General features: G+C 60.2%; 48 protein-coding genes and 1 tRNA gene (1 of these 49 only partly in view). 39 read left to right on the top strand and 10 right to left on the bottom strand.

The window, feature by feature from the left end:
* Window positions 1-153: 153 nt before the first annotated feature.
* Window positions 154-591 carry a universal stress protein gene (locus DW123_RS01485; protein ID WP_055251269.1) on the bottom strand — a complete coding sequence of 146 codons (438 nt, stop codon included), beginning with the start codon at window positions 589-591 and terminating at the stop codon, window positions 154-156.
* A 247-nt stretch (window positions 592-838) separates the two neighbouring features.
* Between DW123_RS01485 and DW123_RS01480 the strand changes: the two genes are divergently transcribed.
* From DW123_RS01480 to DW123_RS01465, 4 genes are all read left to right on the top strand, one after another.
* On the top strand, window positions 839-1816 hold the full coding sequence (locus DW123_RS01480) for an undecaprenyl-diphosphate phosphatase (RefSeq protein ID WP_118273014.1): 978 nt from the start codon (window positions 839-841) through the stop codon (window positions 1814-1816).
* A gap of 293 nt (window positions 1817-2109) precedes the next feature.
* Entirely contained in the window at window positions 2110-5010 is a 2901-nt protein-coding gene (locus DW123_RS01475; protein ID WP_118273013.1) for an ATP-dependent helicase, read from the top strand.
* Between the two features lie 470 nt (window positions 5011-5480).
* A complete protein-coding gene (locus DW123_RS01470) occupies window positions 5481-6503 on the top strand; it encodes a hypothetical protein (RefSeq protein ID WP_118273012.1) in 1023 nt (340 codons plus the stop codon).
* Window positions 6491-7258, top strand: coding sequence for a hypothetical protein (locus DW123_RS01465; RefSeq protein WP_118273011.1), 768 nt, complete (start codon window positions 6491-6493; stop codon window positions 7256-7258). The genes DW123_RS01470 and DW123_RS01465 overlap by 13 nt, the downstream gene beginning before the upstream one ends.
* Window positions 7259-7495: 237 nt before the next feature.
* Here DW123_RS01465 and DW123_RS01460 read toward each other — a convergent pair whose 3' ends face one another.
* Both DW123_RS01460 and DW123_RS01455 read right to left on the bottom strand, forming a co-directional pair.
* Window positions 7496-8428, bottom strand: coding sequence for a type I phosphomannose isomerase catalytic subunit (locus DW123_RS01460; RefSeq protein WP_369831504.1), 933 nt, complete (start codon window positions 8426-8428; stop codon window positions 7496-7498).
* 72 nt (window positions 8429-8500) lie between these two features.
* Complete coding sequence (locus tag DW123_RS01455) at window positions 8501-9220, bottom strand: GntR family transcriptional regulator (RefSeq protein WP_118273009.1); 720 nt, start codon at window positions 9218-9220, stop codon at window positions 8501-8503.
* A 340-nt stretch (window positions 9221-9560) separates the two neighbouring features.
* On the opposite strand from DW123_RS01455, the gene DW123_RS01450 reads away from it, so the two are divergent.
* From DW123_RS01450 to nhaA, 3 genes are all read left to right on the top strand, one after another.
* Window positions 9561-10514: an ROK family protein gene (locus DW123_RS01450; RefSeq protein WP_233540102.1), complete on the top strand. Its 954-nt coding sequence runs from the start codon at window positions 9561-9563 to the stop codon at window positions 10512-10514.
* Window positions 10515-10679: 165 nt separating this feature from the next.
* The gene (locus DW123_RS01445) at window positions 10680-11603 is read left to right on the top strand and encodes a manganese-dependent inorganic pyrophosphatase (protein WP_055251253.1); all 924 of its coding nucleotides are present in this window, start codon (window positions 10680-10682) and stop codon (window positions 11601-11603) included.
* Window positions 11604-11867: 264 nt separating this feature from the next.
* The gene (gene nhaA, locus DW123_RS01440; RefSeq protein WP_118273007.1) at window positions 11868-13226 is read left to right on the top strand and encodes a Na+/H+ antiporter NhaA; all 1359 of its coding nucleotides are present in this window, start codon (window positions 11868-11870) and stop codon (window positions 13224-13226) included.
* A 149-nt stretch (window positions 13227-13375) separates the two neighbouring features.
* Here nhaA and DW123_RS01435 read toward each other — a convergent pair whose 3' ends face one another.
* Window positions 13376-13630 (bottom strand): hypothetical protein, encoded by a 255-nt coding sequence (locus tag DW123_RS01435; protein WP_055251249.1) that lies wholly within the window; start codon window positions 13628-13630, stop codon window positions 13376-13378.
* A gap of 150 nt (window positions 13631-13780) precedes the next feature.
* Between DW123_RS01435 and DW123_RS01430 the strand changes: the two genes are divergently transcribed.
* From DW123_RS01430 to DW123_RS01400, 7 genes are all read left to right on the top strand, one after another.
* A complete protein-coding gene (locus DW123_RS01430; protein ID WP_117743285.1) occupies window positions 13781-15085 on the top strand; it encodes an aminotransferase class I/II-fold pyridoxal phosphate-dependent enzyme in 1305 nt (434 codons plus the stop codon).
* A 67-nt stretch (window positions 15086-15152) separates the two neighbouring features.
* Complete coding sequence (locus DW123_RS01425; protein ID WP_117735514.1) at window positions 15153-15467, top strand: STAS domain-containing protein; 315 nt, start codon at window positions 15153-15155, stop codon at window positions 15465-15467.
* A gap of 153 nt (window positions 15468-15620) precedes the next feature.
* Window positions 15621-16208 carry a twin-arginine translocase TatA/TatE family subunit gene (locus tag DW123_RS01420; protein WP_158553147.1) on the top strand — a complete coding sequence of 196 codons (588 nt, stop codon included), beginning with the start codon at window positions 15621-15623 and terminating at the stop codon, window positions 16206-16208.
* On the top strand, window positions 16208-16999 hold the full coding sequence (gene tatC, locus DW123_RS01415) for a twin-arginine translocase subunit TatC (RefSeq protein ID WP_022093860.1): 792 nt from the start codon (window positions 16208-16210) through the stop codon (window positions 16997-16999). The genes DW123_RS01420 and tatC overlap by 1 nt, the downstream gene beginning before the upstream one ends.
* A 6-nt stretch (window positions 17000-17005) precedes the next feature.
* Window positions 17006-17362 carry a hydrogenase maturation nickel metallochaperone HypA gene (gene hypA, locus DW123_RS01410; RefSeq protein ID WP_117735512.1) on the top strand — a complete coding sequence of 119 codons (357 nt, stop codon included), beginning with the start codon at window positions 17006-17008 and terminating at the stop codon, window positions 17360-17362.
* A 35-nt stretch (window positions 17363-17397) separates the two neighbouring features.
* Window positions 17398-18081, top strand: coding sequence for a hydrogenase nickel incorporation protein HypB (gene hypB / locus DW123_RS01405; protein ID WP_055251237.1), 684 nt, complete (start codon window positions 17398-17400; stop codon window positions 18079-18081).
* A 54-nt stretch (window positions 18082-18135) separates the two neighbouring features.
* Window positions 18136-20727 (top strand): DNA topoisomerase I, encoded by a 2592-nt coding sequence (locus tag DW123_RS01400; RefSeq protein ID WP_118273006.1) that lies wholly within the window; start codon window positions 18136-18138, stop codon window positions 20725-20727.
* Window positions 20728-20868: 141 nt separating this feature from the next.
* Here DW123_RS01400 and DW123_RS01395 read toward each other — a convergent pair whose 3' ends face one another.
* A complete protein-coding gene (locus DW123_RS01395; RefSeq protein ID WP_117794125.1) occupies window positions 20869-21852 on the bottom strand; it encodes a zinc-ribbon domain-containing protein in 984 nt (327 codons plus the stop codon).
* A gap of 212 nt (window positions 21853-22064) precedes the next feature.
* Between DW123_RS01395 and tmk the strand changes: the two genes are divergently transcribed.
* The 13 genes from tmk (at window position 22065) to DW123_RS01330 (ending at window position 35929) form a co-directional block, all read left to right on the top strand.
* Window positions 22065-22748 (top strand): dTMP kinase, encoded by a 684-nt coding sequence (gene tmk / locus DW123_RS01390; protein WP_118099146.1) that lies wholly within the window; start codon window positions 22065-22067, stop codon window positions 22746-22748.
* A gap of 1 nt (window position 22749) precedes the next feature.
* Window positions 22750-23877, top strand: coding sequence for an ATP-binding protein (locus DW123_RS01385; RefSeq protein WP_118273005.1), 1128 nt, complete (start codon window positions 22750-22752; stop codon window positions 23875-23877).
* Window positions 23868-25568 carry a regulatory iron-sulfur-containing complex subunit RicT gene (gene ricT, locus DW123_RS01380; protein WP_118291471.1) on the top strand — a complete coding sequence of 567 codons (1701 nt, stop codon included), beginning with the start codon at window positions 23868-23870 and terminating at the stop codon, window positions 25566-25568. The genes DW123_RS01385 and ricT overlap by 10 nt, the downstream gene beginning before the upstream one ends.
* A gap of 102 nt (window positions 25569-25670) precedes the next feature.
* Window positions 25671-26477 carry a ComF family protein gene (locus tag DW123_RS01375; protein ID WP_233540101.1) on the top strand — a complete coding sequence of 269 codons (807 nt, stop codon included), beginning with the start codon at window positions 25671-25673 and terminating at the stop codon, window positions 26475-26477.
* Window positions 26478-26574: 97 nt separating this feature from the next.
* Window positions 26575-27597 carry a hypothetical protein gene (locus tag DW123_RS01370; RefSeq protein WP_147351588.1) on the top strand — a complete coding sequence of 341 codons (1023 nt, stop codon included), beginning with the start codon at window positions 26575-26577 and terminating at the stop codon, window positions 27595-27597.
* Window positions 27598-28346: 749 nt separating this feature from the next.
* Window positions 28347-29354: an ABC transporter substrate-binding protein gene (locus DW123_RS01365; RefSeq protein ID WP_158570844.1), complete on the top strand. Its 1008-nt coding sequence runs from the start codon at window positions 28347-28349 to the stop codon at window positions 29352-29354.
* A gap of 317 nt (window positions 29355-29671) precedes the next feature.
* A complete protein-coding gene (gene hpf, locus DW123_RS01360; RefSeq protein ID WP_035137685.1) occupies window positions 29672-30256 on the top strand; it encodes a ribosome hibernation-promoting factor, HPF/YfiA family in 585 nt (194 codons plus the stop codon).
* Between the two features lie 80 nt (window positions 30257-30336).
* Window positions 30337-31290, top strand: coding sequence for a DegV family protein (locus DW123_RS01355; protein ID WP_117763426.1), 954 nt, complete (start codon window positions 30337-30339; stop codon window positions 31288-31290).
* 98 nt (window positions 31291-31388) lie between these two features.
* Complete coding sequence (locus DW123_RS01350; protein ID WP_118273001.1) at window positions 31389-32468, top strand: NAD(P)-dependent oxidoreductase; 1080 nt, start codon at window positions 31389-31391, stop codon at window positions 32466-32468.
* Between the two features lie 5 nt (window positions 32469-32473).
* Window positions 32474-32902 (top strand): hypothetical protein, encoded by a 429-nt coding sequence (locus tag DW123_RS01345; protein ID WP_118206488.1) that lies wholly within the window; start codon window positions 32474-32476, stop codon window positions 32900-32902.
* A gap of 15 nt (window positions 32903-32917) precedes the next feature.
* Window positions 32918-33616, top strand: coding sequence for a hypothetical protein (locus DW123_RS01340; protein ID WP_118273000.1), 699 nt, complete (start codon window positions 32918-32920; stop codon window positions 33614-33616).
* Between the two features lie 6 nt (window positions 33617-33622).
* Complete coding sequence (locus tag DW123_RS01335; protein ID WP_118272999.1) at window positions 33623-34708, top strand: isocitrate/isopropylmalate dehydrogenase family protein; 1086 nt, start codon at window positions 33623-33625, stop codon at window positions 34706-34708.
* Between the two features lie 126 nt (window positions 34709-34834).
* Window positions 34835-35929 carry a hypothetical protein gene (locus DW123_RS01330; RefSeq protein ID WP_118272998.1) on the top strand — a complete coding sequence of 365 codons (1095 nt, stop codon included), beginning with the start codon at window positions 34835-34837 and terminating at the stop codon, window positions 35927-35929.
* A gap of 112 nt (window positions 35930-36041) precedes the next feature.
* On the opposite strand, the gene DW123_RS01325 is transcribed toward DW123_RS01330, so the two are convergent.
* On the bottom strand, window positions 36042-36278 hold the full coding sequence (locus tag DW123_RS01325) for a helix-turn-helix transcriptional regulator (RefSeq protein ID WP_118272997.1): 237 nt from the start codon (window positions 36276-36278) through the stop codon (window positions 36042-36044).
* Between the two features lie 9 nt (window positions 36279-36287).
* Window positions 36288-36926 (bottom strand): DUF2975 domain-containing protein, encoded by a 639-nt coding sequence (locus tag DW123_RS01320; protein WP_118272996.1) that lies wholly within the window; start codon window positions 36924-36926, stop codon window positions 36288-36290.
* A gap of 705 nt (window positions 36927-37631) precedes the next feature.
* Between DW123_RS01320 and DW123_RS01315 the strand changes: the two genes are divergently transcribed.
* The 8 genes from DW123_RS01315 (at window position 37632) to nagA (ending at window position 44325) form a co-directional block, all read left to right on the top strand.
* Window positions 37632-38075, top strand: coding sequence for a PTS fructose transporter subunit IIA (locus tag DW123_RS01315; protein ID WP_117735498.1), 444 nt, complete (start codon window positions 37632-37634; stop codon window positions 38073-38075).
* A complete protein-coding gene (yajC, locus tag DW123_RS01310; RefSeq protein ID WP_117735497.1) occupies window positions 38075-38356 on the top strand; it encodes a preprotein translocase subunit YajC in 282 nt (93 codons plus the stop codon). Before DW123_RS01315 ends, yajC begins: the two co-directional genes overlap by 1 nt.
* A 36-nt stretch (window positions 38357-38392) precedes the next feature.
* Complete coding sequence (gene agaV, locus DW123_RS01305; protein ID WP_089572404.1) at window positions 38393-38875, top strand: PTS N-acetylgalactosamine transporter subunit IIB; 483 nt, start codon at window positions 38393-38395, stop codon at window positions 38873-38875.
* A gap of 90 nt (window positions 38876-38965) precedes the next feature.
* The gene (locus tag DW123_RS01300) at window positions 38966-39766 is read left to right on the top strand and encodes a PTS sugar transporter subunit IIC (RefSeq protein WP_117735496.1); all 801 of its coding nucleotides are present in this window, start codon (window positions 38966-38968) and stop codon (window positions 39764-39766) included.
* Window positions 39756-40838, top strand: a complete 1083-nt coding sequence (locus tag DW123_RS01295; RefSeq protein ID WP_055251210.1) for a PTS system mannose/fructose/sorbose family transporter subunit IID — start codon at window positions 39756-39758, stop codon at window positions 40836-40838. Before DW123_RS01300 ends, DW123_RS01295 begins: the two co-directional genes overlap by 11 nt.
* A gap of 185 nt (window positions 40839-41023) precedes the next feature.
* A complete protein-coding gene (locus tag DW123_RS01290; protein WP_022094608.1) occupies window positions 41024-41755 on the top strand; it encodes a GntR family transcriptional regulator in 732 nt (243 codons plus the stop codon).
* Between the two features lie 114 nt (window positions 41756-41869).
* A complete protein-coding gene (locus DW123_RS01285) occupies window positions 41870-43036 on the top strand; it encodes an SIS domain-containing protein (RefSeq protein WP_117743270.1) in 1167 nt (388 codons plus the stop codon).
* 119 nt (window positions 43037-43155) lie between these two features.
* Window positions 43156-44325 (top strand): N-acetylglucosamine-6-phosphate deacetylase, encoded by a 1170-nt coding sequence (gene nagA, locus DW123_RS01280; RefSeq protein WP_117735494.1) that lies wholly within the window; start codon window positions 43156-43158, stop codon window positions 44323-44325.
* A gap of 75 nt (window positions 44326-44400) precedes the next feature.
* Here nagA and DW123_RS01275 read toward each other — a convergent pair whose 3' ends face one another.
* Complete coding sequence (locus DW123_RS01275; RefSeq protein ID WP_233505087.1) at window positions 44401-44985, bottom strand: flavodoxin domain-containing protein; 585 nt, start codon at window positions 44983-44985, stop codon at window positions 44401-44403.
* Between the two features lie 156 nt (window positions 44986-45141).
* Here DW123_RS01275 and DW123_RS01270 point away from each other — a divergent pair, with 156 nt between their 5' ends.
* The 3 genes from DW123_RS01270 (at window position 45142) to DW123_RS01260 (ending at window position 47694) form a co-directional block, all read left to right on the top strand.
* The gene (locus tag DW123_RS01270) at window positions 45142-46023 is read left to right on the top strand and encodes an aldose 1-epimerase family protein (RefSeq protein WP_117743269.1); all 882 of its coding nucleotides are present in this window, start codon (window positions 45142-45144) and stop codon (window positions 46021-46023) included.
* A gap of 59 nt (window positions 46024-46082) precedes the next feature.
* On the top strand, window positions 46083-47018 hold the full coding sequence (locus DW123_RS01265) for a hexose kinase (RefSeq protein WP_118272995.1): 936 nt from the start codon (window positions 46083-46085) through the stop codon (window positions 47016-47018).
* Window positions 47019-47220: 202 nt separating this feature from the next.
* Window positions 47221-47694 (top strand): YhcH/YjgK/YiaL family protein, encoded by a 474-nt coding sequence (locus tag DW123_RS01260; RefSeq protein WP_118272994.1) that lies wholly within the window; start codon window positions 47221-47223, stop codon window positions 47692-47694.
* 198 nt (window positions 47695-47892) lie between these two features.
* Here the strand turns inward: DW123_RS01260 and DW123_RS01255 are convergent.
* A tRNA-Thr gene (locus DW123_RS01255) sits at window positions 47893-47968 on the bottom strand.
* A gap of 157 nt (window positions 47969-48125) precedes the next feature.
* Here DW123_RS01255 and DW123_RS01250 point away from each other — a divergent pair.
* On the top strand, window positions 48126-48608 hold the full coding sequence (locus DW123_RS01250) for a PTS sugar transporter subunit IIB (protein ID WP_117876856.1): 483 nt from the start codon (window positions 48126-48128) through the stop codon (window positions 48606-48608).
* Window positions 48609-48796: 188 nt separating this feature from the next.
* Here the strand turns inward: DW123_RS01250 and DW123_RS01245 are convergent, their stop codons facing one another.
* A protein-coding gene (locus DW123_RS01245) for an aldose epimerase family protein (protein ID WP_117763432.1) crosses the window boundary here: on the bottom strand, window positions 48797-49800 show its 3' portion. 49 nt of this gene lie beyond the right edge of the window; only the last 1004 of its 1053 coding nucleotides appear in the window; its start codon lies beyond the right edge, outside the window; the stop codon is at window positions 48797-48799.

Below are 49800 nucleotides of genomic sequence, written 5' to 3'. Positions count from 1 at the left end.
CCCCACGCCATTCCTCTATTCAGATAACTCGTTGAAGCACGGTGACGAAGGCGCAAGGCCGGGAGGGGTTATCTAAGCCGACATCCCGCAGCCGCGAAGCGGCGAGGACGTCGGCGTGATAACCCCGCAGGCCTTGCGCCGGCGGGAAGGAACCTACTTCACGACCAAGATGTCGCAGTCGGTGTTGCGCAGCAGGAACGTCGAAATCGAGCCCAGTAGCGCATACTTGATCGAGGACAGGCCGCGGGCGCCGCAGAGCACCAGGTCGGGCTTGACCACGTCGAGCATCTCGTCTTTGAGCGTCTCGCGAATACGGCCGGCGCGAATCATGACCTCGACCTCGGGAATATCAGGATTGGCCTTGGCCTCTTCGAGCTGCTTGGCGATGGAGTTGTTAAATGCCTCCTCCAGACCGTTGACCAGATCGACCGGATAGGAACCGGCGCTCTCGAGCGCCGTGGAATCGATAACGTGGCCGATAATCAGCTTAGCGCCGTTGTTCGCGGCGACCTTGATGGCGCGTGCGAGCACAAAATCCTGCTGCTCAGTACCGTCGAGTGAAACAAATACCTTGGTGTAGCCCTCGTTCATGGTTTCCTCCTTGGTCTATCGCACGGGCGCGGGGCTCGTGCGTCGGGCGGGCGCGGATGCGTGGCCGCCGGACACTTTATCTTGTTGCAGTTATACCCAAGGATTTGGGTTTGACCGCTCGCAATTCTGTGAACGGGCGAGTTTTTTGGTAAGGGTAGGCGCAGACGCGCCCGAACGGTTGATAATGGGACATCGCCCGCACCGTCCGCAGAATAATATCGGCGGGTGTCTAACGAGGGGGGTTCCTTTGGATATCATCGAGCTTCTAAAATCTGCCTTCATGGGCCTGGTCGAGGGCATTACCGAATGGCTGCCCGTTTCGTCGACCGGTCACATGATCTTGGTGGACGAGTTCGTCAAGATGAACGTGAGCGAGACGTTCTGGAATATGTTCCTGGTCGTGATCCAGCTTGGCGCCATTTTGGCCGTCTGCGTCCTGTTCTTCTACGACCTTAACCCGTTTTCTCCCAGCAAGGGCAAGGAGGGCCGTCGTGACACCTGGGTGCTGTGGGGCAAGATTGTGCTCGGCTGCATTCCCGCCGCGGCAATCGGTCTGCCGCTCAACGACTGGATGGAGGAGCATTTCTACAATGCTCCCGTCGTGGCACTGGCGCTCATCGTATACGGCGTGCTGTTTATCGTGATCGAGAACTGGCGCGCGAACAAGCGCGAGCAGGCTGCTCTTGCCGGTTCGTTTGGTTCTCGTGCCGTGACGTCGGGTGGGCGTCCAGCTGGCGCACACTTTGCCGCACCCGCTGCGACTGCCGCTGCAGACGACGATGACGATAACCTGGACTTTGGTTCCATCGCTACGCTCGAGGACCTGAGCTGGAAGACCGCACTGGGCATCGGTTGCTTCCAGGTGCTCTCGCTGGTGCCGGGTACGTCGCGCTCTGGCTCCACCATCATCGGTGGCCTGCTTTTGGGCTGCACGCGTTCGGTGGCGTCCAAGTTTACGTTCTTCCTGGCCATCCCTGTCATGTTTGGCGCGAGTGCGCTCAAGCTGGTCAAGTACTTTATTAAGGGCGGTACGTTCGGTGCCAACGAGGTCGCTATCTTGGGCGTGGGCTGCGTTGTGGCCTTTGTGGTTTCGCTCATCGCCATCAAGTGGCTCATGGGCTTCGTTCGCCGTCACGACTTTAAGTGCTTCGGTGTTTACCGCATCATCCTGGGCATCGTAGTGCTCGCATACTTCTTCGTTCTGGAGCCGATGTTCGGCCTCTAACTTAGTCGACGCTGCGCGGCGGCCAGAGCGACAACTTGTCATTCAAAGAGGGTGGCATGACCAAAAGGTCTATGCCGCTCTCTTTTCATGTCAATTTGTTCGCTCTGGCCGCCGCTCGCTACCGTTGCCGTGACATCGGTGGCTCCGTGATTGGTCCAATGGGGTCAGGTTTGGCGGCGGCGCACGGAGTCGTGGTGTGATTTGCGTCGGTGTCCGCGCGGCTCGGTATACTGGTACGGCTCAAACTATGGCGCTGCCCGCAGGCGCGCCGTCCGTCAGATGAGGAGTCGCCCATGACCCAGCCCTTGCCCTGGGAAAAGAACACCGCGGTACCCGTGCCGCCCGCGCCGGAACCCGTGCCACTCGATGCATACACCGCCCCCGCTGCGCCGGAGCCCGAGCTCGTTCCGCTCGACATCTACGACGCCCCCGCGCCGGCTCCTGCGCCCGCAAAGCCGCTTGTCGACATCGACAGCCTTAATCCCGCCCAGCGCGAGGCGGTGCTCACCACCGAGGGTCCGTTGCTGGTGCTTGCCGGCGCCGGCTCGGGCAAGACCCGCGTCCTGACCTTCCGTATCGCACATATGCTCGGCGACCTGGGCGTTAAGCCTTGGCAGGTTCTTGCCATCACGTTTACCAACAAGGCCGCGGCCGAGATGCGCGAGCGTCTGGCAGCGCTCATCCCCAGTGGCACCCGCGGCATGTGGGTGTGCACCTTCCACGCCATGTGCGTGCGCATGCTGCGCGAGGACGCCGACCTGCTGGGCTACACCGGTCAGTTCACCATCTACGATGATGACGACTCAAAGCGCATGGTGCGCGACATTATGCAGGCGCTCGGCATTGAGCAAAAGCAGTTCCCCATCAACATGATCCGCAGCAAGATCAGCTCGGCCAAAAACGCCATGATCGGGCCCGAGGACATGCTCAAATCCGCCGACAGCCCCAATGACAAAAAGGCCGCGCAGGTCTACCTGGAGCTGGAGCGCCGCCTGCGCGCCGCCAATGCGATGGACTTCGACGACCTGCTCGTGCGCACGCTCGAGCTGCTGCGCACCCGCCCCGAGGTGCTCGACAAGTACCAGGAGCGCTTCCGCTACATTAGCGTCGACGAGTATCAGGACACCAACCACGTCCAGTACGAGATCGCCAACCTGCTGGCCGCCAAGTACCAAAACCTCATGGTCGTGGGCGATGACGACCAGTCCATTTACAGCTGGCGCGGCGCCGACATCACCAACATCCTGGACTTTGAGCAGGATTTTAAAAACTGCAAGACCGTCAAGCTGGAGCAAAACTACCGCTCCACGGGCCATATCCTGAGCGCCGCCAACGCCGTGGTGCGCCACAACTCGCAGCGCAAGGACAAGCGCCTGTTTACGGCCGAGGGCGATGGCGAGAAGATCCAAGCCTTCCAGGCGAGCGACGAGCGCGACGAGGGCCGCTGGATTGCCGGCGAGATCGAGAAGCTGCATGCCAAGGGTACGAGCTACGACGATATCGCCGTGTTCTACCGCACCAACGCTCAGTCGCGTATTCTCGAAGATATGTTCCTGCGTGCGGGCGTGCCCTACAAGATCGTGGGCGGCACGCGATTCTTCGACCGTGCCGAGATCCGCGATGTCATGGCCTACCTCAAGATGATCGTGAACCCGGCCGACGAGATGAGCGTCAAGCGCGTCATCAACACGCCGCGTCGCGGCATCGGCTCCACTTCGATCCAAAAGATTGAGCAGCTGGCGCGCGACAACCGTTGCTCGTTCTTCCAGGCCTGCGAGATTGCGACAGCCGAGACGGGCATGTTTAGCGCCAAGGTGCGCAATGGCCTGTCGAGCTTTGTGGCGCTGGTGCGCGAGGGCCGTTGCATGGACGGCGAGCTCAAGGACGTCGTCGAGATGATCGTCGATAAGACGGGCCTGCTGCAGGCGTTCCGCGCCGAGGGCACCATGGAATCCGAGAGCCGTGCCGAGAACATCCAGGAATTCCTGGGTGTCGCCGCCGAATTTGAGGAGACACACGAGGATATCGAGGGTACGCTCGAGAGCTTAGAAGAGCTGCGCGCTGCCGGCGTTGCCGACGTGCCTGCCGGCACCGAACCCGAGCCCGTTGTGGTGAGCGCGCCCGCGCCCGAGCCGGGACCCTCCGCCCCGGCATCTTCGTTTGAAGTGCCCATCGGCGCACGTGACGCCGCGGGCACCAATCCGCTCGATAGCCTGGCCGCTCCGGCACTCTCGCCGCAGGACGCCCTGGCCGCCGCCATCGCGGGCAACGCATATGCCGCGCCGACGGAGTTGCCGGCGGGTGCCGTGCATGCCGATGAGATTGAGCGCACCTACGGTCCGCTCACCTGTAAGGCGCTTCCCGCACTTATGGAGTGGCTGGCCCTGCGCTCCGACTTGGATTCCCTGGCCGGCGAGACGCATGCCATCACCATGATGACCATCCACTCCGCCAAGGGCCTGGAGTTCCCGGCGGTGTTCGTGGCCGGCATGGAGGAGGGCATCTTCCCGCATGTGCACGACTTTAGCGGCAGCGATGATCCGGGCAAGCTCGAGGAGGAGCGTCGCCTGGCCTACGTCGCCATCACGCGTGCCCGTAAGCGCCTGTTCTTGACCTATGCGGCCACGCGCCGTACGTACGGCTCAACTTCTGCCAACCCGCGCTCGCGCTTCCTCAACGAGATTCCGTTTGAGGATATCGAGTTCAGCGGTATCGGTTCTGCCGGTTTTGAGGGCACGGGCTGGGAGAAGCGCGGCGACCGTCGCGGCACCTTTGGCTCGGGCATGGGCTCGGATATGTACGGCGGCAAGGTGTTTGGCTCGCATACGCGCTCGACCGGCGGTTCCGCCTCGCGTGGCGGATCGAGCTTCGACGATTTCTTTGGCGGCAGCAGTTATGGGACCGAGCGTCATCGCGGGGTCTCGCCCGACGCCGGCCGTGTCGCCTCGACCTTTGGCTCGGGTGCATCGCGAGCCAAAAAGCCGTCGTCCAAGGTGTCGCCGACGGTGGAGCGCAAGGTCGATCGCGCGAGCGCGTCGCAGGACTTTGCCGCGGGCGATACCGTGAGCCACAAGACCTTTGGCACGGGTACCGTGATCTCGGTCGCCGGAGACATGATCGAGGTTCAATTCGAAAAGACCGGCCAGACCAAAAAGCTAATGAAGGGCTTTGCACCTATAGTGAAACTGACCTAGGCGGCTTTCCCAGGCACGGCACCTCGGCCTTCAATCGTCGGGCATGACCTCAAGGTCTATGCCCTCCTCTTTCAGGCCGATCTGCCGCACCTGGAAAACCCGTACATCCGGCTGGCGGGCACGCCGGGGGCTTTGGTCGCCTGCTCGGACAGTCCTGCTCGCACGGAGAGCACATTAAGTGCTCTCCGGCTCGTGCGGAACTCGCGATCGACGTTGTCCATGGCGCCTGTCCGGGGCCTTGGGTAGCGTTGCTTGCGAGCGTCGCTCTGCTTGTTCGCTTTTTGGCCTGGAGAGCCGGGTGGGCTGATATATAGATATGAGTAGGGGCTCTCCCGTACATGGACGGGGGAGCCCCTTGTTGCGTTTTTTTGGACTCTTTCTTATGACTTTAGGGATTGAGCGTTTTATACGATTCAGTATAATTTCAGATAGACGCTAAAATGTAAACAAAATGAAAACGGTGATTGTACATGCTGCTAAACTGCCTCCCAAAAAGACTCTTCTCTTTAGAGCTCGCCATCGACCCGGAGCCAGTTGAGATGCAGATTCCTCGCATGTATCTTGAGCGGTATTCGCTTCGCTTGGCACGGCTCGGCATGTCTGAGCAGGGCCGTTTTATTGTTGCGGAACCAAAAGAACCGCCCAGTGTCATCTCGGCGCGAAATCTCGTCAATGCAGTGTGCAAGATAGATGTTCGCCCGGTGGCAATTTGCTGGGATGCCATGGATTTAGGCTTTATGCGCGCGCTTTCCTCGGAGGGAATCGCATATATCCGAGATGAGCGAAATGCGTTTCTGCCATTTATCGGAGCTGTTATTTCCGATGAGGTGCTGGGTGCTTCTCCCGCTGCTCCGCTTTCGCCCCAATCTCAACGAATCGTTCTAAATCTCATCGCGGGACGATGGGTTGACTGCTCCGCCGGCGACCTAGCGCGTCTGTGTGGCAAAAGCGCGGCAAGCGTAAGCGGCTATCTTTCGGAAATCGCCGCTATTGCTCCTGGGCTAATTGTACGGGACGGCAAAAAGCGTATATTGTGCGACGCCGGGTTGTCGACCGAGACGTTGCTGAATGGGTTTGAGGACTATCTTCGCACGCCAGTTGTAGAGCGCATCCGGCTCAAGGGGACAGTCGACTGGGCAGAATTGCGGGCCGTTGATGCGTTATTCTCCGGCGTGTCTGCCCTTAGCTACATGTCTGATCTTGCTCATGAAGACTCTGCCCCAACCATTGCTCTCGAAAAGTATCAGCTAGAGGCCTTGAAAGGGCATATGGGCGACAGATGGCTGGAGGCTCAGTGGTACGAACTGGCGGCAGTTGTGATTGAGGTCTGGTCGTATCCCGTGGACGCGCCGTCCGATATTAGTTTTGATGCGACGGGTTTGCAGTGTGTCGACCCGTTTTCCTTATACGTTGCTTGCGCAAAAGCAGATTACAAAGAAGATCGTCTGCTCGACGCGGTTGAACAGCTCAGGAGGACGATATGTCAAAAGTGAGGGGAATAGAGCGATTTGCCGATGCCATGAGCGGCTGTAAAGGCGGTTACGTTCTTATTGGTGGAGGGGCCTGCAGCGTTCTATTTGACAATGAGGGCGATTCGTTTAGAGCTACTGAAGACTTGGATGTCGTCGTAATTGTTGATGGGGAAGGCGTTGAATTCGCCACTGCATTGTGGGCATTTATCAAAGCTGCCGGATATGAAACTGGAAAGGTCGGCGATGGAAAGTGCACTTACTATCGGTTCTGTTTGCCCGAAGGATCAAGGCAAGTCCTAGACTATCCCGGCCAAATTGAGCTATTTGCCCGACATCCTGATTTTGTGCTTGAAGATGAAACGAGCGAAGTGGCACCTCTTTCCTTTGACGGGGCCGTATCAAGTCTCTCGGCAATTATTCTCGACGATGGCTACTACGAATTTATTCGCGACAACGCAACGAACGTAGAGGGCATTACGTTGCTCGATGCGCTCCATATCATTCCCCTCAAGATGCGTGCACACATTGATATCAATAGGAGCTATGAAGAAGGGCGCCATTGCAACGATAAAGATCGACGAAAGCATCGCTCGGATATTGTTCGACTTGCGGGTTTGTTGCCGCCTTCGGCTCGCTTGGAGCTAATAGAGCAAATGAGGGCTGATGCCGGAGACTTCTTTGCGGACTTTTCTTCTTATGTAAATCGGCAGACTGATCGTAAAGAGAGAGCGCGTCTTCAGGACACATTATCGTTTCTCGAAAAGGTCTACCTATAGGCACCTTGATTCGTTATGTATGGCGAGGGGCTCCCCCGTTGATGGACGGGAGAGCCCCTTGTTGCTTTTTAATTGTCGTTGCTAGCCAGAGGCTCGCCGGGATGGGCGCGGGGTTTGGTCGATCGCGAGTTCCGCACGAGCCGGAGAGCACTTAATGTGCTCTCCGTGCGAGCAGGACTGTCCGAGCAGGCGATCAAACCCCGTGCCCATCCCAGCGAGCACTTGGGGACTGGTGGCTTACAGGTGCGAGATGATCAGTTCCATTTTGCCTTCGAGGTCAATGGACTTGACGGTGCTGGGGGCCAGCAGGTGGCTTCCCTTGTGGACGGGGTCGCCGCAGACGGTGCCTTCGCCGTTGATGACCGACAGGCACATGAAGGGCCAGCGCTGCTCCAAGGTCTTGCTGCCGTCGACGCGCACGCGATCGACGGTGTAGCAGGGGTTGGATTCGAGCTCGGTCACGCCGTCGACCTCGGGCGCGGTCACGGTGCCGTCGGTCGGAGCCTGAACATCAAAATCAATGCAGTCGAGGCTCTGCTCAATGTGCAGCGGGCGCAGCTTGCCGTCGGTGCCGAGGCGGTCGTAGTCGTACAGGCGATAGGTCACGTCGCTCGACTGCTGCGTCTCCAAAATGAGCGTGCCGGTCTTGATGGCGTGCACGGTACCGGAGTCAATCTGGAAAAAGTCGTCCTTGCGGATCGGCAGCATGTTGAGCATGTCGTCCCAGCGGCCGTCCTTGATCATCTGTGCGGCCTCGGCGCGATCCTTGGCGCGCTGCCCGACGATAATCGTGGCGCCGGGCTCGCAGTCCAGGACATACCAACACTCGGTTTTGCCCAGGCTGCCGTTCTCGTGCTCGGCGGCGTACTCGTCGTTGGGATGAATCTGGATCGAAAGATCGTCCTTGGCGTCCAGGATTTTAATGAGCAGCGGGAACTCCTTGCCCTCGCAGTTGCCAAAGAGCTCACGGTGCTCGGCCCACAGCCACGACAGCGTGTGTCCGGCATACGGGCCCTCCGCAATCTGGCAGTCGCCGTTGGGGTGGGCCGAGATGGCCCAGCACTCACCGATGGGACCCTCGGGAATGTCGTAACCAAATACGGTTTCGAGCTGGCGGCCGCCCCAGATCTTCTCGTGGAAGATCGGCGTGAGTTTAATCAAATCGGACATGTGCATACTCCCATAAGGTTGTGCGGGTGCCGCGTAAGACAGCTCAAAACGAGCACCCACCGGATTACAAAACTAGGCCAGCGTTACGTTGTGTAGCTCAAAGCGGTCGCCTACGTTGTGCGAGATAGAATATTCAAACGCGGTGCCGCTATCCAAGAAGCCAATCTGTTTGAGTTCGAGCAGGGGAGAGCCGGGTTTGGTATCCAGGCGTTCAGCCTCTTCCTCAGTTGCCGCGACAGCGCGAATGGTGCGATGGAAGCTCGAAATCTTCAGCCCGCATTGCTCGCGGATAAAGCCGTAGACCGATCCGTACAGGTCCTTCTTTTTAAGGCCCGGGATCAGTTCTAGCGGCATATAGGTGTACTCGATGACGATGGGCTTCTCGTCGACTTGGCGCACGCGCACGATGTGATAGGCGAAGTCATCCTCGGCCATTCCCAGCTGGGTCGCAACCTCTGCCGGCGGATTGACGATCGAGAAATCGTAGACCACCGAGGTCACCTTTTCCCCGCGGTGCTCATACGAAAAGCCCTGGGCACGGTCGTTCTTGCCTTGAAAAAACACCTGGCCGGGAAGTCCCGCCATGTCCTTGACGTAGGTGCCCGATCCGCGCCGGCTGGTAATAAGGCCTTCCTCGGTGATCTGCTCAATCGCTCGTTTGACGGTGATTTTGGAAACGCCATAGAGCTCACAGAACTCAACGACGGTGGGCAACTTATCGCCCGGTTTAAGTGCGCCGTCCTCGATGCTTCGACGGATATCTGCAGCTATCGCCTTGTATTTTGGAATCATGGAACCCCCTTTCCAGCTTGATTGAGTATAAAAGAAAGTATAGCCAACACCTAAGTATCCCTATTGCGTTTTAGAAAAGTTCGAGAAAGAGAATATCTAAAAACGCTTTTCTTATTAAATAAAAGCGCCTTAAAACGAAATTCATTCGAATATTGTCGTATTGAGCAGATTGATCAGTCTGGGGACGGGGCCGAGTCGTGTTGCCGTCTAACGAGCTGAATCTCATGCTCTGCGTTTTCCCAGATAAAACCTGCCAAAACAAACCAGTCCCTTTTTGGTGGGTTTTTGCCTTGGGAGCGGTACCATACAGGCAATGTTTAAACGAGAAAGGTGGGCTCCCATGGAACCTAAGCAGTACTACATCGGCATTGACGTCGGCGGCACTTCGGTTAAGGAGGGCCTGTTCGACGAGGACGGCAACCTGCTTGCCAAGGCCAGCGTGCCCACGCCTCCCATCGTTGACGCTGCGGGCTTTGCCGCGGTGACCGAGGCCATCGACCAAGTGGTCGCCAAGGCACAGATTCCGCGCGCCTTTGTGGCGGGCATTGGCTTGGCCGTTCCGTGCCCCATCCCGGCTTCGGGCGATGCCAAGGTCAAGGCCAACATTGCCATTAACCTGCCCGAGCTTAAGATCGCCATTCAGGAGCACTGCCCCGACGCGGTCGTTAAGTACGAAAACGATGCCAACGCCGCTGCTATGGGCGAGGCTTGGCTCGGCTCTGCCAAGGGCGTGCAGAACGTGGTGATGGTCACCATCGGTACCGGCGTGGGCGGTGGCGTTATCGTCAACGGCGATGTGGTATCGGGCGTCGTGGGCGCCGGCGGAGAGATCGGCCATATGTGCCTGAATCCCGACGAGGAGCGCACCTGTGGCTGTGGCGGCCATGGTCACCTGGAGCAGTATTCCAGCGCCACCGGTGTGGTGAACAACTACCTGGCCGAGTGCGAGAAGGCGGGCGTCGAGCCCATCGAGCTCACCGGCCCCTCCGATTCCAAGGACGTGTTCCAAGCTTGCCGCGAGGGCGACAAGTTTGCGCTGGCCGCGGCCGATACCATGGCCGATTATCTCGGTCACGCTCTGGCGCTTATCGCCAACGTGGTCGACCCCGAGATGTTCCTGATCGGCGGTGGCGCCTCCGCCTCGGCCGATGTCTACCTCGACAAGGTTCGCGAGCACTTTAAGCAGTACGCGCTTTCCGCCTCGCGTGAGACGCCCATTAAGGTCGCCTCGCTCGGCAACGACGCCGGCATCATCGGCGCCGCCTACGTAGCCCTGCGCGCCGCCGGCAAATAGCTGGCGCAAGAGGGGCAGGTTAGTTTGCACCACATGGTGCAGAGGGGACAGACTTTGCCTCAGCTCCTGCCCCAATTTGTGCTGCGGCCCTTCCATCTCATAGGGTTCGGCGTCAGCGTGCTACCATAGCTACGTCCAAGTACACATATCAAGTGGAGGATTTCCATGGCAAACGTTCTTGTCTTTGGTCACCAGAATCCCGATAACGACGCCATCATGAGCGCCGTCGTCCTGTCCCAGCTGCTCAACCAGGTTGAGTATGCCGGCAACACCTACGAGGCCTGCGCACTGGGCCAGCTTCCGGCCGAGTCCGCCAAGCTGCTCGCCGACGCCGGCATTGCCGAGCCCCGCGTGATCGATTCCGTCGAGGCCGGCCAGCTCGTCGTCCTCACCGACCACAACGAGTCTGCCCAGTCCGTCGCCGGCCTTAAGGACGCCACGGTCTTTGGCGTCGTCGACCATCACCGCATCGGCGACTTCGAGACCGCCGGCCCGCTGCACTACATCTGCCTGCCCTGGGGCTCCAGCTGTACCATCGTCACCAAGCTCGCCGGCGTGCTCGGCGTCGAGCTTTCCGACGTTCAGGCCAAGCTGCTGCTCTCGGCCATGATGACCGATACGCTCATGCTCAAGAGCCCCACCACCACCGATGTCGACCGCGCCGTCGCCGCCAAGCTCGGCGAGCAGGTGGGCGTCGACCCGGTCAAGTTCGGCATGGAGGTCTTCCTCACCCGTCCGTCCGGCTCCTTCACCGCAGCCGAGATGGTCGGCAACGACATCAAGATGTTCGAGCCCGCCGGCAAGAAGCTGCTCATCGGCCAGTACGAGACCGTCGACAAGAGCCGTGCGCTTGGCATGATTGACGAGATCCGCGAGGCCATGCGCGCCTACGCCGCCGAGAAGGGCGCCGACGGCATCGTCCTGTGCATCACCGACATCATGGAGGAGGGCTCGCAGGTTCTGCTCGAGGGCGAGACCGAGGCCGCTCAGAAGGGCCTGGGCATTGCCGACGAGCACGACGGCGTTTGGATGCCGGGCGTCCTTTCCCGCAAGAAGCAGGTCGCTGCCCCCATCATGGCCGCCTGCTAGGTTTTGCAACCTGCTCACGACCGGATCGCGGATGCTCCGCGCTCCGGTCGTTTTTTGTGCGCGGGACCACGTCGCCTATTGGACAGGGGCGCCCGTGCCGTTGAACAAATAATGTTCAACCTGTGGTTCCGCTTTTCGGCCGCGCTCGCGCGCTTGTCGCGCAGGGTAGGCTAGATGCAAGCGTAATACGTTGGAGCGCGGCGCCGCCATTTGGGCGGGCCGTGCTTTTTTAAGACGGGAGCCTTCCCGTGAAAGGAGCCGCCCATGGCAGCACCCGAGCAGCTGTTCAACACCCGTGAGCGCAAGCGTTTTGAGCGTCACGACATTTGGGAGCGCATTGCCGAGAACGGCACGATTTCCGCCGCCGTCATGGTGATCGCAGCCATCGCCGCGGTCATCTGCGCCAACACCGATGCCTACGAGGCTATTCATCACTTTTTGGAGACCCCGCTGTATGTGGGTCTTGGCAGCCTTACGGCTGGCCTTACCGTCGAGGTCTTTGTCAACGACTTTCTCATGGCGATCTTCTTTTTGCTGGTGGGCATCGAGCTTAAGTACGAGATGACGGTCGGCGAGCTCAAGAATCCGCGTCAGGCCATGCTTCCCATGCTGGCGGCCGTGGGCGGCGTCGTCGTTCCCGCCTGCATCTACCTGATCTTTAACCATGCCGGCGCGCACAACGGCTGGGCTATTCCCATGGCAACCGATATCGCCTTTGCGCTGGGCGTGCTATCGCTTTTGGGTAACCGCGTGCCCAACGGCGTGCGCGTGTTCTTCTCGACGCTCGCCATCGCCGACGATCTCATCTCCATCGCCGCTATCGCCATCTTCTACGGCCAGAGCCCCAGCACGTTTTGGCTGGGCGCCGCTGCGGTTGTAACCTGCGCGCTCGTGTGGCTCAACAAGACGCAGCACTACCGCCTCGCCCCGTATTCGGTGCTGGGTCTGCTGCTGTGGTTCTGCATGTTCAAGAGCGGCGTGCATGCTACGCTTGCTGGCGTCATCTTGGCCTTTACCATCCCGGCCAAGTGCGGCGTCAAGCTCGATAGCCTTACCGACTGGCTGGGCGAGTGCCTGCCGTTGCTCGACGACCGCTACGACGACGAGGCGCACATCCTGGGTCAGCACGACTTTACCGTCTCGACCACCAAAGTCGAGCGCGTCATGCACCGCGTGACCCCGCCGCTCATCCGCATGGAGCGTCTGATCTCCACGCCGGTCAACTTTGTGATCCTGCCGATCTTTGCGTTCGTAAACGCGCAGGTTCGCCTAGTGGGCGTGGACATGAGCACGCTGCTCACCGACCCGGTGACGCTCGGCGTATATTTTGGCATGCTGCTGGGCAAACCGATCGGCATCTTTGGCATGACGTTTGCCCTGGTTAAGCTCAAGATTTCCGAGCTGCCGCACAATGTCAACTGGCATATGATCGCCGGTGTGGGCATTTTGGGCGGTATCGGCTTTACCATGTCGATCCTCATCAGCGGCCTCGCCTTCCCGACGGCCCAGTTTGAGGTCCTGGCCGCAAAGGCCGCCATTCTTGCCGGTTCGGTCACCGCGGCCGTGCTGGGCATGATCTACATGAGCGTGGTCTGCAAACACCCTGCGCCCAAGGACGAGTAAGAGCACATACAAGTTTGAAAACGCCGCCTGTGAATACCATCACAGGCGGCGTTTTAGTCACTGGGTAGTCGTTGGGGACAGACTTAAATGACTACCCAAGTGCCGGCAGGTTGGGACTACTCATTTAAGTCTGTCCCCAATGAGTGGTTCTATTCCACGGTGCCGTAGACGGCGCCCCAGCCGTGGGCGGCTAAGGCGGAGTTCAGCTGGTCGCAAAGTGACTGGCGGTCGTAATAGCCGGGCGGCAAAAGGTTCACGATCTCCATAAGGTCGGGCGCCAGGTCCAAGATTTCGGCCTGCACGATTAGGTCCAGGCGGTCGATGGCGTGGCGGTCGTAAAACAGCCCGTCGATCAGGCGCTGCAGGTCGCCGAATTCCTCAGCCCTAAACGAACCGTATTCCATAATGCCTCCTTGGGCGCCCCACGCCGGCATGCGCGGCGATGTCGTAATTCATTGCGATGAACTTAATCTATCACGGCTTCATACCGTTGCGGCGGTGGCGGTCTATACTTAGACGAACTGCAACGTCCCGCTTCGCGAAAGGTCGCACCCATGCAGACGATCTACCAGAAGATGGAAACCACCGAACTCGATGCCGCCATCGAGGCGCTCAAAGCCGAGGTCGCCGAGGTCAAGGCCAAGGGCCTGGCGCTCGACATGGCCCGCGGCAAGCCGTCGCCCTCCCAGGTGGACATCTCGCGCCCCATGCTCGATATCCTCAATGCCGAGGCCGATCTGCACGACGGCAACGTCGACTGCTCCAACTACGGCTGCTTCGAGGGCATTCCCTCGGCACGCAAGTTGGCAGGGGAGTTCCTGGGCTGCCCCGCCGAGCAGACGCTCGTGCTGGGTTCGTCGAGCCTTTTGATCGAGCACGACATCGCCGGCATGTTCTGGCGCTGTGGTTCGTGCGGCAGCGAGCCCTGGGATGCCTACGAGGCCGCGCACGACGGCAAGAAGGTCAAGTTCCTGTGCCCCGTTCCCGGCTACGATCGCCACTTTGGCATCACCGCCGACTTGGGCATCGAGAACGTCCCCGTTGCGATGACCGACAACGGCCCCGACATGGACGAGATCGAGCGCCTCGTTGCCGCCGACGATTCCATCAAGGGTATCTGGTGCGTGCCCAAGTATTCCAACCCCACGGGCATCACCTTTAGCGAGGACACCGTGCGCCGCCTGGTCGAGATGCCCACGGCCGCGCCCGATTTCCGCATCTTCTGGGACAACGCCTACTGCGTGCACGACCTGTACGACGAGACCGACGAGCTTGCCAATATCTTTGACCTCGCTCGCGCGGCGGGCACCGAGGACCGCGTGGTGGCCTTTGCCTCGACGTCCAAGATTACCTTCCCGGGCGCCGGCATCGGCTTTATCGGCGCGAGCCCTGCGGTCATCGCGGAGTTCTCCAAGCGCCTCAAGGCCGGCTTGATCAGCGCCGACAAGCTCAACCAGCTGCGTCACGTGCGTTTCCTTCCCACCATTGAGGCGGTCAAGGAGCATATGAAAAAGCATGCCGAGTTTTTGCGCCCGCGCTTTGAGGCCGTTGAGCGCAAGCTCACCGAGGGTCTGGGCAACACGGGTTGCGCCACCTGGACGCATCCCCGCGGCGGCTACTTTGTGAGCTTCGATGGTCCTGAGGGCTCGGCCCAAAAGGTCGCCGCGCTTTGTGCCGATCTGGGCGTCAAGCTCACGCCGGCTGGTGCCACCTGGCCCTATGGCAAGGACCCGCGCGACACCAACATCCGCATCGCGCCGAGCTATCCCACGGTCGAGGACCTGGAGGCCGCGCTCGACGTACTGGTGCTGGCCGTCAAGCTCGTCGCTGCCGAGATCGCGCGTGCCGAGCGCGCCTAGCGCGCAGAGCTCTGCAAGTCCGCGCCGCGTACTTTTCCGCACTTTCGATACGCAAAGGAGCGTATACATGGATTTGGGTATTTCCACCAACCCCACGCCGGAGCTCTACACCATTAAGGTGACCGGCGAAATCGATATCTCTAACGCCGACAGTTTGCGTAACGCCATCGACTTGGCGCTTGAGCAGCCCACCGAGGCCGTTGAGCTCGACTTTGCCCAGGTGAGCTATATCGACTCGACGGGCATTGGCGTGCTTGTGGGCGCCGCGCACCACGCAGCCGATCATGGCAAGCGTTTTAGCTGCGCCAACGTGCAACCCCCGGTGATGCGCGTGGTTCAGCTGCTGGGTGTCGACCAGGAGATTTCGATCACGGCCGCATAAGCCCTGTCCCAAAAGGGGCGTGCCGTTTGGCATATGTTTGTGATGCGCTCGAACGTTTTGGCGTCCGGGCGCTATACTTGACCGAATGAATAGACGAGTTCCGGCCGAATGGCGCGGTGCGGGCTCGACTCACATCGAGCCTTGGAGGTATGTGTGTTTGGTATTGGAGAGGGTGAGCTGGCAATCATCGTGGTCTTCGGCTTTTTGCTGTTTGGCCCGGATAAGCTCCCGCAGATGGGCCGCACGATCGGCCGTGCCATCCGTCAGTTCCGCGAGACGCAGGAAAAGATGACGGCAGTTGTTCAGTCCGAGATTATCGATCCGGTAAGTGAGGCCGCTTCGGCGCCGGTCAAGCCCAAGAAGGCCGCTGTCGATGACGATTCCGATGCGGATGAGGATGCCACCGAGACGGCAGCGCCCGCCAAGAAGGAGACCTTTGCCGAGCGTCGCGCCCGCCTTGCCGCCGAGAAGGCCGCGAGTGAGGGTGCTGCTGAGGGCGAGGCTGCTGCCGAGGAGACGGAGGCCGAGGGCGCTGGGCCCGCCGCTGCCGATGCTGCCACTGCCGCCGTCGAGCCCGAGCCTGCCGCAGAGCCCGAGCCCGAGCCGGCAGAGCCCACGACGGCCGACCTCTACGCCCGTCGTCCCCGCAAGCGCAAGGCCGTCGTCGACCAGCTCGCTCGTGAGCTTGAGGTCGAGGACGAAGCCGCTGCCGCCGACGCCCCGAAGGGAGGCGATGAGTAATGCCTATCGGACCTGCGCGCATGCCGCTCTTCGATCACCTGGGAGAGCTCCGTCGCCGCCTGACCATCGTGGTCGTATCGGTGTTTGCCGCCGCCATCGTGCTGTATTTCGCCACGCCCGTGGTGCTCGATATCCTGGAAGACCCCATCCGCTCGTTTGTGCCGGACGGTAAGTTCTACATCACCACCACGCTCGGCGGCTTTGGCCTGCGCTTCTCGCTGGCCATCAAGATGGCCGTTGTCATGTGCACGCCCATGATCATCTGGCAGATCTTGGCGTTCTTCCTGCCGGCGCTTCGCCCCAACGAGCGCAAGTGGGTCGTGCCCACGGTGCTCGCTTCGACGGTGCTGTTCTTCCTGGGTGCCATCTTCTGCTACTTCATCATCATTCCTGCGGGCTTTGAGTGGCTCATCGGCGAGACCTCTGCCGTCGCAACTGCGCTGCCCGATCTGGAGAACTACGTCAACATGGAGCTGCTCTTTATGATCGGCTTTGGTGTGGCGTTTGAGCTGCCGCTCATCATTTTCTACCTGTCCGTTTTCCACATCGTGTCCTACGCGGCTTTCCGCGGCGCCTGGCGCTACGTGTACGTGGGCCTGCTCGTGGGCTCGGCTGTGATCACGCCCGACGGCTCGCCCGTCACGCTGGGCCTTATGTACGGTGCCCTGCTTTCGCTCTACGAGATTTCGCTCGCCATCGCTCGCGTGGTCATTACTGCGCGCGAGGGCAAGGAGGGCCTGTTCGTGAGCCGTCTGGACCTGTTCTCGGACGACGAGGACGACGAGGAGTAAATCGGTATGCACGAGGTTGGCATTGTCAACGGCATACTCGATACAGTGATTCGCGCGGCGCGTGGGGCGGGGGCCTCGCGCGCCGTTTTGGTAACGCTGCGTATCGGGGATATGACCGAGGTGGTGCGCGAGGCGCTCGACTTTGCGTGGGAGACGTTTCGCGACGAGGACCCGCTCACGCGAGGCTGCGAGCTTTCCGTGGAGGAAGTCCATCCACAAAGCGAGTGCCTGGACTGCGGCGACGTCTTCGACCACGATCGCTTCCACTGTCGCTGTCCCCAGTGTGGTGGTGCCAACGTGCGCCTACTGCACGGCCGCGAACTCGACATCGCAAGTATCGAAATCGAAACCCCCGACGATTAGCCGTCACCAAATGGCAGAAGTAAGGAGTGCCGAGTATGGCCGAGAAAACGATTGATATCGCATCGCCGATCCTGTCGCGCAACGAGCGTCTGGCAGACCAGCTGCGTCAGCGATTTAATGAGGCAGGCACCTATGTGATCAATGTACTGTCGAGCCCCGGTTCGGGCAAGACCACCACGATCCTGGGCACCAACGAGCGCCTGCGTGACAAAGCCGGCCTGCGCTGTGCCGTCATCGAGGGCGATATCGCCTCGGACGTCGACGCCATCATCATGAAGGAAGCCGGCATGCCCGCCATCCAGATCAACACGGGTGGTCTGTGCCACCTCGAGGGCAACATGATCATGGAGGCCGTCGACGCCTTCGACCAGGCTGTGGGTTTGGAAAACATCGACGTCATCTTTATCGAAAACGTTGGCAACCTGGTCTGCCCGGTCGACTTTGACCTGGGCGAGAACCTGTCCATCATGATCCTCTCGGTGCCCGAGGGCGACGACAAGCCTATCAAGTACCCGGGTATCTTCCAGCACGCCGGCGCGCAGCTGCTCAATAAGGTCGACGTTGCCCCGGCTTTCGATTTTGACATGGATAGGTATACTAAGACACTCGATGACCTCAATCCGCAGGCGCCGCGGTTTGCCGTGAGCGCGCGCAAGGGCGAGGGCATGGATGCCTGGTGCGATTGGCTCATCGGGCAGATCGAGCAAGCAAGGGCGTAAGTCGGCCGCCATAAGCGCGGGCGCAGCCGCAGAGACATGAGATAGGAGCCTCTTTTGAAGCTCATCATCGCCGAGAAAAACGACGCCGCGCGCCAGATCGCCGAGCGTCTGTCCACGGGCAAGCCCAAAAAGGACAAGGTGTACAACACCGCCATCTACCGTTTTGAGTGGAAGGGCGAGGAGTGCGTGACGATCGGCCTTGCCGGTCACATCCTCGCGCCCGATTTTTGCGACAGCGTGCTGTTCGATAAAAAGCTGGGCTGGTATTCGGTCACCGAGGACGGCGAGATGCTGCCGGCCGATATGCCCGATGGTCTGGCACGTCCGCCCTACGACACCAAGCGCAAGCCGTTTCTTGCCGATGGCATCTCCATCAAGGGCTGGAAGCTCGAGAGCCTGCCCTATCTCACCTGGGCGCCCGTCATTAAGTTGCCGGCCGAGAAGGAGCTCATTCGCTCGCTCAAGAACCTTGCCAAGAAGTCCGACAGTGTCATTATCGCTACGGACTTCGACCGTGAGGGCGAGCTGATCGGTTCGGACGCCCTCAACAAGGTGCGCGAGGTTGCGCCCGACTTGCCGGTCGCCCGCGCCCAGTATTCTTCGTTTACCAAGGCCGAGATTACGCAGGCCTTCGATAACCTTGTCTCGCTCGACCAGAACCTGGCCGATGCCGGCGAGAGCCGTCAGCATATCGATCTTATTTGGGGCGCGGTGCTCACGCGCTATCTGACGCTCGCCAAGTTCGGCGGCTTTGGCAACGTGCGCTCCGCCGGCCGCGTGCAGACACCGACGCTTGCCCTGGTGGTCGAGCGCGAGCGCGAGCGCATGGCGTTTGTGCCCGAGGACTATTGGCAGATTCGCGGCATGGGTGCCGCGCAGGGCGCCGCCGAGGACGACCGCTTTAAGATCGCGCACAAGACGGCGCGTTTTACCGACAAAGATGCCGCCGAGACAGCGTATGGTCATGTCGACGGCGCTACGACGGCGACCGTTGCCGCGGTGACCAAGCGCTCGCGTAAGCAGCAGCCGCCCACGCCGTTCGCGACCACCTCGCTGCAGGCAGCCGCTGCGGCCGAGGGCATATCGCCCGCACGCACCATGCGCATCGCCGAGTCCCTCTACATGGCGGGCCTCATCAGCTACCCGCGTGTCGACAACACCGTGTACCCCGCGACGCTTGATCTGGGCGCCGTGGTGAGCGACCTGGCAAAGATCAACCCGGCGCTGGCGCCCGTGTGCAAAAAGGTGCTCGCCGGTCCCATGAAGCCCACGCGCGGCAAGGTCGAGACCACCGACCACCCGCCTATCTATCCCACGGGCGAGGGCGATCCGTCCACGCTCGATGGTGGCCAGCGCAAGCTCTACGACCTCATCGCCCGTCGCTTCCTGGCGACGCTTATGGGTCCTGCGACCATCGAGAACACCAAGCTCGAGCTCGACGTCAACGGCGAGCCCTTCGTGGCTTCGGGCGACGTGCTCGTGACCCCGGGTTTCCGCGAGGCCTATCCGTACGGCCTTAAGCGCGATGAGCAGATGCCGCCGCTTGAGCAGGGCGATACGGTCGACGTGTTCGACATTAAGCTCGAGGCCAAGCAGACCGAGCCGCCCGCGCGCTACAGCCAGGGCAAGCTCGTGCAAGAGATGGAAAAGCGTGGCCTGGGCACCAAGTCCACGCGCGCGAGCATCATCGAGCGCCTGTACGCCGTGCGTTACCTCAAAAACGATCCCGTGGAGCCGAGTCAGCTGGGTATCGCCATTATCGATGCACTGTCGCAGTTTGCCCCGCGCATCACGAGCCCCGATATGACCAGCGAGCTTGACGGCGATATGACCCGCGTGGAGCGCGGCGAGGACACCGAAGAGCATGTCGTGACGCACTCGCGCGCGCTGCTGGCCGGCGTACTCGACGAGCTGCTCAAACATACGCAGGAGCTGGGCGACGCCATCAGCGACGCCGTCACGGCCGATGCGCGCGTGGGCGCCTGCCCCAAGTGCGGCAAGGACCTGGTTATGAAGACGAGCGCCAAGACCCGCGGCAGCTTTATCGGCTGCATGGGCTGGCCCGACTGCGACGTGACCTATCCGGTGCCGAGCGGTGTCAAGGTGAGCCCGCTCGAGGGCGAGGCCGCCGTGTGCTCCGAATGCGGCGCGCCGCGCATTAAGTGCCAGCCGTTCCGCCAGAAGGCCTTCGAGATCTGCGTGAACCCGACGTGCCCCACCAACTACGAGCCCGACCTTAAGGTGGGCGAGTGCAAGGTGTGCGCCGAGGCCGGACGCCATGGCGACCTGATCGCGCACAAGAGCGAGAAGAGCGGCAAGCGCTTTATCCGCTGCACCAACTACGATGACTGCGGCGTGAGCTATCCTCTGCCGGCGCGCGGTAAGCTCGAGGCGACGGGTGAGACCTGCCCCGAGTGCGGCGCCCCCATCGTGGTGGTCAACACGGCGCGCGGTCCGTGGCGCATCTGCGTGAACATGGACTGCCCGACCAAGGAGAAGAAGCCCGCCCGCGGCCGCAAGACCACGACTAAGGCGAGCACGGCGAAGAAGACAACGGCGGCCAAAAAGACGACGGCCAAAAAGACAACCGCCAAGAAGTCGACGGCGAAGAAGTCGACTGCCAAGAAAGCGGCTACCGACAAGTAGCGGCGCAGTCGAAACATCGCCCTAAAAAACGAGCGAGGACCCTGCGATCCTCGCTCGTTTTTTGACCGGCAGTTAGGGACGTTCCTTTTCTGCCGGCAGTTTAGGAACGTCCCTAACTGCTGGCTCGGGAACGACAAAGCGCTAGTTCACTTCGACGGGTTTGGCGCCGGGATAGCGCTCCTCAAAGTCTAGGCGGTACTTATTGTCATTGGTGCCCGCCACGTTGTCGTGTGACAGCGGCGCCACGATCTCATTCTTATGGTCCGCAGGCTTGGCGTATTTCAGGCTGATCTCCCAGGCATCACAGATTGCGTCGATGCGGTGATCCAGGTCGTCGTACAGGGCAACGATGTCCTTCCAGGAGCTGTAGTTCCTGGAGCTCGTCGGGACGTCCAGATCCTCGACGATGTCGTAATACTGCTCGATGGTGTCCTCCGTGCGCTCGGCGACGTCGGCGAGATTTTGACGGGTGGTGCGATCTTCTTCCAGATAGCTGCCATTGAAGGCCTGCGCGCAGGCGCGGACCTGGCTGTCGAGGTCTTCGAGCAGGTCGTAGTATTCGCTCAGTCGGCGGTAGAGGTTCTGCTCGGAGAGCGTTGCTTCGCCGCCATCCTCGTCGTCATCGTCATCATCGTCGTACAGGCTGTTGGGATCGCCGAGGGGCTTTAGGTCATCGTCGTCGACGTCATGGTGCAGCTTAGCTACCTCGGCAGTCGTCTGCGTGGCGGCGTTGTCGAACGGTCTGATTGCAAAGAAGATGACCAGAGCGATGATGATCGCCACCAGCACAACGATAACGGCGATAAGCGGCCCGGTGCCGCTCTTTTTGGGAGCGGGGGTCTGTGGCGAAGCGGGCGCGTATGAGGGAGCCGGCTGCTGTTGGGGCGAGCCGCTCGCGACGGGTACGCGCTGCGTGGTCTCGACGGCCGCGGGGCTTGCGGCGGGGTCGGGGCGATAGGCGAGGGGGTCGTCTGCCTTGGCTTGCGGCATATCAAGGGAGCCGGTCTGCTCAAAAGCGGGCTGGCTATCGCTCGCGGTTGTTTGCTCAACGGGTGCACCGCACGAGGTGCAGAACTTGGCATTATCTGCAAGAAGCTTGCCGCACGAGGCGCAGTACCGAGACATTGCCACTCCTTTCGCCACATTTCAATGCAATACGACGATTATACCCATCGTCCAAAATTCCCCATCATGACAGTTGGGGACGTTCCTTTTCGGCCGGCAGTTTGGGAACGTCCCTAACTGCCGCCTGGTGGTTGGGGCGCGCCTGCCCCTGGGGTATCATGATTTGGTTGATATATCTGCATTTACGCGCCATGTAGGAAGGGGCTGCGCCCATGGCTTTTGAGCCCGCTCAACATAGCTTCATCACGCTCGAGGGCGTCGACGGCGCCGGCAAGTCTACGCAAGCGCGTCTGCTTGCCCGTGCGCTCGATCTTGCCGGCTACCAGGTGGTGAGTCTGCGCGAGCCGGGCGGTACCGCCATCAGCGAAAAGATTCGCGCCCTGCTGCTCGACCCCGCCAACACGGCGATGGGTGACACCTGCGAGCTATTGCTGTACGAGGCGGCCCGTGCCCAGTTGGTGCACGAGGTCATAGCCCCCGCCCTCGCGGCCGGTAAGGTGGTCCTGTGCGACCGCTTCTACGATTCCACGACCTGCTACCAAGCGTTTGCCGACGGCCTCGATCGCCAGATGGTACGCGATGCCAATAAGCTGGCCGTCGCGGGAACGCATCCGGCGCTCACGCTCGTCTACCACATCACACCTGAGCAGGCGGCGCTGCGTATGGCCGCCCGTGGCGCGGCAGATCGCATGGAGGCAAAGGGCATGGCGTTCCAAGAGCGCGTTTACCAGGGATTTTGCAGCATTGCCGCCGAGGAGCCAGGCCGCGTAAAGCTCATCGACGCCACCGCGCCCATCGAGGAAGTCTTTGCGAAGACGGTCGAGCAGGTCCGCGCGCACGGTCTCGATATCTCCCAAGACGCCGTTGCCGCCGCGCTTGCCCAGGAGGCCGAGTAACATGGCCCCCGCTCAGACAAGCCTGTTGGCCAAGCTCGACACCCAAGAGCGCGTGCGCGACTTTTTGACCAATGCCGTCGCCGGCGGCCGCGCATCGCACGCTTACCTGTTTTTGGGTGCTCCCGGCGCCGGCAAGCTCGACGCTGCATGGGCGCTCGCCCAGGCCTTCCTGTGCGAGCAGGATGGCTGCGGCGCATGCGACAGCTGCGTGCGCGTTGCTCGGCATACGCATCCCGACGTGCACTATTACACGCCCGAGAGTGCCACGGGCTACCTCATTGCCCAGACCCGCGAGTTGCTCGATGACGTGCCGCTGGCGCCCATCCGCGCCAAGGCCAAGGTCTACATCATCGACCGCGCCGAGCAGCTGCGCGCCAACACCGCCAACGCGCTGCTCAAAACGCTCGAGGAGCCGCCCGAGGGCGTTATGTTCATTTTGCTGGGCACCTCGGCAGACGTGATGCTGCCCACCATCGTGAGCCGCTGTCAGTGCGTGCCGTTTCGGCTGGTGTCGCCCGCCGTGGCCGCGCAGGCCGTGAGCCGCGCCACCGGCCAGGACCTCGCGCGTTGTCGCATGGCGGTCGCCGTGGCGGGGAGCCCCACGCGCGGCATCGAGTTCCTTAAGAGCGCCGAGCGCCAGGACGCTCGCCGCCAGATGGTTCGCGCCATCGATTCGCTTATCGCCGCCGACGAGGCTGATGTGCTCAGCCTCGCCAAGTCACTCATCGTCGCCGTTAAGGCGCCGCTCGCCGAGGTCAAGTCCACGCAGGAAAAGGTGCTTGAGCAAAACGCCGACTACCTGTCGCGTGGAGCATTGAAGCAGCTTGAGGACCGCAACAGGCGCGAACTCAACGCGCGCGAGCGTTCGGGTATCATGGAAGCGCTGGCGAGCGCGCGGACGCTCATGCGCGATGTGCTGTTGACGCTTCAGGACGAGGCGGCCGACGTGGTGAACGAAGACGTGCGCGACACGATCGGTCGGCTTGCCGCCGCGACCAATGTTGCGGGTGCCACCCAGGCGCTCGAGGCGGTCGCAACCGCCGAGCGCAACATCGCCAGAAACGTTACTCCCCAGCTGGCCATCGAGGTCATGCTGTTCGATATCAGGAAGGCACTGAAATGCCGTTAGTCGTACCCGTTAAGTTTACCTACGCCTCGCGCGACCTGTGGTTCGATCCGCAGGATCTGGATATCCTCGAGGCCGATTACGCCATTTGCTCGACCGAGCGCGGAACCGAGATTGGCCTGGTCACGGCCGACCCCTTCGAGGTGCCGCAAGACGAGATCGGTCAGCCACTCAAACCCGTGCTGCGCGTGGCGAGCGACATCGACCTGCAGCTTGCCGACGACCTGGCTATCCAGGGCGACGAGGCCATGGTTGATTTCCGCCGTCTGGTCAAGGAACTCGACCTCGAGATGAAGCCGGTCGGCGTCGAGTACCTGTTTGGCGGCGAGAAGGCCGTGTTCTACTTTGCGGCCGAGGAGCGCGTCGATTTTCGCCAGCTCGTCAAGGACCTGTCCTCGACGCTGCACATTCGCGTCGACATGCGTCAAATCGGCGTGCGCGGCGAGACCCGCCTGGTGGGCGGCTATGCCCAGTGCGGACAGGAACTCTGCTGCACGCGTTTTGGCGGACAGTTTGAGCCCGTCTCGATTCGCATGGCAAAAGAGCAGGACCTGCCGCTCAACTCGTCCAAGATCAGCGGTGTTTGCGGCCGCCTGATGTGCTGCCTGCGCTATGAGTTCGAGGCGTACAAGGACTTTAAGAGCCGCGCGCCCAAAAAGAAGACGCTTATCGACACGCCGCTCGGCAAGGCGCGCATCCAGGAATATGACACGCCGCGCGAGCAGCTTGTGCTGCGTCTGGAGAACGGCAAGGTCTTCAAGGTCAATCTGGCCGACATGACGTGCTCGGAGGGCTGCAAAAAGAAGGCCGCCGAGCAGGGCTGCAACTGTCGCCCCGACTGCGTGACGCGCGACGTGCTCGAGCGCATCGAGTCGCCTGAGATGCGCCTGGCGCTCATGGAGCTCGACCGTGAGAACGGCGTCGACGTGGGTGATGGTCTGTCGAGTGCCGACCGTCTGGCCGGCACGTCGATGCCCAAGCGCCGTCGTCGCGATGCTGAATCCGATGCTCGCGCCGGTCAAGGCCAGGGCGAGGGTCATGGCCGCGGAAAGGGCCGCGGCAAGGCCGAGGTGCCCGAAGTCGAGGAGGCCGCCGGTGGCCGTCGTCGTCGCAAGCGCGCGGGCTCGGGCGATGTTACCGAGGCCGCGGCCGCGGGCAAGAACGCCTCTCGCGAGCGCGAGGCTCAGCAGCCCCAGCAGCAGAATCGCGGCGGTGGCATGAACCCCACACGTCGTCGTCGCCGCCATCTGTCGAGCGAGGAGCGCGAGGACGCCTTCCGTGCCGCAGCTGCTCGCGAGGCTGGTGCCGCTTCCAAGGGCCCCTCGACCTCCGATACGCCTGCCGACAAGGGTGGCAAGCAACGCAACGATGACGAGCGCGCGCCGCGTCCGCGCCGTCGCCATTCCTCGGGCGCGCAACAGAAGCCCTCAGTGCCCTCCGTGGCCGATCAGGTCTCGGATGGCGAGGTCAAGGTCACGCGCCGTCGTCCCGGAGATGGCGGGGGAGCGGCTGCCAAGGCTTCGCGTGGCGCAGCTCGCGACGAGCGCGAGCTGCGCGAGGATCGCGGTGGCGAGGGCTCGGCCGACCAGGGTCAAAAGCGCCGTCGCCGTCGCCGTTCCCGCAAGCCGCGCCAGGATGGTGGCGAGGGCTCGACCCCGTCTTCGTCTGCACCACAACCGCCCGCCGGCGAATAACGCCTGCGAGCGGATTTAGCCCGCCTTGCCCCGAGCGCATCGGGGTATCATAGCGCTGAATCAACAACCCTCCCTGCGACCGAACGTAGGGAGGGTTGTGTCTTGAAGAGCCATCTGAACATATTGAGCCGTCTGCAGGGTGCCGGCGCCCTACCGTTTGCGGACGAATTGCTACCGTTTGCCGAGCGGGCGGCACGCGAGGCGCTCGAGGCATTGTCGCCAACACGATGTGCCGGCTGCGAGCGCGCCGGTACGCTTATTTGCCAAGACTGCCTGGCTGCGCTCACGCTCATCGACCCATGTCATAGCTGCACCCGATGCGGCGCCCCGTTTGGGGATTTGCTGTGCACTGAGTGTTCGGTCGAGGGCACGTCCTCGGCAATGTCGGAGGCGCTCGACCGCTGCCTGGCGTGCGCCGTCTATGCGCATCCGCTGCCGCGCATCATTAAAGCTTACAAGGACGCGGGCGAGCGACGTCTGGCTCCGTATCTGGCGGAGTTGCTCTACGACACCGCCCTGCATGCCCAGGTCGTAGCGCCCGAACGCTTAGGAGGCGTGCTGTCCGGTGCGGATGCGGTGGTGTTTGTGCCTGCGACGGAGGCAGCGTTTCGGCGGCGCGGTTTCGATCATATGGAGGCCATTGCGCGCCCATTTTGCGAGCTGTCGGGTGTTCCTCTGCTCGATGCCCTCGTCAAGTACGGCCATGGCGACCAGCGCGAACTCGGTCGTGAGGAGCGCCGCGAGCGTGCCCAAGGCATGTACGAGACGGTTGAGGACGTGCACGGCCGCCGCCTGCTGCTTATCGATGACGTTATCACTACGGGCGCGACGATGGCCGCGGCTTCGGCGGAACTCAAGCGCGCCGGCGCTGCGGCAGTCGATGGCCTTGCTATCGCACGTGTTTGGTAGGGGTGGTTTTGTGGCAGTAAAGATTGAGCGGCGCAACGAGCCGACAGGCGAACAGCTAGCGGCTTCCGTAATCCTAACAGGCGCCTCGGCGCTGCGCATGATGCGCGCCGAGCGCCGGCAGATGGGCTATATCAGCTGGAAGGACCTTGATCCCGATGAGGAGCGCCGTGTGCTGCGCACGTCGTCGCCCTCGACCGAGGACATCTATCTTCCCGACTTGGTGCGGATTGGGGCCGCAAGCGGCGAGGTGCAAGAGGATTTGTGTTTGCTGGTAGGGTCTGCAGCGCAGCGCCGCCGCATTCTTGGCGTGAGTTGGTCCGTATGCTCCGAGTTGCCTGCCGGCTCGATTCTAGAGGTGGAACCGGGGGTGTACGGCCTATCTCCCGAGGCCCTTTGTGTTGCCGTTGCACGCGAGGTTGGCTGCATCCAGGCGTTTGCCCTAACCCAGGAACTGTGCTCTAAGATTTCACTGAGCGACCGCGGGAAGTATCTGCCTCCCTACACCTCGCCCGTTGCGAACAAACTTGCAAAGGACAAGGACCAACCGACAGACGTGGGCTACTTTGAAGTCGAGCCAGTGCTGACGCTCGATCGCTTGGCAGATTACCTCGCGGTATGCAAGGGAAACGCGGCCAAACAATTGCAGCGTCTGTGTCCCTACTTGTCAGAAAACCTGCGCTCGCCCATGGAGTGCATCATGCTCGCCCTATTTTCGCTTCCGTTTTCCTATGGAGGATTTGCTTGCGGTCCCTTTAAGACCGACTACAAGATCGAGTTCGATGATCGCGCGCAGGCAATCTCGGGGATGCCCCATGCAGTTTGCGATGCATATCAGGAGGCAGCCCGGTTTGACCTGGAATACAACGGTGAGCTGGGCCATTCCTCCCGGAGGGGACGTACCCATGATGAAAAACGCAACACGGGCTTGATTACTATGGGAATCGAGGTCGCAACGGTCAACAACGAAATGCTTTGCGACATGGAAGCGATGGAAGCGCTCGCATGGCGCATCCACCAGCGTATGCGAAAGCGGTACCGGAATCGTGTCGATGCCTGCAGAAAGAAGCAAGAGGCGTTGCTTAACACGCTGCGGGTGTGTTTTGGGCTTAAGCCGGTCTAATTCGCGTCGAAAATAGGGGGTTAATCATATGCCTGGCCAAAATATGGCAAATATGAGTACTGTCACTAAATCAGTAACAGCAAAATCAAAGAATTTAGGACTCGGAGGCGGCGTAAAGTAAGAAGATAATAAACAAATGTAGAATAACTAAGCATCAGGTTGGCGACACTGAGCGCGAAATCTGTCCGAGAGGCCAAAACTGCCTGTTACTAAATTGGTGACAGTACTCATATTTGCCATTTTTTGGTCACGGCACCCTAAGAAGGGTGCCCCGGAGCTCCCCACAGGGGAGCTTCGGGCTTCATAGGGGCACGAATAGCCCACTCCGACCTGCGAAATCTGTACTCGCGATGCGAATGACGCCCCTAACCTTAAACTTTAGCTTGAACTTAGCTATAATGCGCTACGTTCCTACCAGGCTGTGGTTGCGGACGGACGAAATGCCCGTCCTAGTCCAAGACAGACGCGGTCAAAGGGATCCACGTAAGCGACCGCGTGCGCGCGGCGCGATCATGGCGCGTCCTAGATGTAAGCCGCACCGTCCGTTCTACTTTCTTTGGGGCAATACCGCCTCGCGGGCGAGCGGGCCAGTCGTGAAGGTGGCTGCGGCCTCCCGAGCAAACACCCCGGTGCGCAAGTGTGGGGTCAAATACCAGGTCAGCTGGTGGGAACAACCTGATATTCCGCGCAACGCACGGATCGTATACGACACAGAAGGCAGGGTAGTGGACATGGTGAGGGGCAGCTTGATGCACGCGGCTCGGTTAGGTGCTGGGACTGCAGCGGTCATCGCCGTTTTGGGCCTGAGCGGATGCGCGTTCAACCCGCTGTCTACGTTCACGACTCCCACGATCGACCAGATCGAGTACGAGACCGTCACGCCGGCGGTGTCGGACGATGCCCTGGTCACTCCCGGAACCCTGACGGTCGCCCTCGATACTTCCGATGCGCCACAGGCAATGCAGGGCGCCGACGGCGAGCTTACGGGGTATGCAGTCGACGCTGCCCGCGCCCTCGCAAGCCGCATGGGCCTTAAGGTCGCCTTTGTCGATGCGTCCTCGGCAGGTTCCGCACTCGGCGACAAAAAGGCCGATATCTTTATCGGCGAGATCAACTCCACGGACGGGGACATTAGCTCGCTCGGCACCTGCCTGTACGATGCCGCTTCTGTGTTCGGTAAAACTAGCGATGGTGGGTCGCTCAGCGTTTCCACCGATACCCTTAACACGTCCACCCTGGGCGTTCAGATGTCCTCGGCCTCGCAGGAGGCGCTTGCTAAGCAGAGCATCACCGCCAACCAAAAGACCTATTCCAACATCAACGAGTGCTTTGAGGCGCTCGAGTCCGGCGAGGTCGACTATGTGATCTGCGACTCTACGGCCGGCGGCTACCTTGCACGCCTGATGAGCGAGGTCTCCTATGTCGGTTCGCTCGAGGCGCCCTCGACGCTTAGTGTTGCGGGCCTCTCGTCCAATGACGAACTGTGCCGTGCCGTGAGCGATGCCCTCGACGGTATTACGGCCGACGGCACGCTCGAGGCGGTCCACTGCGTCTGGTACGGCACGATGCCCTACGACCTCACCACTAAGACGGTTTCGGGCGCTAACGTGCAGCTGGGCGATTCTGAGTCCAGTGAGACCATGTCCTCCGGCAGCGAGTCCTCCGATTCCAACAATGAGACCGCATCCTCCGAGGACAAATCGTCCAGTCAGGAAGGCGCCATCACCGACGACGACATTAACAAACTTAATAGCTAGTTATTGCTAGGGGTGGTGTCTCCTATACGATGGAAAGGACGCCTCTTCACGGTTTCAACACGCACCGCCGGGCTTCCCCAATAGGGGAGCCCGGCTTTTTTGTTTCCGTAAAACCAGCAGGTCAAGGGCAATTTCCAGGAGAAAAACCAACTCAGCCGACGCTTTCCTATAGCGCACTTTGCCACGGAAAAGTGCGAGACTTCGGTATGCGGTATCAAGCAATCGTTATTCGGGTCTTTGGGAATTCGGGTGATTAAATGCACGGCAGTGGGTACATAGCCAGTACAGTAAGTCCCCGAGGCAGATTGGAGCCACGTATGGATATCAAGGTTTCTGGACGCAAGACGACGGTAACCGATGCTCTGCGTGCGCATGTGGATGAGAAGATCGGCGAGGCGCTCAAGGTTTTCGATATCGAGCCCATGACGGTCGACGTTGTGCTTCGCTATGAGAAGAACCCCTCGAACCCCAACCCGGCAATCGTCGAGGTTACGGTTCGTGCCCGCGGTTCGGTGATTCGCGTTGCCGAGCATGGCGCAGATATGTACGCCGCCATCGACCTCTCCGCCGATAAGGTCACCCGCCAGCTGCGCAAGTTTAAGACCAAGGTCGTGGACAACCGCCAGGGCGGTGCCAGCGCAGCGGATGTCGCACCGGTCGAGCGCGTCGAGGATCTGGCCGACCTGCTGCTGCCCGAGGAGGAGGACGATCTGCTCGTCCGCGAGAAGGTCATCGATGTCACCCCGATGACTGAGGAGCAGGCGCTGGTGCAGACCGATCTGCTCGGCCACGACTTCTACGTGTTCGAGAACGCGACGACTGGCCTCATCAATGTGGTGTATCACCGTAAGAATGGTGGATATGGCATCATCAAGCCCCGCATCGAAACACTTGACGAGTAAAATACGTTAACTTGCATGAGTTAACGGCCGGCGGTCATCCCATGCGGATGGCCGCCTTTTTTACGTAAGGAGTCGCTTTGATGGACAAGGCTGCATCTACCGGCCATTCTGACCGCTGCCGCATCGTCGTCGATACCTGCTGCGACTTTAGCCCCGAGGTCGCTGCGAACCTCGATGTCGATATCTTGGGCTTCCCCTTTATCATCGATGGCGAGGAGCGCACGGACGATATCTGGTCGAGCATGAGCCCCAAGGAGTTCTACGACCGCATGCGCGCCGGCGCTCGCGTGTCTACCTCCGCCGTGTCACTCGGTCGCTATATCGAGTTCTTTACCGAGTGCGCCAAAGAGGGTACGCCCACGGTCTACCTGTGCTTTACCTCGGCGCTGTCGTCGAGCTACAACTCCGCGTGCCAGGCGGCAGATGCCGTGCGCGCCGAGTATCCCGATTTTGAGCTCTACGTGGTCGACAACGCCCTGCCCTGCGCGACCGGCGAGCTCTTGGCGCTCGAGGCCGTGCGCCAGCGTTCGGCGGGACTGACTGCCAAGCAGCTGGTCGACTGGGCAAACGAGGCCAAGACCTATGTCCACGGCTACTTTACGCTCGAGAGCTTCGATGCGCTGGCTGCCGGCGGCCGCATTCCGCCCGCGGCGGCGCAGCTTACTGCAAAGCTCGACGTCAAGCCCGAGCTCTCCTACGACCTGGCCGGCTCGCTGTCGCTGATCGGCGTCAACCGCGGTCGCAAGAAGGCGCTCAAGTCCATCCTCAAGTCGTTTCGCGAGAACTACGTGCCCGACCGCACCATGCCCATCGCCATTATGACGGCCGATGCCGAGAAGGACGGTGACTGGCTCGAGGCCGCCATCCGCAAGGAGGAGGGCTGCGCCGACGTCACGATTATCCGCAGCTCCGTGGGCCCCACCATCGGCTCGCACGTGGGTCCTGGCATGGTGGCCTGCGCGTTTTGGGGCAAGAACCGCGCCGACAAGGCGTCGCTTTCCGACCGCATCGCCCGCCGTGTGCGCGGCCAGTAGGCAGGTTCCGCGGCCGTAATCGCCCTCAACTCACAGCCCAAACGCTGGCACCGAGTATTCAACCTGGTAATAACACCCAACCCAAAAGGAAAGGTTTCATGGCAAACAAGCTCTCTGTCGCATTTATTGGCACCGGAATTATGGGTGCCCCCATCGCCGGCCACATTCTGGACGCCGGCTATCCCGTCACGGTCAACAACCGTACCAAGTCCAAGGCCGCGGCGCTTATCGAGCGCGGCGCTGTCTGGGCCGATACGCCGGCCGATGCCGTGGCGAACGCCGACGTCGTCTTTACCATGGTGGGTTATCCCTCCGAGGTCGAGGAGCTCTACCTGGCGGGCGACGGCCTGCTCGCGTGCACCAAGCCCGGCGCGGTCCTGATCGACCTCACCACGAGCTCGCCCGAGCTCGCGCGCGATATTGCCGAGGCCGCCCAGGTTTCCGGCCGCATGGCGTTTGACTGCCCCGTCACCGGCGGCGAGTCCGGTGCTATCGCCGGCACGCTCACGGCCATCGTGGGCGCCACCGAGAACGACATCGCCCCGGTCCGCGACATCCTTTCCACCTTTGCGGCAACTATCTGCTGCTTCGATGGCGCCGGCAAGGGCCAGGCTGCCAAGCTCGCCAACCAGGTGTCGCTGGGCGCCTGCATGGTCGGCATGGCAGATGCGCTGGCGTTTGCCGAGCTGAGCGGCCTTGATCTGGAGAAGACCCGTCAGATGATCCTGGGCGGCACCGGCAAGTCCGGTGCCATGGAGAGCCTGGCGCCCAAGGCGCTCGACGGCGACTACAAGCCCGGCTTTATGGTCGAGCACTTCATTAAGGACCTGCGTTTGGCGCTCGCCTATGCCGACGATCGCGAGCTTGCGCTGCCCGGCGCCGACGTGGCCTTTACGCTCTACGACATGCTCGACGCCATCGGCGGCGCCAAGCTGGGCACCCAGGCCATCACGGTACTCTACAAGGAGGAGGCCGACGCCATCGCCGCCGGACTGGACTGGTCGCAGTATCGTCCCGAGGAGCATGGTGCTCACGAGGAGGGCTGCGGTTGCGGCGAGCACGGCGACGAGCATGAGTGCGGTTGTGGCCACCACCACGGCGAGGACCACGAGTGCTGCGGCGGTCACGGTCACGATGACGGCCATGAGTGCTGCTGCGGCCACCATCACGAGGAGTAGCGCCCATGAGCTGGACGTTCGTGGTGCTTGCGTTGGTGCTCTTTATCTTTGCGATCTACATTGGCTTTTTGTGCGGCCAGTGGGCCTGCGAAAAGCGCGTCATCACCAAGCGCGACTACTGGATTGCCAACTTTGCAGGAGCGGCGGCAGTCGTCCTGCTGACCTGGGTGTTCTCACTGTTCCCGCTGGTGCAGTTTGCGCCGATCGGCTGGCTCGGCGGTTTTATCGCCGGTCTTAAGATGAGCTTTGGCGAGTCCGTCGGTCCGTGGCGCAAGCACGACGAGGTCTTTAACGTCAACAAGGCCCATCGCGCCGCCGCCGACGCGGGTGACGCCGAGGAGCGCCGCCGTGCGCGTCGCAATGGTGCGGCCGACCGACAGCTCATCTCGGTCACCGATGACAGCAAGGGTGCTGGCAAGCACGCAAAGAAATAGTAAGAAGAGGTAACTATGGCAGAAAACAAAGACGAACAGCTCACCGACGAGGAGCTGGCACAGCTTCAGCTGGCAGAGGAGAACGAGAACGCCGTCGACCGACTGGTCCAGGAGCTCGGCTGCCCCACGCGCCGCATGCGCCAGTTTGCCGCCCGCGTGCTGCACCTGCTTGCCGAGCGCGATCCGCAGCGCGTCGTGCCCTGCGTGCCCGCGTTGATCGAGGCGCTCGACCGCCCCGAGGCGCAGACCCGCTGGGAGGCTCTCGATGCCCTGGCGGCGCTCGCCACCACCTGCCCCGAGCAGCTGGGCGATGCCTTTGAGGGTGCCGAGACCGCGCTGTTCGACGAGATTTCCTCCACGCTGCGCTATGCCGCCTTCCGCCTGCTGTGCGTATGGGGCGCCACGAGCGTCGAGCGTTCGCGCGAGGCTTGGCCCATCCTGGACGAGGCCATCCAGTGCTATCACGGCGACCTCGAGTATCGCGACATGCTCGGCTGCCTGTACGAGTTCGGCCAGGGCGAGATCGACGCCGAGGTCGCCGACAAGCTCGCACTGCGCCTTAAGTTCGATGCCGAGAACGGCAAGGGCAGCTATCTCAAGGCCCGTTCGAGCGAGATTTGCGAAATGCTTGTTAAACGTTTTGGCCTGGAACTCTCCAAAAAGAAGAAGCGTGCTAGCGTTAAAAAATCTGACGACGCCGAAGACGAGGAGTAACAGATTATGGCGCACGATGTAGTCCTGATTCCCGGTGACGGTATCGGTCCCGAGATTACGCAGGCCACGCGCCGCGTGGTCGAGGCCACCGGTGTCCAGATCAACTGGAACGTCCAGGAGGCCGGCGCCGGCGTCATGGACGAGTTTGGCACGCCGCTGCCCCAGCATGTGCTCGATGCGGTTGCCGAGACTAAGGTTGCCATCAAGGGCCCCATCACCACACCGGTCGGCACGGGCTTCCGCAGCGTCAACGTGGCCCTGCGCAAGCACTTCGACCTGTACGCCTGCGTGCGCCCCTGCCTGTCGCAGCCGGGCGACGGCTCGCGCTTCCGCGACGTCGATCTGGTCATCGTGCGCGAGAACACCGAGGACCTTTACGCCGGTATCGAGTTCGATGAGGGTGCTGCCGAGGTCGAGGAACTCTCGCAGCTCGTCGAGCGTTCGGGCCAAAAGACCTTCGCCGCTGATTCCGCCATCTCGATCAAGCCCATCTCCATCGCCAAGAGCCGCCGCATTGTGGAATACGCCTTTGAGTACGCCCGCCGCTGCGGCCGCAAAAAGGTGACGGCCGTGCACAAGGCCAACATCATGAAGGCGACCGACGGCCTGTTCCTGCGCGTTGCGCGCGAGGTGGCCGCCAACTATCCCGACATCGAGTTCAACGACAAGATCGTCGACGCCACCTGCATGGGCCTGGTCCAGAACCCCAACGACTTCGATGTCCTGGTGCTGCCCAACCTGTACGGCGACATCGTGAGCGACCTGTGCGCCGGCCTGGTGGGCGGCCTGGGTATGGCCCCCGGCTCCAACATCGGTGCCGACTGCGCCATCTTCGAGGCAACGCACGGCTCCGCGCCCGATATCGCCGGCCAGGATATCGCTAACCCCACGGCAGAAATTCTCTCTGCTGCCATGATGCTCGATCATCTGGGCGAGAACGATGCGGCCAATCGCATTCGTGCCGCCGTATCTGCCACGCTCGACGAGGGCGAGCAAGTTACCGGTGACGTGCGTCGTGCCCAGACCGGTTCCGTCGAGGGTGCGGTGGGTACGCAGGCCTTCGCCGATGCCGTTATCGCGCACCTGGTCTAAGGCATGCAGGCTGCAAACGCCTAAATAGTACTTAAGTGTTTGCGTATAACCTAAGAATCAATACGCCCGGCGCTCCGTCGGGCGTATTCTATTGGGGACTATGTTTCCTAACAAGGAGTAACCGATATGGGTTTGATTCAAAAGAAAGACGAGAAGGACGAGATCGACGGCATCCAGATCATCGAGCGCGGCGAAGGCCCCAATGGTGACGAGGACGAGAAGATCGATCTGGTCGCCGGTACGTCTGCCGAGCACATTGCCGCCGGTACGACGGCCGAGGAGGAGGACGCCCGTCTGGAGGCTCAGATCGCCGCAGATGCCGCTGACGAGAATCTGATGCCCGAGGCCCAGGACAAGGATGACGATATTCTGGGTTCCGAGGAAGACGACCATGCATCCAAGCACAAGAAGACGATGATCGCCGCCTTCGTGGTTACAGTTGTGATCGCTGCCGTGGTCGGCTTCTTTATTGGCAATGGCGGCTTTGGCGGCAAGGGTGTCGGTTCGGCGACCCTGACCGAGGACCAGCTCGATTCGACCGTGGCAAGCTATAGCTACAACGGCAAGAAGAGTGACATCACCGCGCGCGAGGCCATCGAGAGCCAGTACAGCCTCGACACCGTCAAGGACGGCGACGGCAACTACACGGCTCCTTCTGCCGACGTCATCCTGTCCTACGTGCGCAACAAGATTTTGCTCGATGCTGCCGAGGACGAGGGTATTACCGTCTCTTCTAAGGAAATGAAGAAGTACGCCGAGGATTCTATCGGCACCTCGGACTACGACACCATGGCCAAGCAGTATGGCGTGTCCAAGGACCAGGCCAAGCAGATCGTTCGTCAGTCCGCGACGCTGCAGAAGCTCTACAAGAAGAAGGTGGGCGACAGCTCCGCAAGCATGCCGACCGCCCCGACCGAGCCTGCTGACGGCAACGAGGAGACCGCGAGCAAGGACTACGCCGACTACATCATCAACCTTGCCGGCGACGAGTGGGATAGCTCAAAGGGCACCTGGAAGGACGCCGATAGCACCTACGCTAAGGCCTTTGCCGACGATGCCTTTACGGCCGATAGCGCTACCTATAAGCAGGCCATGACCGCCTATTACACCGCCTACCAGCAGTACTCCTCGCAGGCTTCGAGCGCCAGCTCCAAGTGGACCGAGTATGCTAACGGCCTCTACGCCAAGGCCAACATCAGCATCTACGGCCTGTTCGCATAAGATCTGCCTGAGCTACCGAGCGCGTAGCCGATATAACTGATTAAGCCCGCTAGAACGGACATCGTTCTAGCGGGCTTTTTGCGTTTGGGCGCTGGTGGTTACATTATGCCTATTAAGCTTGAAGTCCAAAGAGGTTATCGGCTTCATCGTCAGGCATATATTCCAGCACATCGCCCGGTTGGCAGTCGAGTGCCCGGCATATCGCGTCAAGAGTTGAAAAGCGCACGGCAGAAACCTTGCCCGTCTTGATACGCGACATATTGACCTGGGAGATACCCACGCGTTCCGCAAGTTCTTTGGATGAGATCTTGCGTTCGGCGAGCATGCGGTCGAGCCGCAGAATAATCATGGATTCCCCCTAGAGCAACTCGTCATCTTGTATTTGCAGGATACACCCGTACTGGAAGACGCTGGCAATCAGGCTAATAATCAGGCCTGCAAAGAGCATAGAGGCGTCGAGCAGCTGGCCGCCAAGCGCATCCGTAAAGCTGCCGCCAAATCCTGAGAGTATTAGCCCCGTGACTATGGCACCAAAAAGTTTCACGGCGGCGCCGCCGATAAGGAACAAATGTCCTATTTGACGTAGTATGCGGAGGCATTCGAGGTCAAAGGGCCTGCCCGCCTTTTCAATGGCGGAGAAAAACCTGTATGCGCTTAGCACGATGGCAAACGCAAGGCATGTCATCATGGCGGTCCCTATGACAGTATGACCGTCGTGCCCGACAAGCATAAGAGGGGTCTGTTCATTGGCGCCGACGGGAGCGAGAATTGGCCCTTCGCCAGCCTCAAGCTCTACGGATTGGAGACAAAACCCTTGGGAGAGGCTAGGCAATATGAGTAGAAGTTCGATTGCAATGACTGCGAGGAGTGCCAGAGCGAGCGCCACGATGGTGCAGATTGTGCCCCATTTGCAGTAGCGAGTGAGCTTCCTCAGCTTGGCGATTGCCTGTTCACGGTCGATGGCTTCATTCGATTTGGATACGTTCCAGCGGACCATAGCTCCTCCAACCAATGTCTTGGATGATACTTGTATCTTATATCATACTTAATGATAAACGATAAACAATTACAGATTAGAGTAAGTAATGTTTGTGAGACGAATAGTGAGAGCTATGGCATATTCAGGGAATGGGAGTTTGGAATGCGGGGGGGGGGTGGACAAAGAACGATATTTCCTGCAATCGCGCAAATGCTTCATCGGGTCTCCCTAATTCATATGGGAAAACGGCTGCAAACGATTGCAAATAACCGGTGAACGGTCAAAAACTACCGTTCACCGATAATTTCTAAACTGGTTCTAACTGGTATTAAGTCAAAAAGACCAATTCACAAATCTTCACAATGACCTGCATTTTTCCTACACGCTATATTTAGCCGCCCTACGTTGTTTAGACACAGAAAAAGATCCGATCTTTTGCCAACGCATTTCGAAACGGTTTCAAAACCGCAGGTAGAAGTGTTAACGAGCGGTAAACGGTCGATTTATCACCGTGAACGGTGCAAAAACGTTTTACTGTATGAATCAACGAAAGCGACCTCTTCTGTGGTGATATAGTGACAACAACACGTCACGTGGTTACTACCAGTTGAGAGACCACTGGTCTTCAAAGAACGCTTTCTAAGAAGCTTTAAGGGCGAGCGCCCGCTGGCTTCCGAACATCATCGGACTCAGATCGTACACACCTTCGGAAGGGAAATTTGAATGGTTGGCTTTATTCTTACCGGTCATGGACAGTTCGCACCCGGCCTTGCAAGTGCTATCGCTATGGTTGCCGGCGACCAGCCCGCTTTTACCGTCGTTCCTTTTGAGGGCGACCAGGCTGCTTCCTACGGTGAGGATCTCCGCGCCGCTATTACCGCCATGCGCGAGGAGTGCGATGGCGTGCTCGTCTTTACCGACCTGCTCGGTGGTACTCCGTTCAATCAGTCGATGATGATTGCCCAGGATGTCGACAACGTCGAGGTTCTGACTGGCGCCAACCTTCCCATGGTTATTGAGCTTCTGTTCCTCCGCGGTAACGCCACGCTCGCCGAGCTTGGCGAGCAGGCCGTGACTGTTGGCCAGACGGGCATCACCGCCCAGACGGTCGCATCCGTTGCCGGCTCCGATGAAGAGGATATCTTCGGCGACGAGGACGGCATCTAATGGCCGATTTCGGAGCCAGTGTTCTGAGTTCCTCGGTAGCTCTTTTGGGCCTGCTTGCCATCATGGGTGTGATTTACACCATCTGGTCGCAAATCAACATGAAGAAGAAGCAGAAGTACTTCAAGGAGCTGCACACCGAGCTCAAGCCGGGTCAGGAGGTTCTTTTCGCCGGCGGTATCTACGGAACCGTCAAGGGCATCGAAGGCGAAAAGGTCCAGATCAAAGTCCGATCCGGTGCCGTCGTAGATGTTTCGCGTTACGCGATTCAGGAGATCAAGTAACTGTCGTCAGCAAATAACGAAAGGAAGCTGATCAACATGGCAGAACCCAACATTCTTCTTACCCGCATCGATAACCGACTGGTCCATGGTCAGGTCGCTACCCAGTGGAACTCCACCCTGGGCTCCAACCTCATCCTCGTCGCCAACGACGATGTGTCGACCAACACCATGCGCCAGAACCTCATGAAGATGGCCGCTCCCGCCGGCGTCGCTACGCGTTTCTTCTCCCTGCAGAAGACCATCGACGTCATTGGCAAGGCGAGCCCGCGCCAGAAGATCTTCATCGTGGCCGAAACACCGGAAGACGTGCTTACGCTCGTCAAGGGCGGTGTGCCTATAAAGAAGGTAAACATCGGCAACATGCACATGTCGGAAGGAAAGCGCCAAGTCGCCACCTCCGTCGCAGTTAACGACGAGGATGTCGCTGCGTTTAAAGAGCTGCAGGAATTGGGGGTGGAGTTGGAGATCAGGCGCGTTCCGAGCACGCCTGTTGAGGACACGAGCAAGCTCTTCTCGTAATCCTCGTGATCCACGTTGTCAGGATTGAAACCCTGACGTTCTGTACGTGAAATCCAAAGTGCGTACATACATTTTGAAAGGAGGAGCAAGATGGAATTCTCGATCATTCAGGTCGCCTTGGTCTTCGTTGTTACGTTCATCGCGGCAATCGACCAGTTTGACTTCCTCGAGTCTCTCTATCAGCCCATCGTCACCGGCGCCGTCATCGGTCTTATCCTTGGCGACCTCAACACCGGTCTTCTCGTGGGTGGTACCTATCAGCTCATGACGATTGGCAACATGCCGATCGGAGGCGCTCAGCCGCCTAACGCCGTCATTGGCGGCATCATGGCAGCCATTCTCGCTATCGCCACGGGCCTCGAGCCCAACGCGGCAGTCGGCCTTGCCATTCCGTTCGCTCTGCTTGGTCAGCTCGGCGTTACCCTGGTCTTCACGCTTATGTCCCCGCTTATGTCCACGGCCGATAACATGGCTCATAACGCGGACACCAAGGGCATCGAGCGCCTGAACTACTTCGCCATGGCTCTGCTCGGCCTGATCTTCGCTGTCGTCGTCACCCTGTTCTTCATCGCTGGCGCTACCATTGGTCAGACCATCGCTTCCGCCATCCCGACTTGGCTGCAGACCGGTCTGTCCGCTGCAGGCGGCATGATGCGCTTCGTCGGCTTCGCCGTCCTGCTCAAGGTTATGATGAACCGCGATATGTGGGGCTTCTTCCTCATGGGCTTTGGCCTCGCGCTCATCACCGTTGCCAACGATTCGCTGGCAACCCCTGCTCTGCTCATCCTCGCTCTCATCGGCTTCGGCATCGCTTTCTGGGACTTCCAGCAGCAGACCGAGCTGAAGGGTGCAGCTGTTTCTGACGGAGGTGACTTCGAAGATGGCATCTAATGAGTATGTGATCCCGGAGCACTACGAGGATCTCACTCCTGCTCCGCAGCTCGACCAGAAGACCCTCAACAAGATGGCTTGGCGCTCCTGCTTCCTGCAGGCATCGTTCAACTACGAGCGCATGCAGGCTGCTGGCTGGCTTTACTCCATCATCCCCGGTCTGGAGAAGATCCACACCAACAAGAACGACCTCGCGGCTTCCATGAGCCACAACCTGGAGTTCTTCAACACCCACCCGTTCCTCGTCACCTTTGTTATGGGTATCGTGCTTTCGCTCGAGCAGAACAAGGTTGACATCCCCACGATCCGCGCCGTCCGCGTCGCCGCAATGGGCCCGCTCGGTGGTATCGGTGACGCCCTGTTCTGGCTGACGCTCGTGCCTATCACGGCCGGCATCACCTCCAACATGGCCATCAACGGCAACGCCGCTGCGCCGATCATCTTCCTGGTGATCTTCAACGTCGTCCAGTTCGCTCTGCGCTTCTGGCTCATGAACTGGTCCTACAAGCTTGGCACCAGCGCTATTGACGCTCTGACTGCCAACATGCAGGCCTTCACGCGTGCCGCTTCCATCATGGGCGTCTTCGTCGTCGGTTGCCTGGTCGTCACCATGGGTGGCACCCAGATCAACCTCCAGATCCCCAACGGCACCACCCGCGGCCTCTCCGCTACTACCGTGATTGTCTCCGAGAAGGAGGCCGAGAACTTCACCGGTATGGAGGGCATCGATACCGAGACCGCTGAGGCCGGTACCATCGCCATGACCGATAAGGACGGCAACGCCCTTACCGCTTCCGATGCCGACGGCAACGCTGTCGAGTGCGGCGTCACCGATCTGGGCAACGGCATGGAGTCCGTGACCTACGGCACCGTTACCGAGGATCCGGTCAACTTCTCTGTTGCCGACACCCTCAACACCATCGTCCCGAAGCTCGTCCCGCTTATGCTTACGCTGCTGCTTTACTACATGTTTGCTAAGCACAGCTGGACCCCGACCAAGGGCATTCTCCTGCTCTTCGTCCTTGGCATCCTGGGCGCTGGCCCGCTTGGTCTCTGGCCGAGCATCTGGTAAGGCTCTAGCTTGAGGGGTGTGTCCCTACGCGGCTCACACCCCGACCCCTTAAGCCATGTGTATGTTAAAAGCCGCGTGCTCGAAAGAGCGCGCGGCTTTTGTTTTCTTAATGATTCGGGTGTGGCAGACAGATAATGCATAACACCCTAGGTAGTTAGCCGAATTCGAGCAAAAGGGAGGATAGGATGGCGATCGGAGCGCGTAAGCAACCGCTGTACGATCAGCTGGTCGATATTCTGACCGAAAAGATTGACCATGAATATCGCGCCGGTGACATGATTCCTTCCGAGCGCGAACTTTCGGAGCGCTATGGTCTCTCGCGCACAACGGTACGCCTGGCTCTGCAGGAACTGGAGCGTTTAGGACTGGTGGTTCGGCAGCACGGTCGCGGTACCTTTGTGACCGACCGTTCGGCAAAGGCAACCAATCTTATGCAGTCCTACAGCTTTACCGAGCAGATGCGCGCGATGGGTCGAGAACCCGAGACCACGATTCTCGAGTTTTGCGAGATGGAGGCCGATAAGAATCTGGCCGAGCATATGGGATTGCGCATCGGTGATCGCATTTTTAAGCTCAAGCGCCTTCGTTCTGCCGACAACATGCCCATGATGGTCGAACGCAGCTATCTACCGGTTCGTCAATTTCTGTCCCTAAAGCGACCGCTGCTGGAGCGTAAGCCGCTTTACGATGTGATTGAGCAGGACTTTCAGCAAAAGATTCGCGTGGCCGAAGAGGAGTTCTATGCGAGCATAGCCCGTCCCACCGATGCCCACCTTTTGGGAATTGTCGAGGGCTCGCCTGTGCTCGATTTGGTCAGGACTACGTATAACGAGTCAAACGAGGTAGTGGAGTACACACTCTCGGTTGCTCGTGCCGATCAGTTTAAATACAAGGTTTACCACCAGCGCAGTAACTAGTGCTCGCATCGTTTCCATATGGTGATTCTTTGCATTTAACTGGTTACTACCAGATAACCAACCGAAGTGTATAATTGCACGTCAGAGGATTACTTCTAGAGAGAGGTATTAGAAATGTTCGAGAAGAGTGTCGAGGAGCTCACCGAGCTCGGCGCCCAGATCACCACGGCCGAGATTGCTCAGCAGCCCGAGCTTTGGCGTGATACGCTCAACATCTATCGCGAGAACAAGGAGGCCATCGAGGCCTTCCTGGCCGAGGCTCGCGCTATGGGCGAGGGGCGTCTGTCCGTTGTCTTCACCGGTGCCGGTACGTCCGACTACGTTGGCGATACCTGCGCCCCGTACCTGCGTCACGCTGGCAACACTGATCTCTACGACTTTAAGCCCATCGCCACGACCGACATCGTGAGCGCCCCGCGCGACTTCCTGCGCGCCGAGGATCCCACGCTCGTGGTTTCCTTTGCCCGCTCTGGCAACAGCCCCGAGAGCCTTGCCGCCGTTGCCGTTGCCAAGGAGCTCGTCCACAACGTCAAGTTCCTCAACATCACCTGCGCTCCCGAGGGCAAGCTCGCCGTCGAGTCCGCTGATGATCCCAATGCGCTGACGCTGCTCATCCCGCGCGCCAACGACAAGGGCTTCGCCATGACCGGTTCTTACACCTGCATGACCCTGCTCTCTACCCTCATCTTTGACGAGGCTTCCGACGAGCAGAAGGCCGAGTGGGTCGAGACCATCGCCAAGATGGGCGAGGAGGTCATCGATCGTGAGCCCGAGGTCGCCGATTACCTGGCTGGCGACTTCAACCGCGTGACCTACTTGGGTTCCGGCTCCTTCGGTGGCCTTGCCCAGGAGAGCCAGCTCAAGATCCTCGAGCTCGCTCACGGTCTGGTCGCTACTTCCTACGACACCTCCATGGGTTATCGTCACGGACCCAAGTCCTTCGTCGACGACAAGACCCTCGTGTTCGTGTTCGTCAACAACGATGCCTACACCCGTCAGTACGATATCGACATCCTCAACGAGATCGGTGGCGACGAGATCGCTCAGCACACCGTTGCCGTTCAGCAGGATGGTGCTACCGTCTACGAGGGCGAGTCCTTCACCTTTAAGGGCTATGAGGCACTCCCCGAGGGCTACCTTGCCCTGCCGTTCGTGATGTTTGCCCAGGCCATCAGCCTGCTCAACTCCGTGCGCGTGGGCAACACGCCCGATACGCCGAGCCCCACTGGCACGGTCAACCGCGTGGTTAAGGGCGTGACGATTCACCCCTTCACCGCTTAATCGCGTCCCCCCTGTAAGGGCGCCCGTCCGCTCATAACGGCGGGCGGGCGCTTTCTGTTTTTACTAGGACCGGGTATAAGCATCACCACAGTCAACTGCTTTAGAAGCAAGGAGTGCATATGAGCACGTACGCAATTAAGGCTGACAAGTTCTTCTTGCCGGCAGGTCCGCAGCTGGGCGGCTATCTTATGGTCGAGGATGGCGTCTTTGGCGCCTGGCAGGCCGACAAGCCCTCTTGCGAGATTAAGGACTACACGGGATCGTGGATCGCACCGGGTATGGTCGATACCCACATCCATGGCTTCTACAACCACTCAACTACTGACAACGATCCCGAGGGTATCGATATCAGCTCGACCGAGCTCGCCCGTCGCGGTACCACCAGCTGGCTGCCCACGACGTTCACCGATGGCGTCGAGCAGATCAAGGACGCCTGTGCCGCTATTGCCCAGGCTGACGAGGGCCGCGGCCCCGACTTCTGCGGTGCTCGCATTCAGGGCATCTACCTGGAGGGCCCCTTCTTTACCATGAAGCACGTGGGCGCACAGAACCCCGCTTACCTGATCGACCCCTCCGAGGAGGTCTTCGACCAGTGGCAGGAGGCTGCCGGCGGACGTATCGTTAAGAGCGCCATGGCCGCCGAGCGCGATGGTGCTGCTGCCTATGCTGCCGCCCTGAACGCTAAGGGTGTCGTGACCAGCATCGGTCACTCTGATGCCACGTATGACGAGTGCGTCGCCGCCATCAATGCCGGTGCTAGCTGCTTTACGCACACCTATAACGGCCAGCGCGGTCTGCATCACCGCGAGCCCGGTGTTGTGGGCGCTGCTATGACCACCCCCGAGACCTACGCCGAGATTATCTGCGACGGCAAGCATGTGAACCCCGCCGCTATCAAGGCACTGCTGCAGGCTAAGGGCTGGCAGCATACGGTGCTCATCACCGACTGCTTGGGCTGCGGCGGCATGCCCGAGGGCAGCTACACCAGTGGCGGTATGGACGTTATCATGAAGGACAACCTGTGCTGGCTCGCCGACGGCAAGAGCATTGCCGGCTCGGTGCTCACGCTTGCCCAGGGCGTCAAGAACATTGTCGACTGGGGCATTGCCAGCGCCGATATCGCCATTCGCATGGCAACCGAGGTGCCGGCTCGCTCCGCGCACATCGAGGATAAGTGCGGCAGCATTATGCCGGGTCGCGATGCCGACTTTGTCGTATTCGACCACGAGCTCACCCTCGTCGAGACGTATGTTGGCGGCCAGAGCGTCGGCAACGCCTTTACCGAGTAACGATAGAAAAAGACGGCGGGCCCGAATCTGCTCGGACCCGCCGTATGGGTTAAACGCTCAAAAGCACCTTCACAGTTACAGCTTGTTAGCGATCTTCTTTGCTGTGCGCTTGACGCCGGCCACAAGACCTCCCGCAGGATGCTCCTTTTCGTAGGCTAGACGCTTCTCGCGCTTGGCATACTCTTCGACGATGATATCGCCGTACTCGTCTTCGATTTTGTCGAAGAAATCGACGGCGCCCTTAATTTCCTCGGCGGTTGGGTGTCCCTTTTGGACGCCGCCGGTAATCTTGAACGGTCCCCACGTGTCAAAACCGGGACAGCCGTAGACGCCCATAAATATGGCCTGTCTCATGCGGCAGATGCCATCGATATCCTTGCCGTACCACTTGTTTTTGCCACCGTAGGTCATAAGGCCAAACACCTTGTCCTGCGGCTGCAGCACGTTGGTGAGCACGCGTGCCATATCTTTGTCGATCTCGGAGTAATAAATGCCCGTAGCGACACCGATTAGATGATATTCGTGCAGGTCGGGATACTCGTTTTTTCCGAGCGTTTTTACATCGAGGGTATCGATCTCGGGGTGCGCCTCAACGATGGCGTCCACGAGCTTTTTCGTATTGCCGTGGTGACGCGAGGCGTAGAGGATGATGGTTCGCATAAGAAGGCCTTTCAGCTGTAATGACGTCAATGTCTGTATGGTACCCCGTTGCATGGCTGGGATACCGGACGCATCGATGAACATGCGGGTTTGTCCTTTGGTTAGGGCCGAGACGGGTACTTGCGAGCAAAAAGCAGTTGTTCGAAAGGATGGGCAATGGAATACGCTCTCTCCAACGATTCGATCTCTATCAAGGTTTCCACAGCCGGCGGCTCGTTTACCTCGATTGAGGCCGACGGTCGCGAGTATTTGTGGCAGGGCGATCCTGCCGTGTGGTCCGGCCAGGCGCCGATTTGCTTCCCGATTTGCGGAGGTCTGCGCGACGGCAGCGCCATGACGTTCGCCGGGCATCATGTGAAGCTCGCCCGTCACGGGTTTGCGCGCAAGCAGGAGTGGAAACTGCTGAGCCAAAGCACGAACGAGCTGGCTGTGTGTCTGGCATCCGAGGATAACGCTGCATTGCTGAAAGATTATCCGTATCCGTTCAAGCTCGTCGCCCGCTATACGCTTGAGGACGCTGCCGTGCGTGTCTCCTATGAGGTCACCAATGAGGGCACCGAGGACATGCCGTTCTTTATCGGTGGACATCCTGGCTTTAGGTGCCCACTCGACGAGGGTGAGGCCTATACGGACTACGAGCTGCGCTTTGAGAAGGACGAGGCTGCGGAACTCTGCACTGCCGTTCCCTCGACTGGATTGATCGATGTGGACAGGCGTTCCAAGAATCCCATGGTGGGAAAGACGCTGCCTCTGTCGCATGAGCTCTTCGATTTTGCGGAGACCATCTTTGACGTGCTCGAGAGCCGTCAGGTCACGCTTTCCAAGAAGGGCGAGGACAAGGGTGTTCGCCTGAGCTTTGAGGGCTTCCCGTATCTTATTGTGTGGAGTAAGCCCGAGGGTGATTTTGTGGCAGTTGAGCCCTGGGGTGGCCTTTCGACCTGTTCCGATGAGGATGACGTGCTTGAGCATAAGCGCGGCTGCCTGATCGCCAAGCCCAAAGAAACCATCGTGCGCTCGTTCACGATCGAGATTCTGTAATTCCGTTTTGTCGACTCGTATCGCGAGGCACAAGGAGCCTGCGAGATAAGGAGCTAAAAATGATCCTCACCGTTACGATGAACCCGTCTGTCGATACGCGCTATCAGCTCGATGAGCTCGTTATCGACGACGTCAACCGTGTGACGCCCGAAAAGACCGCCGGCGGCAAGGGCCTCAACGTGGCCCGTGTGCTGGGTCAGCTGGGCGACGACGTTGTGGCAACCGGTCTGCTCGGCGGCCACATGGGCGCCTATATGGCGGAACTCATGGATGTCAACGGTATTAAGAATGATTTTGTGCCCATTAAGGGCGAGACTCGTATCTGCCTCAATATCCTTCATGCTGGCAACCAGACCGAGTTGCTCGAGAGCGGCCCGACGATAGTCCCCGAGGAGCTCGATGCCTTTACCGCCAAGTTCGCCGAGCTTGCGAGCAAGGCCGATGTCGTTACCATCTCGGGTTCGCTGCCCCGCGGCGTCGAGGCGGACTACTACGCCAAGATCACGGGCATTGCCGAGAACGCCGGCGCCAAGGTGCTGCTCGATACCTCGGGTGCTTCGCTTGAGGCCGCCCTTAAGTCCGAAATTAAGCCCGAGCTGGTCAAGCCTAACCTGACCGAGATCAACGGCCTTTTGGGTACGAGCTTTACCACCGACGATGTGGACGAGCTCCGCGCCGCGCTCGCCTCTGATGCCCGCTTCTCCGATATCCCCTGGGTCGTCGTGTCCATGGGCGCTGCCGGCTCCGTTGGCTTCCACAATGGCCGTGCGTTCCGCGCAAAGACGCCCGATATCCCTGCCGTTAACGCCACGGGCTCTGGTGACTCCACTATCGCTGGCTTCGCGCATGCCATTGCTGCTGGCGCGGACGACGAGACGGTGCTGCGTACCGCCAACACCTGCGGCAAGCTCAATGCCATGGATCCTATGACTGGCCACTTGGTCATGGATCGTTGGGACGAGGTCTACAACGGCGTTACGGTGACCGAGCTGTAAGAGCTTGTGCTGCGACACCGGCACTGGTCGCCTGCTTTTGATTGGAATCGACGGCAAGTGCAGTAGCATATGCCGTGACGCGACGCCGACCCCGTCGTGTTCAATCCCGACCTTACCCTGGTCGAGACGTATGTGTGTGGCAACAGCGTCGGTAACGCATTTACCGAGTAGCTGCCAAAAAACGATCCGAGAGGGGATTTAGATGATTTACGGTGCATTGGGCGATATCGAGGAGTACCGCGGAATGCTCAAGGGCCTCGACGTGTTGATTGACTGGCTCGAGGAGAACGACCCGGCGCAGCTCGAGGTCGGCAGCCATCCGATTCTGGGCGATAAGGTCTTTGCGAACGCCATGGCTCCCACGACGCGTCCCGAGGCCGAGGCTCACTATGAGACGCATCAGCGCTATCACGACCTGCAGATCGACGTCGAGGGTCGCGAGGCCTTTAAGGTCGCCACGGGCAGCCTGACGCTGGTTCAGGAGTTTGACGAGAAGGACGACTACGATCTGGTCGATTCCGACGCTTCGATCGCCGGCGATCTTGCCGACGACAAGTTTGCGCTGTTCGTTGCCGGCGAGCCTCACATGCCCACGCTTGAGTTCCCGGGCGATGGCGCACAGCCGGTCAAGAAGATTTGCTTTAAGCTGCTTGCAGATGCTTACTGGGAAGAGTAGCGAGCTGCTCGTGAACTAGCGTGATTCCCCTTGGGGAGCGCGTTTGAGCCCCGTTAATCGCAGTTCCCTTGGGGATTGCGGTTGGCGGGGCTTTCTGTTTTTGAGCAGGAAGAGATCGACGTGGTGATGCTTGGGTTGGCGTATGCGCACTCAAAATCGGCAACAAAAAAGCCGCCCGAAGGCGGCTATCTTGTGCAATGGAGCCAGCGACCGGGCTCGAACCGGTGACCCCCGCTTTACGAGAGCGGTGCTCTACCAACTGAGCTACGCTGGCGGCCATGTGGTGACGCAACTGAGGCGTCAACGGCTGTCTATGATACGGGACATCGCAAATCCGCGCAAGTGTTCTGACGGCTTTTCTCACTTTAAATGCACTAATATTGGAAACGCGATGTCTTGCTCTTACGGGTCTCAAACAGAATGGGGCTGCCATGGCTCAACCCAGGATCCTTCTTACACGTATCGATGATCGGTTTATTTACGGGCAAGACGTTGAGCTGTGGAACGAGGCTGTGGGTTCCAACCTCGTCCTAATCGTCAACGACGAGATTGCGGCTGATTCGCGCAAGTGGGCGCCTATGAGGGTCGCGGCGCCCGAGGGTGTGTGGACGCGGTTTTTCTCGGTGCAAAGGACCATCGACATCATTCATACCGCAACGCCGCGCCAATGGATTCTGATTATGGTGGCCTCACCCGCCGATGCGCTCGCGCTGGTTAAGGGCGGTGTGCCGATCAGCAAGATCAGCATTGGTCATATGCAGGCAGGGGAGGGTAGACGCCCCGTGACGTCCGCAGTTGCCGTGGGCGAGGAGGACGTCGCTGCCTTCAAAGAGCTGCAAAAGGTCGGCATAGAGCTAGAAATTCGCTACCTCCCCAGCTCCGACCCCGACCCCATCGGCAATCTGTTCAACTAGTCAGTGGGGACACCCTTGGCACTTGGGGACGTTCCTTTTGTGCCGGCCTTTTAGGAACGTCCCCAAGTGCCGGCAGATTGGGACAGTCCTTCTCGTCTGGCAGTGAAGACTGTCTCCAATGACTAGGTAGCAAAGCGCCCGTCGGCGGTGCCGGCGGGCGCTGGTGTGCGATATGTAGCGTTGTGGGCTTAGTGCCTCATAAAGTGGTATTCGATCACATTGCTGTAGGGGTGACCCGGGCCCACAATGCCCTGCGGGAACAGCGGCTGGTGCGGCGTGTCGGGGTACATCTCTGCCTCGAGGGCAAAGCCGGCGCCCCAACCATAGTTGGCATCGTCCTTGGCGTGCTCGTCGCCCAGCCAGTTACCGGTGTAGAGCTGAACGCCCGGTGCGGTGGTGTAGTAATTCAGCTCGCGGCCGGTCCACATCTCCTCGACATGCAGGGCGCGACGCAGGTTGCGGCCGTACTGATAGCCATCGATGCACAGGCAGTGGTCGTAGCCGCGTGCCTGCTTAATCTGCGGGTCGTCGGCTTCCATGCCGGGCGCGACGGGGCGCAGCTCACGGAAATCAAACGGCGTGCCCTCGACCGGAGTGATCTCGCCGGTGGGGATGTTCTGCTCGTTGATGGGCAGGTAGTTGGCAGCGTTGGCAACAAAGAAGTGCTCACAGTCCATGCCGGCGTTATGGCCGGCAAGGTTAAAGTACGTGTGGTTGGTCATGGACACGTAGGTGGCGCGGTCGCTCTCGCAGCCATACTCGATGCGAAAGACGCCGGTGCGTGTAACGGTAAACACGGCCGTAAAGGTTCGGTTGCCGGGCAGGCCAAGCTCGCCATCCTTAAGCGAGGTGGTCATGCGCACAGCATTGTGGGCCTCGTCGAGTTCAACATCCCATACGCGTTTGTGCAGACCATGCTCAAGATCGCTGTGCAGGTTGTTGGCGCCCTCGTTGGCGGGCATATGCCAGTCCGTGCCGTCGATGGTGATCGTGGCGCCCGCGGTGCGGTTGGCCACGGGGCCGATAGTCGCGCCAAAGCAAGCGGGGTTGTCAAAGTAATCCTCGAGCTTATCGAAGCCCAGCACCACATCGCGCACGTTGCCGGGGATGTCGGGCACGTCGATGCCCAACACGGTGGCGCCATAGTCCATAATGCGAACGCAGATCTCGGGCCCGTTGAGGGTGTAACGAT

This window comes from Collinsella sp. AM10-26, assembly GCF_003472525.1.
Lineage (GTDB): Bacteria > Actinomycetota > Coriobacteriia > Coriobacteriales > Coriobacteriaceae > Collinsella.
Note: the sequence above shows the minus strand (reverse complement) of the source record. Positions and strands in the feature narration are given on the sequence as shown.

Bases quoted from the DNA above. Each gene is read 5' to 3' on its own strand.
- DW123_RS01260 (WP_118272994.1), top strand. From the start codon at position 47,221: ATGATTTACGGTGCATTGGGCGATATCGAGGAGTACCGCGGAATGCTC.
- DW123_RS01320 (WP_118272996.1), bottom strand. From the start codon at position 36,926: ATGGTCCGCTGGAACGTATCCAAATCGAATGAAGCCATCGACCGTGAA.
- DW123_RS01340 (WP_118273000.1), top strand. From the start codon at position 32,918: ATGGCAGAAAACAAAGACGAACAGCTCACCGACGAGGAGCTGGCACAG.
- DW123_RS01250 (WP_117876856.1), top strand. From the start codon at position 48,126: ATGGCTCAACCCAGGATCCTTCTTACACGTATCGATGATCGGTTTATT.
- DW123_RS01435 (WP_055251249.1), bottom strand. From the start codon at position 13,630: ATGGAATACGGTTCGTTTAGGGCTGAGGAATTCGGCGACCTGCAGCGC.
- yajC (WP_117735497.1), top strand. From the start codon at position 38,075: ATGGCCGATTTCGGAGCCAGTGTTCTGAGTTCCTCGGTAGCTCTTTTG.
- DW123_RS01330 (WP_118272998.1), top strand. From the start codon at position 34,835: ATGGGTTTGATTCAAAAGAAAGACGAGAAGGACGAGATCGACGGCATC.
- nagA (WP_117735494.1), top strand. From the start codon at position 43,156: ATGAGCACGTACGCAATTAAGGCTGACAAGTTCTTCTTGCCGGCAGGT.
- DW123_RS01395 (WP_117794125.1), bottom strand. From the start codon at position 21,852: ATGTCTCGGTACTGCGCCTCGTGCGGCAAGCTTCTTGCAGATAATGCC.
- DW123_RS01385 (WP_118273005.1), top strand. From the start codon at position 22,750: ATGGCCCCCGCTCAGACAAGCCTGTTGGCCAAGCTCGACACCCAAGAG.
- DW123_RS01275 (WP_233505087.1), bottom strand. From the start codon at position 44,985: ATGCGAACCATCATCCTCTACGCCTCGCGTCACCACGGCAATACGAAA.
- DW123_RS01465 (WP_118273011.1), top strand. From the start codon at position 6,491: ATGTCAAAAGTGAGGGGAATAGAGCGATTTGCCGATGCCATGAGCGGC.
- DW123_RS01455 (WP_118273009.1), bottom strand. From the start codon at position 9,220: ATGATTCCAAAATACAAGGCGATAGCTGCAGATATCCGTCGAAGCATC.
- DW123_RS01460 (WP_369831504.1), bottom strand. From the start codon at position 8,428: ATGTCCGATTTGATTAAACTCACGCCGATCTTCCACGAGAAGATCTGG.
- DW123_RS01285 (WP_117743270.1), top strand. From the start codon at position 41,870: ATGTTCGAGAAGAGTGTCGAGGAGCTCACCGAGCTCGGCGCCCAGATC.
- DW123_RS01475 (WP_118273013.1), top strand. From the start codon at position 2,110: ATGACCCAGCCCTTGCCCTGGGAAAAGAACACCGCGGTACCCGTGCCG.
- DW123_RS01335 (WP_118272999.1), top strand. From the start codon at position 33,623: ATGGCGCACGATGTAGTCCTGATTCCCGGTGACGGTATCGGTCCCGAG.
- ricT (WP_118291471.1), top strand. From the start codon at position 23,868: ATGCCGTTAGTCGTACCCGTTAAGTTTACCTACGCCTCGCGCGACCTG.
- DW123_RS01370 (WP_147351588.1), top strand. From the start codon at position 26,575: ATGATGCGCGCCGAGCGCCGGCAGATGGGCTATATCAGCTGGAAGGAC.
- DW123_RS01470 (WP_118273012.1), top strand. From the start codon at position 5,481: ATGCTGCTAAACTGCCTCCCAAAAAGACTCTTCTCTTTAGAGCTCGCC.
- DW123_RS01315 (WP_117735498.1), top strand. From the start codon at position 37,632: ATGGTTGGCTTTATTCTTACCGGTCATGGACAGTTCGCACCCGGCCTT.
- DW123_RS01325 (WP_118272997.1), bottom strand. From the start codon at position 36,278: ATGATTATTCTGCGGCTCGACCGCATGCTCGCCGAACGCAAGATCTCA.
- DW123_RS01295 (WP_055251210.1), top strand. From the start codon at position 39,756: ATGGCATCTAATGAGTATGTGATCCCGGAGCACTACGAGGATCTCACT.
- DW123_RS01300 (WP_117735496.1), top strand. From the start codon at position 38,966: ATGGAATTCTCGATCATTCAGGTCGCCTTGGTCTTCGTTGTTACGTTC.
- DW123_RS01270 (WP_117743269.1), top strand. From the start codon at position 45,142: ATGGAATACGCTCTCTCCAACGATTCGATCTCTATCAAGGTTTCCACA.
- tatC (WP_022093860.1), top strand. From the start codon at position 16,208: ATGCCTATCGGACCTGCGCGCATGCCGCTCTTCGATCACCTGGGAGAG.
- hypB (WP_055251237.1), top strand. From the start codon at position 17,398: ATGGCCGAGAAAACGATTGATATCGCATCGCCGATCCTGTCGCGCAAC.
- tmk (WP_118099146.1), top strand. From the start codon at position 22,065: ATGGCTTTTGAGCCCGCTCAACATAGCTTCATCACGCTCGAGGGCGTC.
- agaV (WP_089572404.1), top strand. From the start codon at position 38,393: ATGGCAGAACCCAACATTCTTCTTACCCGCATCGATAACCGACTGGTC.
- hpf (WP_035137685.1), top strand. From the start codon at position 29,672: ATGGATATCAAGGTTTCTGGACGCAAGACGACGGTAACCGATGCTCTG.
- DW123_RS01445 (WP_055251253.1), top strand. From the start codon at position 10,680: ATGGCAAACGTTCTTGTCTTTGGTCACCAGAATCCCGATAACGACGCC.
- DW123_RS01350 (WP_118273001.1), top strand. From the start codon at position 31,389: ATGGCAAACAAGCTCTCTGTCGCATTTATTGGCACCGGAATTATGGGT.
- nhaA (WP_118273007.1), top strand. From the start codon at position 11,868: ATGGCAGCACCCGAGCAGCTGTTCAACACCCGTGAGCGCAAGCGTTTT.
- DW123_RS01265 (WP_118272995.1), top strand. From the start codon at position 46,083: ATGATCCTCACCGTTACGATGAACCCGTCTGTCGATACGCGCTATCAG.
- hypA (WP_117735512.1), top strand. From the start codon at position 17,006: ATGCACGAGGTTGGCATTGTCAACGGCATACTCGATACAGTGATTCGC.
- DW123_RS01485 (WP_055251269.1), bottom strand. From the start codon at position 591: ATGAACGAGGGCTACACCAAGGTATTTGTTTCACTCGACGGTACTGAG.
- DW123_RS01290 (WP_022094608.1), top strand. From the start codon at position 41,024: ATGGCGATCGGAGCGCGTAAGCAACCGCTGTACGATCAGCTGGTCGAT.
- DW123_RS01430 (WP_117743285.1), top strand. From the start codon at position 13,781: ATGCAGACGATCTACCAGAAGATGGAAACCACCGAACTCGATGCCGCC.
- DW123_RS01355 (WP_117763426.1), top strand. From the start codon at position 30,337: ATGGACAAGGCTGCATCTACCGGCCATTCTGACCGCTGCCGCATCGTC.
- DW123_RS01365 (WP_158570844.1), top strand. From the start codon at position 28,347: ATGCACGCGGCTCGGTTAGGTGCTGGGACTGCAGCGGTCATCGCCGTT.
- DW123_RS01345 (WP_118206488.1), top strand. From the start codon at position 32,474: ATGAGCTGGACGTTCGTGGTGCTTGCGTTGGTGCTCTTTATCTTTGCG.
- DW123_RS01450 (WP_233540102.1), top strand. From the start codon at position 9,561: ATGGAACCTAAGCAGTACTACATCGGCATTGACGTCGGCGGCACTTCG.
- DW123_RS01425 (WP_117735514.1), top strand. From the start codon at position 15,153: ATGGATTTGGGTATTTCCACCAACCCCACGCCGGAGCTCTACACCATT.